44 protein-coding genes and 1 pseudogene (1 of these 45 only partly in view) are annotated in these 43,002 nt (G+C 70.5%); 28 read left to right on the top strand and 17 right to left on the bottom strand.

The features are described from left to right. Positions 1-128: 128 nt before the first annotated feature. Complete coding sequence (locus ACFY1H_RS22170) at positions 129-527, top strand: hypothetical protein (RefSeq protein ID WP_386948984.1); 399 nt, start codon at positions 129-131, stop codon at positions 525-527. Positions 528-1,266: 739 nt separating this feature from the next. Then, on the top strand, positions 1,267-2,250 hold the full coding sequence (locus ACFY1H_RS22165; protein ID WP_366578907.1) for a hypothetical protein: 984 nt from the start codon (positions 1,267-1,269) through the stop codon (positions 2,248-2,250). Positions 2,251-2,261: 11 nt separating this feature from the next. Here ACFY1H_RS22165 and ACFY1H_RS22160 read toward each other — a convergent pair whose 3' ends face one another. Next, positions 2,262-3,020 carry an IclR family transcriptional regulator gene (locus ACFY1H_RS22160; RefSeq protein ID WP_366578908.1) on the bottom strand — a complete coding sequence of 253 codons (759 nt, stop codon included), beginning with the start codon at positions 3,018-3,020 and terminating at the stop codon, positions 2,262-2,264. A 142-nt stretch (positions 3,021-3,162) separates the two neighbouring features. On the opposite strand from ACFY1H_RS22160, the gene ACFY1H_RS22155 reads away from it, so the two are divergent. Continuing rightward, positions 3,163-3,873 (top strand): CoA transferase subunit A, encoded by a 711-nt coding sequence (locus ACFY1H_RS22155; protein ID WP_386949400.1) that lies wholly within the window; start codon positions 3,163-3,165, stop codon positions 3,871-3,873. Next, positions 3,870-4,496, top strand: a complete 627-nt coding sequence (locus ACFY1H_RS22150; protein ID WP_386948980.1) for a CoA transferase subunit B — start codon at positions 3,870-3,872, stop codon at positions 4,494-4,496. Before ACFY1H_RS22155 ends, ACFY1H_RS22150 begins: the two co-directional genes overlap by 4 nt. Positions 4,497-4,517: 21 nt before the next feature. On the opposite strand, the gene ACFY1H_RS22145 is transcribed toward ACFY1H_RS22150, so the two are convergent. Then, positions 4,518-5,522, bottom strand: a complete 1,005-nt coding sequence (locus ACFY1H_RS22145) for a YdcF family protein (protein ID WP_386948977.1) — start codon at positions 5,520-5,522, stop codon at positions 4,518-4,520. Between the two features lie 106 nt (positions 5,523-5,628). Here ACFY1H_RS22145 and ACFY1H_RS22140 point away from each other — a divergent pair, with 106 nt between their 5' ends. Together ACFY1H_RS22140 and ACFY1H_RS22135 are read left to right on the top strand one after the other, a co-directional pair. After that, on the top strand, positions 5,629-5,994 hold the full coding sequence (locus tag ACFY1H_RS22140; RefSeq protein WP_366578913.1) for a glyoxalase: 366 nt from the start codon (positions 5,629-5,631) through the stop codon (positions 5,992-5,994). Between the two features lie 4 nt (positions 5,995-5,998). Next, entirely contained in the window at positions 5,999-6,577 is a 579-nt protein-coding gene (locus ACFY1H_RS22135) for a DUF6518 family protein (protein WP_386948974.1), read from the top strand. Here ACFY1H_RS22135 and ACFY1H_RS22130 read toward each other — a convergent pair. Continuing rightward, positions 6,538-7,692, bottom strand: coding sequence for a TetR/AcrR family transcriptional regulator (locus ACFY1H_RS22130; protein ID WP_386948971.1), 1,155 nt, complete (start codon positions 7,690-7,692; stop codon positions 6,538-6,540). The two genes, ACFY1H_RS22135 and ACFY1H_RS22130, sit on opposite strands and share 40 nt — an antisense overlap. Before the next feature lie 152 nt (positions 7,693-7,844). Then, positions 7,845-8,786, bottom strand: a complete 942-nt coding sequence (locus tag ACFY1H_RS22125; RefSeq protein WP_386948968.1) for a D-2-hydroxyacid dehydrogenase family protein — start codon at positions 8,784-8,786, stop codon at positions 7,845-7,847. A gap of 72 nt (positions 8,787-8,858) precedes the next feature. Here ACFY1H_RS22125 and ACFY1H_RS22120 point away from each other — a divergent pair, with 72 nt between their 5' ends. Then, the gene (locus tag ACFY1H_RS22120) at positions 8,859-10,262 is read left to right on the top strand and encodes an amidase (protein WP_386948965.1); all 1,404 of its coding nucleotides are present in this window, start codon (positions 8,859-8,861) and stop codon (positions 10,260-10,262) included. Next, positions 10,243-11,193 carry a ring-cleaving dioxygenase gene (locus ACFY1H_RS22115; RefSeq protein ID WP_366578922.1) on the top strand — a complete coding sequence of 317 codons (951 nt, stop codon included), beginning with the start codon at positions 10,243-10,245 and terminating at the stop codon, positions 11,191-11,193. Before ACFY1H_RS22120 ends, ACFY1H_RS22115 begins: the two co-directional genes overlap by 20 nt. Before the next feature lie 39 nt (positions 11,194-11,232). Here the strand turns inward: ACFY1H_RS22115 and ACFY1H_RS22110 are convergent, their stop codons facing one another. Genes ACFY1H_RS22110 through ACFY1H_RS22100 form a run of 3 tightly spaced genes read right to left on the bottom strand, consistent with a single transcriptional unit; the run spans position 11,233 to position 14,875 of the window. Continuing rightward, positions 11,233-11,997, bottom strand: coding sequence for a citryl-CoA lyase (locus tag ACFY1H_RS22110; protein ID WP_366578924.1), 765 nt, complete (start codon positions 11,995-11,997; stop codon positions 11,233-11,235). 21 nt (positions 11,998-12,018) lie between these two features. Further along, positions 12,019-13,539, bottom strand: coding sequence for a class I adenylate-forming enzyme family protein (locus ACFY1H_RS22105; RefSeq protein WP_386948962.1), 1,521 nt, complete (start codon positions 13,537-13,539; stop codon positions 12,019-12,021). A 13-nt stretch (positions 13,540-13,552) separates the two neighbouring features. Further along, on the bottom strand, positions 13,553-14,875 hold the full coding sequence (locus ACFY1H_RS22100; protein ID WP_386948959.1) for an MFS transporter: 1,323 nt from the start codon (positions 14,873-14,875) through the stop codon (positions 13,553-13,555). A 98-nt stretch (positions 14,876-14,973) separates the two neighbouring features. Between ACFY1H_RS22100 and ACFY1H_RS22095 the strand changes: the two genes are divergently transcribed. Further along, positions 14,974-15,768 (top strand): IclR family transcriptional regulator C-terminal domain-containing protein, encoded by a 795-nt coding sequence (locus ACFY1H_RS22095; protein WP_366578930.1) that lies wholly within the window; start codon positions 14,974-14,976, stop codon positions 15,766-15,768. Positions 15,769-16,004: 236 nt separating this feature from the next. Next, positions 16,005-17,153 (top strand): hypothetical protein, encoded by a 1,149-nt coding sequence (locus tag ACFY1H_RS22090; protein WP_366578932.1) that lies wholly within the window; start codon positions 16,005-16,007, stop codon positions 17,151-17,153. A gap of 27 nt (positions 17,154-17,180) precedes the next feature. Here ACFY1H_RS22090 and ACFY1H_RS22085 read toward each other — a convergent pair whose 3' ends face one another. Further along, the gene (locus ACFY1H_RS22085; protein ID WP_386948955.1) at positions 17,181-17,762 is read right to left on the bottom strand and encodes a dihydrofolate reductase family protein; all 582 of its coding nucleotides are present in this window, start codon (positions 17,760-17,762) and stop codon (positions 17,181-17,183) included. A gap of 113 nt (positions 17,763-17,875) precedes the next feature. Between ACFY1H_RS22085 and ACFY1H_RS22080 the strand changes: the two genes are divergently transcribed. Then, positions 17,876-18,283 carry a hypothetical protein gene (locus ACFY1H_RS22080; RefSeq protein ID WP_366578936.1) on the top strand — a complete coding sequence of 136 codons (408 nt, stop codon included), beginning with the start codon at positions 17,876-17,878 and terminating at the stop codon, positions 18,281-18,283. Positions 18,284-18,500: 217 nt separating this feature from the next. On the opposite strand, the gene ACFY1H_RS22075 is transcribed toward ACFY1H_RS22080, so the two are convergent. After that, positions 18,501-19,364 carry a LysR family transcriptional regulator gene (locus ACFY1H_RS22075; protein ID WP_386948952.1) on the bottom strand — a complete coding sequence of 288 codons (864 nt, stop codon included), beginning with the start codon at positions 19,362-19,364 and terminating at the stop codon, positions 18,501-18,503. Between the two features lie 148 nt (positions 19,365-19,512). Here ACFY1H_RS22075 and ACFY1H_RS22070 point away from each other — a divergent pair, with 148 nt between their 5' ends. Genes ACFY1H_RS22070 through ACFY1H_RS22060 form a run of 3 tightly spaced genes read left to right on the top strand, consistent with a single transcriptional unit; the run spans position 19,513 to position 21,431 of the window. Beyond that, positions 19,513-20,631 (top strand): polysaccharide deacetylase, encoded by a 1,119-nt coding sequence (locus ACFY1H_RS22070; RefSeq protein WP_386948949.1) that lies wholly within the window; start codon positions 19,513-19,515, stop codon positions 20,629-20,631. A 54-nt stretch (positions 20,632-20,685) separates the two neighbouring features. Continuing rightward, complete coding sequence (locus tag ACFY1H_RS22065) at positions 20,686-20,844, top strand: SDR family NAD(P)-dependent oxidoreductase (protein ID WP_386948946.1); 159 nt, start codon at positions 20,686-20,688, stop codon at positions 20,842-20,844. An 11-nt stretch (positions 20,845-20,855) separates the two neighbouring features. Next, complete coding sequence (locus tag ACFY1H_RS22060) at positions 20,856-21,431, top strand: SDR family NAD(P)-dependent oxidoreductase (protein WP_386948943.1); 576 nt, start codon at positions 20,856-20,858, stop codon at positions 21,429-21,431. Positions 21,432-21,482: 51 nt separating this feature from the next. Here the strand turns inward: ACFY1H_RS22060 and ACFY1H_RS22055 are convergent, their stop codons facing one another. Continuing rightward, on the bottom strand, positions 21,483-21,866 hold the full coding sequence (locus tag ACFY1H_RS22055; RefSeq protein WP_386948940.1) for a YybH family protein: 384 nt from the start codon (positions 21,864-21,866) through the stop codon (positions 21,483-21,485). A 285-nt stretch (positions 21,867-22,151) separates the two neighbouring features. On the opposite strand from ACFY1H_RS22055, the gene ACFY1H_RS22050 reads away from it, so the two are divergent. Then, positions 22,152-22,871 (top strand): hypothetical protein, encoded by a 720-nt coding sequence (locus ACFY1H_RS22050; RefSeq protein ID WP_386948937.1) that lies wholly within the window; start codon positions 22,152-22,154, stop codon positions 22,869-22,871. 54 nt (positions 22,872-22,925) lie between these two features. On the opposite strand, the gene rox is transcribed toward ACFY1H_RS22050, so the two are convergent. Further along, a complete protein-coding gene (rox, locus tag ACFY1H_RS22045; RefSeq protein WP_386948934.1) occupies positions 22,926-24,341 on the bottom strand; it encodes a rifampin monooxygenase in 1,416 nt (471 codons plus the stop codon). Positions 24,342-24,580: 239 nt separating this feature from the next. After that, a pseudogene (locus ACFY1H_RS22040) lies at positions 24,581-24,950 on the bottom strand (response regulator); the annotation flags it as partial. 186 nt (positions 24,951-25,136) lie between these two features. Between ACFY1H_RS22040 and ACFY1H_RS22035 the strand changes: the two are divergent. After that, a complete protein-coding gene (locus tag ACFY1H_RS22035; RefSeq protein WP_386948932.1) occupies positions 25,137-26,270 on the top strand; it encodes a permease in 1,134 nt (377 codons plus the stop codon). Between the two features lie 178 nt (positions 26,271-26,448). Here ACFY1H_RS22035 and ACFY1H_RS22030 read toward each other — a convergent pair whose 3' ends face one another. Then, entirely contained in the window at positions 26,449-26,931 is a 483-nt protein-coding gene (locus ACFY1H_RS22030) for a MarR family transcriptional regulator (protein ID WP_366578952.1), read from the bottom strand. Between the two features lie 126 nt (positions 26,932-27,057). On the opposite strand from ACFY1H_RS22030, the gene ACFY1H_RS22025 reads away from it, so the two are divergent. Further along, a complete protein-coding gene (locus ACFY1H_RS22025) occupies positions 27,058-27,501 on the top strand; it encodes a nitroreductase family deazaflavin-dependent oxidoreductase (protein ID WP_366578954.1) in 444 nt (147 codons plus the stop codon). A gap of 206 nt (positions 27,502-27,707) precedes the next feature. Here ACFY1H_RS22025 and ACFY1H_RS22020 read toward each other — a convergent pair whose 3' ends face one another. Together ACFY1H_RS22020 and ACFY1H_RS22015 are read right to left on the bottom strand one after the other, a co-directional pair. Further along, positions 27,708-28,115, bottom strand: coding sequence for a VOC family protein (locus ACFY1H_RS22020; RefSeq protein ID WP_386948929.1), 408 nt, complete (start codon positions 28,113-28,115; stop codon positions 27,708-27,710). Between the two features lie 81 nt (positions 28,116-28,196). Next, positions 28,197-28,532, bottom strand: coding sequence for a hypothetical protein (locus ACFY1H_RS22015; RefSeq protein ID WP_386948926.1), 336 nt, complete (start codon positions 28,530-28,532; stop codon positions 28,197-28,199). Positions 28,533-28,759: 227 nt separating this feature from the next. Here ACFY1H_RS22015 and ACFY1H_RS22010 point away from each other — a divergent pair, with 227 nt between their 5' ends. From ACFY1H_RS22010 to ligA, 3 genes are all read left to right on the top strand, one after another. After that, on the top strand, positions 28,760-28,966 hold the full coding sequence (locus tag ACFY1H_RS22010; RefSeq protein ID WP_386948923.1) for a hypothetical protein: 207 nt from the start codon (positions 28,760-28,762) through the stop codon (positions 28,964-28,966). Further along, the gene (locus ACFY1H_RS22005) at positions 28,963-29,529 is read left to right on the top strand and encodes a hypothetical protein (RefSeq protein WP_366578962.1); all 567 of its coding nucleotides are present in this window, start codon (positions 28,963-28,965) and stop codon (positions 29,527-29,529) included. The genes ACFY1H_RS22010 and ACFY1H_RS22005 overlap by 4 nt, the downstream gene beginning before the upstream one ends. Before the next feature lie 262 nt (positions 29,530-29,791). Then, positions 29,792-31,783 carry an NAD-dependent DNA ligase LigA gene (ligA, locus tag ACFY1H_RS22000; RefSeq protein ID WP_366578964.1) on the top strand — a complete coding sequence of 664 codons (1,992 nt, stop codon included), beginning with the start codon at positions 29,792-29,794 and terminating at the stop codon, positions 31,781-31,783. Here the strand turns inward: ligA and ACFY1H_RS21995 are convergent. Beyond that, a complete protein-coding gene (locus ACFY1H_RS21995) occupies positions 31,780-32,745 on the bottom strand; it encodes a hypothetical protein (RefSeq protein WP_386948918.1) in 966 nt (321 codons plus the stop codon). The two genes, ligA and ACFY1H_RS21995, sit on opposite strands and share 4 nt — an antisense overlap. A 218-nt stretch (positions 32,746-32,963) precedes the next feature. Here ACFY1H_RS21995 and ACFY1H_RS21990 point away from each other — a divergent pair, with 218 nt between their 5' ends. After that, a complete protein-coding gene (locus tag ACFY1H_RS21990) occupies positions 32,964-33,908 on the top strand; it encodes a 5,10-methylenetetrahydrofolate reductase (RefSeq protein WP_366578967.1) in 945 nt (314 codons plus the stop codon). Positions 33,909-33,935: 27 nt separating this feature from the next. On the opposite strand, the gene ACFY1H_RS21985 is transcribed toward ACFY1H_RS21990, so the two are convergent. Then, complete coding sequence (locus ACFY1H_RS21985) at positions 33,936-35,189, bottom strand: LuxR C-terminal-related transcriptional regulator (protein ID WP_366578969.1); 1,254 nt, start codon at positions 35,187-35,189, stop codon at positions 33,936-33,938. Positions 35,190-35,343: 154 nt separating this feature from the next. Here ACFY1H_RS21985 and ACFY1H_RS21980 point away from each other — a divergent pair, with 154 nt between their 5' ends. From ACFY1H_RS21980 to ACFY1H_RS21950, 7 genes are all read left to right on the top strand, one after another. After that, positions 35,344-36,429: an S-(hydroxymethyl)mycothiol dehydrogenase gene (locus ACFY1H_RS21980; RefSeq protein ID WP_366578971.1), complete on the top strand. Its 1,086-nt coding sequence runs from the start codon at positions 35,344-35,346 to the stop codon at positions 36,427-36,429. After that, positions 36,426-37,058: an MBL fold metallo-hydrolase gene (locus ACFY1H_RS21975; RefSeq protein WP_366578972.1), complete on the top strand. Its 633-nt coding sequence runs from the start codon at positions 36,426-36,428 to the stop codon at positions 37,056-37,058. Before ACFY1H_RS21980 ends, ACFY1H_RS21975 begins: the two co-directional genes overlap by 4 nt. A gap of 114 nt (positions 37,059-37,172) precedes the next feature. Then, positions 37,173-39,473: an ATP-binding protein gene (locus ACFY1H_RS21970; RefSeq protein WP_386948913.1), complete on the top strand. Its 2,301-nt coding sequence runs from the start codon at positions 37,173-37,175 to the stop codon at positions 39,471-39,473. Between the two features lie 253 nt (positions 39,474-39,726). Further along, a complete protein-coding gene (locus ACFY1H_RS21965; RefSeq protein ID WP_386948910.1) occupies positions 39,727-40,743 on the top strand; it encodes a PDR/VanB family oxidoreductase in 1,017 nt (338 codons plus the stop codon). Between the two features lie 28 nt (positions 40,744-40,771). Beyond that, a complete protein-coding gene (locus tag ACFY1H_RS21960) occupies positions 40,772-42,058 on the top strand; it encodes a cytochrome P450 (RefSeq protein ID WP_386948907.1) in 1,287 nt (428 codons plus the stop codon). A 45-nt stretch (positions 42,059-42,103) separates the two neighbouring features. Then, positions 42,104-42,823, top strand: a complete 720-nt coding sequence (locus ACFY1H_RS21955; protein ID WP_386948904.1) for a MoaF C-terminal domain-containing protein — start codon at positions 42,104-42,106, stop codon at positions 42,821-42,823. A gap of 49 nt (positions 42,824-42,872) precedes the next feature. Beyond that, on the top strand, positions 42,873-43,002 hold the beginning of the coding sequence (locus ACFY1H_RS21950) for a cupin domain-containing protein (RefSeq protein WP_386948901.1). The gene runs 281 nt beyond the window's last position; the window shows 130 of its 411 coding nt (coding positions 1-130); the start codon lies at positions 42,873-42,875; the stop codon falls past the right edge of the window.

Below are 43,002 nucleotides of genomic sequence, written 5' to 3'. Positions count from 1 at the left end.
GGGCCCGCGCGCGGGCCGGGCGGCGGGCCCTCGGGGCGCGCCGGCGCGCGCGGGCCCGGGGGGGGGGGGGGGGGGGGGGCCTCGGCGCCGACCCCCGTGACCTCGACGACGGGCACGCCCGGTGGGCCGTGTACGCCGAGGCGATCGGGCGGGCCGAGGAGTGGCCGGCGGTCCTGGACCTGATCGCAGACGAGCCGGACCTGCCGATCGCCGCCGCAGTGGTCGTGCGGGCGCTGGAGGTTCTGCCGGACGCTCGACGTGCGGATTTCGTGGCGGCTCTCCCCGAGGGGCGCAGCCGCGAGTACGCGGCCACTCGGGCGCGCGAGCTCGTTGTCCTTGAGACGATGGCCGCGGGCGACGGCCCGGAGTTCGACGTACGACGCTGGACGAATTGGCTGCAACTGCGGGCGGCCACCACGATCAACGCCGAGCAGACCCTCGAAGCCCTGAGTACGAGCGGCGCCACCCGGCGCATCCGGAGTGCGGCGGCGAGGCGACTGCGCGTTGTCCGCCGAGCCGGTTCCTGAGTCCGCGGCCGGCCCGGCCAAGCGTGATGTGAAAAACCTGATCGTTCCCGGGGATCCGGCGCGGCCAGTGTCCGAAAAGGATTTTCCGACCGTCGGGTGGGGATGGTGGGGTGCCCGAACGTCATCGCCGGTGGTGGCGTTCTTGAGATGACCTCGGGCGCTGATTAGCCTGGCCGCACCCGAGTCACGTGGACGGCCTCGTCGGGGTGCGCGGTGCGGTGTTCCGGGGGACCGGAACGTCGGCGACAAGAGCGGTACGGCGGAGGACGAGCATGGGACTGCGGCGCAGGCGTCAGGCGGACGGGCTCGTGACCGGCGGAGAGTGCGGCTCGCGGTGAGTGGCAGAGCGGAAGGCGCCGCCCAAGGCCAATCCGGTCAACCCGGTCAGCCCGCCCAAGGGCAACCCGGCCAACCGGGCCAAGTCCAACCGGGCCAACCTGGCCGATCCGGTCAGCCCGGTCAGCCCGGTCAGCCCGGTCAGCCCGGTCAGCCCGACCAAGGGCAACCCGGCCAACCGGGCCAAGTCCAACCCGGCCAACCCGGCCGATCCGGTCGAGCCGACAGCACCGACAGCACCGACAGCACCGGTCGGACAGAGCAAGCCGAGCAGACCACGGGCACCGCAGCACCCACACCTCACCCCGCGATCAGCCGGCGCGAACGTCACCGCCGGGACGACCCGACCGGGCCCGGCACGTCGCGCTGGGCGCGGCAGCCCGGGCTCGGCCTGGCGGGCCTCGTGCCGGTGGTCGTGGTGGCGGTGCTGATCGCCGTGGGGGCCGGGGGTGCGGAGTCGTCGTTGCTGGTGCTGGCGCCGATCGTGACGTTCGCGTTGCCGGTGGTGTCGATGATCGCGTTCTGGTGGGAGGACTGGCCGGGCACGCGGCTCGGGCCGGACTGGGCGGGCTGGGCGGACCTGGCGCTCATCGCGGTGGGCGGGATCGTGCTCACGTTCTTCGGTGAGGCCGTGGTGGGGCACCTGTCGTTCGCGGCGATCTTCGATCCGACGCCCGAAAGGCTCGAGCTGAGCACGTTCCCCGTGACGTTGCCGCTCGCGGGCGCGGCGTTCGTGGTGATGCTGGAGCTGACGCTGGTGAGCGAGCACTGGCCGCTGCGGCTGTGGCTCAAGCCGATCCCCGGCGGGATCTGCGCGGTGGTGCTGTCGTGGGCGGTCGCGATCCTGCTGTACGTGCTGCTGCTCGGCGGAACCCCGTTCCGCGGCGGCGGCCCCGGCCTGATCGATCCCGGTGTGTTCGGCGCGGTGCTCACGTTCATCGGCGTGTGGCAGGTGCTGCTGTTCGTGATGTGGCGCGGCTGGCCGTTCCACTATCTGCGCAAGCAGTGGGTGCGGTTCGTCTGCGCGAACGTCGCGACGATCGGCGCCGGCATCCTCACCTACGTGGTGCTGCGGGAGCTGCCCGTTCCGACGCTGTCCGCGCTCGCCGGCGACTTCGTGGCCGCGGGGCTCGTGGTCGGCATGCTCTTCGAAGACGCTCTGCCGGCGCGCTGGCCCGCGTGGCTCGAACGAACCGTGTCACTCCTGCTGACGCTGGCCCTGGCCGCGGTGCTGCACGTGGCCCTGCTGGCGCTGGCCGAAGGACTGCACTGGAACCGCGGCACGCCGATCGGCTGGGTCGGCCACGTCACCCTCAACGCCCTCGGCGTGTCCGTGATCCTGCACGTCGCGATCGGCCGCCGCTGGCCGCTCGCGCGCAAGAACTGACTGCCGCCCGCCTACGCCGACGCGAGTTTCCGCGTCAACGCATGGGCTTCGCGCAGCAGCAGCGCGCCCAGCTCGGTGAGCCGGTCCGGCGGGAAGCGGAACTCGACACCCGTCAGCGAAAGCGCCCACGCCGGGGCGCCCGAGCGGCCGAACACCGCGGCCGCCAGGCCCCAGCTGCCTTCGACGACCAGGCCCGGGTTGAGCGAGTAGCCCGTCTCACGGGTGCGCGCGATGCGGGCGCGGAGCTCGCCGGCACTGTGCGCCGCGCCCCACATCTGCGTCAGGTCGACGCGGCCGAGGTACTCGTCGATGTCACGGTCGGGCAGGAAGGACAGCACGACGAGCCCCGCCGAGACCACGCCGAGCGGGAAGCGCGCGCCCTCGTACAGGACGAAGGAGCGGATCGGGAAGCTGCCGTCCTCGCGCAGCAGGCACACGGTTTCGTCGCCGCGGCGAGCGGAGAAGAACGCGCTCTCGCCGGTGGCCTCGGCCAGCCGGTGGACGCTCGCGCGGGCGTGCTCGGTCACGTCGTAGCGCTGGGCGGCGACCTCACCGAGCAGGTACAGCTCCGGGCCCAGGTGCCACTGGCCGGTGCGCTGGTCACGGTCCACGAACCCTTCGTCGCCCAACGCGGTGAGCAGGCGGTGCGCGGTCGGGCGAGCCAGTCCGGCGGCGCGGGCGACCTCGGTGGTCGTGGCGCCCTGGCCGTGGGACAGCGCACGCAGCACGGCGGCCGCGCGGCCGACGAGGTGGTCCGGGGCGCTGGTCATGCCCGCAGCTTACGTTCACTGAGTGAACGCCGCCTTCGACTGGTGACCGCCGACCGAGCGACCGCGGCGACACCGTTGACCAGGCCCGTTGGCGTGCCCTTGAGTGACCCCGTCCGATCATTCAGTGGACGGGAGGAACACCTTGCCGACGATCCACCCCAGCGCCGCCGAAGCACTCGCGGGCCTGCTCACCGACGGCGCCACCCTCGCCGTGGGCGGGTTCGGCCTGAGCGGCAACCCCACGGACCTCATCGAGGCCGTGCGCGACTCCGGCGTGCGCGACCTGACCGTGGTGTCGAACAACATGGGCGTCGACGGCCAGGGCCTCGGGCTCCTGCTCGAGAACCACCAGGTGTCCAAAGTGGTCGCTTCCTACGTCGGCGAGAACAAGCTCTTCGCCCGCCAGTTCCTCGACGGAGAGCTCGACGTGGAGCTCGTCCCGCAGGGCACTCTCGCCGAACGCCTGCGTGCCGGCGGTTCGGGCATCCCCGCGTTCTACACGCCGACCGGCGTCGGCACCCCGGTGGCCGAAGGCAAGCCCCACGCCGAGTTCGACGGCCGCACCTACGTGCTCGAACGCGGCATCGTCGCCGATGTGTCGCTGGTCCACGCCCACACGGCCGATCGCGCCGGCAACCTCACCTACCGCCTGGCCGCGCGCAACTTCAACCCGCTCGTCGCGGCCTGCGGACGCGTCTGCCTCACCGAAGCCGAGATCCTGCTGGACGGCTTCGTCGAGCCGGAACACGTGATGACCCCGGGTGTGTTCGTCCAACGGCTTGTCCTCGCAAGGAAACGGGAAAAAGCCATCGAGAAACGCACCGTCCGCCCCAAGGAGGTGGCGCACGTATGAGCTGGACCCGCGACGAAATGGCCGCCATCGCCGCCCGTGAACTACGCGACGGCGACTACGTGAACCTTGGCATCGGCATTCCGACACTGGTCGCCAACCACGTGCCCGACGGCGTCCACGTCACGCTGCAGAGCGAAAACGGCATCCTCGGCCTGGGCCCGTTCCCCGTCGAGGGCGAGGAGGACGCCGACCTCATCAACGCCGGCAAGCAGACCGTCACCGTCGCCCCGGGCGCGAGCTTCTTCGACTCGGCCACCTCGTTCGCCATGATCCGCGGCGGCCACATCGACCTGGCGCTGCTGGGCGCGTTGCAGGTCGCCGCCAACGGGGACCTCGCCAACTGGAGCGTGCCCGGCACGCTGGTGAAGGGCATGGGCGGCGCGATGGACCTGGTCGCCGGCACGAAACGCGTGGTGGTGCTGACCGACCACGTCACGAAGGACGGCGAGCCGAAGCTGGTGTCGCGCTGCACCCTCCCGCTGACCGGTGCCGGCGTGGTCGACCGCATCATCACCGACCTCGCTGTCCTCGACGTCACCCCGGACGGCCTGCGCCTGGTGGAAGTGGCGCCGGGGGAGGACGCGGCCGGCGTCCGGGCCCGGACCGGTGCCCCGGTGACGTGAGGGTCCAGGGCCGGCGGCGGCTCAGAAGGCCAGCGACACCGGGTACGCCGCCGCGAGGAGCACGATCGCCACGCCGTTGAGGATCCGGTAGTCGCGCAGGATGCCGATGAACTCGCGGATCGTCGCGCTGGGCACGTAGTACCAAGCGGTGCGGGAGCCGACGACCTGGCCGTTGACGTCGAGGCGGCGCGCCAGCATCGCGGTGCGGAAGGCGTGGAAGTTGTTGGTGATGAGCAGGCAGCGGTAGCCGGGGTTGCGCTCGGTCATCAGCTCGCGGCTGTAGAGCAGGTTCTCGCGCGTGGTCGTGGAGCGGTCCTCCAACACGATCTCCTCGCGCGGAATGCCTTGGGCCACCAGGTAATCGGCCATCGCCTCGGCTTCCGGCCGCGGCTCGTCGGGACCCTGACCGCCGGACGTGACGAGCGTGGGCGCCGCCCCTTGCGCGACACCCGCGTCGTACAACGCCCGCCCGCGGTCGAGCCGGCTGGCCAGCAGCGGCGGCACCTTGCCCCGGATCAGCCGCGACCCGTGCACCACGATGAAGTCCGCGCCCTTCGGCGGCCGCAGCAGGCCGTAGCCCACGGAACACACCACGAACGCGGCGAACGCCAGGCTGAGGTAACCGAGCACAATGGACACACTGATGATCACCACCTCCACCGCGCGCGGCACCGCGTTCTTCCCCAGCACCAGCAACGCCGGCGCGAAGGCGAACATCGCCAGCCCCGCGAGCAGCGACAGCAGGTTCCCCAGCCGCCGCCCCTCGCGGCGCACCATCTGCAAGCCGTTGAGCACCAGGAACGCGGGCAGCAGCACCGCGATCACGAGGAAGAACGCGATCGCCAGCACGTCACCGTCGACCACGTCGTGCACCGCGGGGATGTCCAGCAACGCGAAGACCACGCCGACCGCGACGAACAGCAGTCCCGCCAGCAACAGCACGCCGTTCAGCAACCGCCGCCGCTCGAAGCGGAAGCTGATCGCGAAGCCGGCGAAGAACGGGATCGACGTGAGCAGGTAGGCCACGCTCAGAAGATAAGGCGATCATGGCCGGGTGGGCGGGCTGTGCGGGTTCCCGTTCGAGTGAACCGCGCCGGCCCTGGCTCACCTCCGGCGAGGGTAGCCTCAAATCGTGATCCACCATGTCCAAGTGGCCTGCCCGGCCGGAGCGGAGGACGCGCAGCGCGCCTTCTACACCGGGGTGCTCGGCTGGCCCGAGCTGCCGAAACCCCCGCTGCTCGCCCAGCGCGGCGGGTGCTGGTTCCGCGTGCCCGGCGTGGGCGGCCCGGCCGGCGAGCTCCACGTCGGCGTCGAGCGGGACTTCCGCCCCGCGGTCAAGGCCCACCCGGCCTTCGTGACCGACGTGGACGCCACCGCGCGGGCACTGACCGCCGCCGGCCACCGAGTGGCCTGGGCGGACCCGACGGAGATCCCTGGGCAGCGCCGCTTCTACACGTTCGACGCGGTGGGCAACCGCCTGGAGTTCCTGGAAGGCTGACGCGGTGCAGAAAACCGTTGCCGTGGGCGGCGGCGTGGTGCTGGGCGCCGGCACGTACTTGACGCAGCTGACGCCGTTCGGCTGGACGACCAACTCGATCGCTACCTGGTCCGCGCTCGCGTTTCTCGTCGGGTGCGCCGGCGGGCGGCCGTCGTGGCGTGTCGTCGCGGCGGCGGTCGGCTCGCTGCTGCTGGCGCTGGTGGTCTGGTACGGCGTGGCCCAAGCCGTGAACGGCCTCTACTCCGCCGGCGCGCTGGTCACCGCCGGTGTGTGGGCCGTCGGCGCGGTGCTCGCGGGGATCGTGTTCGGCCTCGGCGCGGCGTGGTGGCGGCACCGGCCGGACAGCGTGCCCGGCGCCGTCGGCCTCGCGCTGCTGGTCGCGCTCTTCGCGGTCGACGGGCTTTACCGGCTTGTGGTTCTCGGCTCGCCCGGCGCCGGCGTGACGATGCTGGTCGTGGCGGCGGTCCTGCTTGCCCTCCTGAGCCGCCGGTCCTGGCGGCCCGCGGCGGCGACCCTGTCGCTCGTGGCGATCGGCGCCGGTGGTTATGCCTTGCTGGGTGCGGCGCTCGGTGGCGTTTCGTAGAACTTCAGGAACATCGCCACCCCCGACTCGATCACGTCCGGCGAGCCGGGCTGGACGCACAGCGCGTACAGCTGGCTCACCGCTGCGGCCGGATCGGGGATGTGGATCCCCGGCAGCGCGCGCACCGCGGTGTCGAGGACGCGGCGCAGCTCGGCGGGCACGCGGCCGAGCCAGGCGGCGGTGTCGTCGGGGAAGCGCTTGGCCTCGGCTTCCAGCACGGAGTGCAGGTTGGCCATCGCGGGTGAGGTGAGCACGTCGACGCACGCTTCGCACAGCTCGCGCAGGTCGAAGTCGCCCGATGAGAGCTTGCGGGCCGCCGCGACGGCCTCGTCGAGTTGCTCGGTGATGACCGTGCGGAAGAGGGCTTCCTTGCTCGTGAAATGGCTGTAGATGGTCACTTTCGACACGCCGGCGCGCTCGGCGATCTCGTCGAGGCTCACGCGGAAGCCGTGCTCGGCGAAGGCGGCGAAGGCCGCGCGCACCACGGCGTCGCGCTTGCCCTGCTGCGGCGCCGGTTCGACCACGGTGACGGGGCGCCCGGCGGTGCCGAACGCGAGGGCGGACATCAGCTCCACCGCGACGTCGTCACTCAGCCCGCCGCGTTCCACGAGCGAGCGCCAGGTGCCGAACTCCAGCGCGTGCCGCGCCGTCGCGCGGGCCGGCTGATCTTCGCCCGCGATGTGCGCGATGCTCTCGAGCAGCGCCCGGTACTCGTCCAGCGAACGCTCGACGACCGGCATGAACTCGGCGTCGCGGGTCAGGTTCGCGAGGAGGTCGGAGCTCTCGCCGTAGTACGCGTACAGGGCGCTGAGGGCTTCTTCGAACCGGCACTGCGGTTCTTCGACCTGCCGCCACCGCGCGGGGTCGGGCAGCGGGTGCAGCGACCAGAAGTGCTCCGAGAACGCGGCGAAGAGCTCGTCTTCGGTGGGGAAGTGGCGGTACAGCGTGTTGCGCCGGACGCCGGCGAGCTCGGCCACGGCGGAGATCGTGGTGCGGGCCGGGCCCACGGTGCCGTGCAGCTGCATCGCGGCCTCGATGATGCGCGTGCGGGTCGCCAGCACGTCGTCGGCGCGCTTGCCGAGGTCGTAGTTGCGCGACCGCACTACCTGAGACATCGCTGTTAGTCCAAATCGTTGACTATACCCGCCGGTCCTGGCTGGGTTCCGCATTCACTATACGCAGGTGATCCGCGAAATCCGGCACGAGGAGCAGGTCGTCCGACCGGAACCCGCGATGCTCGACGAGCCGGGCCCGGACGGCCGTCGGATCAGTCCATCACGCGGATCGGCGAACCCGCCTGGAACGCGGCGATGTCCTCCACGGCGTCGCGGTAGAACGTCGTGTACAGCTCCTTCGCGACGTACCCGATGTGTGGCGTGAGGATCGCGTTGTCGAGGCCCCGCAGCGCGTGGTCGGCAGGCAGCGGCTCGAGGTCGAACACGTCGAGCGCGGCGGCCGCGATCACCTTGCGGCGCAGCGCGTCGAGCAGCGCCGCCTCGTCGACGATCGGGCCGCGCGAGGTGTTCACCAGCAGCGCGGACGGCTTCATCCGGGCCAGTTCTCCGGCGCCGATCAGGCCGCGCGTCTGCTTCGAGAGCACCACGTGGATCGACAGCACGTCGGCCTGTTCGAGCAGCTCTTCCCTGCTCACGGCGGTGGCGCCGTGGGCCGTGGCGCGCTCCGGCGTGAGGCTGCGGCTCCACGCGAGGATCTTCATGCCGAACGCCTGGCCGATGCGCGCCACGGCCGACCCGACGTCGCCGAGCCCGAGCACGCCGAGCGTCTTTCCCTGCAGCGTGGTGCCGACGCTGACCTGCCAGCCGCCCTCGCGCGCCGAGCGGAACTCGGCGGGGAGGTTGCGTGCGACGGCGAGGATCAACGCCCAGGTCAGCTCCACCGTCGAGCGCCCGTCGTAGCCGGTGCCGGACACGACCACGCCGCTCCGCCGGGCTGCCGCGAGGTCGATGGCGGCGTTGCGCTGACCGGTGCTGACCAGCAGTTTCAGGTCCGGCAGGCCGTCCAGTACCTTGGCGGGGAACCGCGTCCGCTCGCGCATCGCGACCACGACGTCGAAGCCGGCCAGGCTCTGCACCACGTCCTCCGGTCCGGTGAACGGCCGGGTGAAGACCCGCACCTCGGCGCCGAGGGAGTCCCAGTCCGCGAAGGTCAACGCGACCTGCTGGTAGTCGTCGAGGATCGCGATCTTCATCGGGCTCTCCTTCATCGAGTTCGGTGCACCGGGGCGTAGCGCTGAGCCTAGATCGACTGTACGGTGCAGTACATGCCCGACGGGATGAGTCCCCTCACACCGGGTGGAGCGCCTCCTCCGCCCTCGTCCGCGACCGCTCTGCTGGCCGCCTTCCGCGCCGGCCACCTGTCGCCGGTCGAGGTGGTCGAAACCCTCGCCCGCCGCACGGCCGAGCAGGAACCGACCCTGAACGCCCTGACCACGGCGAACTTCGACGCCGCGGCACACCAAGCCGGGGAAGCGCAGCGACGGTGGTCGAGGGGCACCGCGCGGCCGCTCGAAGGCGTCCCCGTGCTCGTCAAGGACCTGATCGACACCGAAGGCCTGCGCACCACGTACGGATCAGCGATGTTCGCCGACCACGTGCCGGCCACCGACGCCGAGGCGGTGGCCGTCCTTCGCCGCGCCGGTGCCATCGTGCTCGGCAAGACGGCTACGCACGAGTTCGCGTGGGGCGTCACGACCGACAACCCGCACTTCGGCCCGACCCGGAACCCGTGGGACCCCTCGCGCACGCCGGGTGGTTCGAGCGGCGGTTCCGCGGCGGCGCTCGCGGCCGGATACGCGCCGCTCGCCCTCGGCACCGACACCGCGGGGTCCGTCCGGCTGCCCTCGGCGTTCTGTGGGCTGACGGGTCTGCGGCCGACGTTCGGCGCGGTTCCCGTCACCGGCGTCCGCCCGCTCGCGCCCTCGGCCGACGTGGTGGGCCCGATGGCGCGGACGGTCGAGGACCTCCGTCTGTTGTGGACGGTCCTGGGCCCGGCGTCGCCGCCGAACACCACGACGGTGCGCGTCGGACTGCTGCTGGACGACCCCACTACCCAAGCCGCGCGCGTCTGCACGACCATCGCGGATCTGCTGGCGAACGCCGGCTTGCCCGTCGTCGAGCTCGACGCCGGTGCGCTCCCCGCCGCGAACCCGTTGCTGGGCACGACGATCCTCGCCGAAGGCCGCCGCGGCCACCGGCGTGACGGCCTCTGGCCGGACCGGGCCAGTGAGTACGGCGCCGACGTGCGCGAGAGGCTCGAACTGGCCGACGCCGCCGACCCCGCCGACTACCTCGATGCGCAGGAAGGCCGCGCGTACGTCCGCTCGACGTGGGCCGAGCTGCTCTCCCGCGTCGACGTCGTCCTCTCGCCCGCCGTCCCGATCGCGCCGCCGCCGATCGACGCCATTCCGGCCGACCTCCGCGCGATCATCCTCCCGGGCATCGCCGCGCAGAGCCTCGCCGGACTGCCCTCCCTCGTCGTCCGCGGCGGTTTCGACCCCGCCGGACTGCCCGTCGGCGTCCAGCTCACCGCCGCGCCGTGGCGGGAAGAACTGCTGCTGGACACGGGCGAACTCGTGCAACGGCTGACCGGGCCCGTGCAGGACCGGTGGCCGGAACTCGTGAACACCACAGAAAAGGAGAGCCCGAATGTCGTACCTCAACGGTAGCCACCACATCACGATGTCGGTGGCCGGAGCGCAGGAGGACGTCGATTTCCACGTGAACGTCCTCGGCCTCCGCCTGATCAAGCGGACCGTGCTGTTCGACGGCAAGATTCCGATCTACCACCTCTACTACAGCAACGCCGACGGCGACCCGAGCGCGGTGCTCACCACGTTCCCGTTCGGCCAGGCCGGGATCAACGGACGCCGCGGCACGAACCAGGCGCGTGAGGTGCTCCTCGCCGTCCCGTCTGGCTCGCTGAACTATTGGGCCGACCGGCTCAAGGACCGCGCGGCCGACGTGCACGACGCCACCGTGTTCGACCGTCGACGCGTGTTGTTCCGCCACCCGTGCGGCATCGAGTATCAGCTCGTGGAGGTCGAAAACGACCCACGGCGCGGCTTCACCGGCGGCGGGGTGCCGCAGGAGTACGCGATCCACGGCATCTACGGCGTCGGCGTGCACGTGACCGGGCCGGACACCGCCGTCGAGTTCGCCGCCAACCACCTCGGCGCGCGCGAAGGCCTCAGCGAAGGCGACCGGTTCGCACTGGAGGCGGGCCGATCCGGCCTCGGCGGCGCGGTCGAGCTCGTGGTCAACCGCACCGACGGCCCGGGCACGTGGATCTACGGCGCCGGCACCATCCACCACTTCGCGTGGAACGCCGACAACCTCAAGAACCAGGACGAGCTGAAGTTCGAGATCGAGGGCGCCGGCTACACCGACCTGTCGGAGCTGCGGGACCGCAAGTACTTCAAGTCCATCTACGTCCGGTCCCCGGGCGGCGCGCTGTTCGAGCTCGCCGTGACGCACAACGAGGGCGGCTGGGACTGCGATGAGTCACCGCAGGAGCTGGGTAAGCGCTTCCAGCTGCCCGAGCAGTTCGAGTCCCGCCGCGACGAGATCCTCGGCCGGCTCGAACCGATCGACATCTGACGGACGCCGGGGCCGGGCCCGCGCCCGGCCCCGGGCCGCTCACTCGTGGTGGCGGGTCGCGGCCTCGTCGACCTCACGCCAGATGGCCGGTGCCGTCGGCCTGCGGATCTCCTCCAGCACGTGGCCGACGAGGCCGACGGCCCGCGCCATCACGCCGATGCCCCGCGCGGCGCGCCAGTCGATGCCCAGCCGCGATGCGATGGCGCCGATCGCGCCGGTGACGTTGACCGGGAGCTCCTTGCCCAGCGCGATTCCCGCCTGGCGCGCGACTTCCCGGATCAACGCGACCTCCGGCCCGGTGAGGCCGGCCTCGTCGAGCAGCGTGAACAGGCGTTCCGCCCGCGGGTCGAGCGGCTTGTGGATCGGGTGGCCGATGCCGGGGATGAGCGTCTTCGCGGCGACGAACCGGTCGACGATCGCGCCCGCCTCCGCCGCGAGATCGCCGTCGAGGTCGGCCTCCTGCACGTACCGCGCGGCCCCTTCGATGGAGCCCACGAACGTCGTCCCGAGCCCCAGCAGGCCGGCCGCGACCGCGCTCTGCAGGGAATCCGGTGCGCCGTAGTGCGTCAGCCGCGAGGCGATGGCGCTCGGGGTCATGCCGTGTTCGACCAGGCTGACGGTGAGTGCGTTGAACACAGTGGACTCACCCGGGGTCGGCAGACGGCCCGTGAGCTCCAGGAAGCCCATGTCGCCCAGGTTGACCTTGCCGACGAGGTCGTCGACCAGGTCGTGGCCGAACACCGTGATGCTCTTCGCCGTGCTCCAGCTGATGTCGGAGCGGAACTCCGGTGAATCACCCAACATGCGTGTTCCTTCCTTCGACGCTCAGGCTCGCTTCTCGAGCTCGCCGCGGACGACCTTCCCGGACGCGTTGCGCGGCAACGTCTCCGGCGCCACGAACCGGATCTCACGCGGCCGCTTGTACTTCGCCAGCCGTTCGCCGCAGAGCTCGATCAGCTCTTCCGCCGACACGGCCGTGTCGCCGGACCGGGCCACGAACGCGACCGGCACCTCACCCCACGTCGGGTCGGCGCGGCGGACGACCACGGCTTCGAGCACCTCGGGGTGGCGCAGCAGGGCGCGCTCGATCTCGGCGGGGTAGATGTTCTCGCCACCGCTCTTGATCAGGTACTTCGCGCGGTCGACGAAGTCCAGCGTGCCGTCGGGGTTGCGCGCGAACACGTCGCCGAGGTGGAACCAGCCGCCGCGGAAGTCGTGCGCGGTGGTGGCCGGGTCGTTCCAGTAGCCGCTGAACACGGTGGGCCCGCGCATGCAGATCTCGCCCGGTTCGCCGTCGGCGACGTCGTGGTCGTCCGGGTCGACGAGCCGGATCTCGCAGTAGCCACTCTGCACTTTGGACAGTGACGCCGGTTCCACGCCGACCGCGAGCGCGTCGCCCGAAGCCGGCGGGCACCCGGTTTCGGTGGTGCCGAAGGTGTTCGCGAACGGCGCGTCGAGCAGCGCGGTGATCTCGGCGATCTCGTCCGGCCCGATGAGGTCCGGCATCACCCCGCACAGGCGCACCCCGGCCGGCGTGATCTGCTTGTCCCGCAGGACGTCCGCGAAGCGCCGGACCGTGCCGGGCATGAGCAGCAGCCAGCCGAGCCGTTCGGTGGCCACGACGTGGGCGAGCTCGGCCGCGTCGAACCCGTCGACGACCACGACCTTGCCGCCGCTGATGAGCGTGCTCACCGAGTTGTCGAACGCGCCCATGTGGCTCAGCGGCGACCAGGCGACGAAGGCGTCGTCACCCGCGAGGCCGTACTCCGCGCGCGTGGCGGAGCTACGTGCGATCTCCGCGCGGTGGCTGATGGCCGCGCCTTTCGGCACGCCCGTGGTGCCGCTGGTGTAGATGATGATCAGGACGTCTTCCGGCTGCGCCGCCGACGGCTCGGCCCACGGGGTTGTCGCCGCGACTTCAGCTTCGAAAGCCTCGCCCAGCAGCAGCCGCGGGCGGGAACCCAGTGGCGCGGCGAACTTCTCGTCGGCTCGCGGTGAGGTCACCAGCACCGTGGGTTCGACGAGGTCGAGGCAGGCCACGAGCTCGTCGGCGCCCGCCCGCAGGCCGGGGCACGCGACGATCGCGCCCAGCAGCGCCACGGCGAGCGTGATCTCCAGGTACTCGGTGCGGTTCTCCGAAACCAGCGCCACCCGGTCGCCGCGCCGCACCCCCCGGCTCGCCAGCAGCGCGGCGATCCGGCGGCTGCGCTCGGCCAGCTCTCCGTAGGTCACCTGCCGCTCGCCGGATTGCAGCGCGACGCGGCCGGGGTGCGTCCGGGCGCGGTCTTCGAAGAGCGTGCCCACCGTGCTGGCTGCGGCGTCGAGCACGAGGTTTCCCGTTGTCATGCGCGGTTCCCGTTCAGATCAGGGCCGAACCGGTGCGGCCGGACTCGGTGACGACGTCTTCGGCTTCGTGGTGCGGGCGCACCAGCAGCACTCCGACGATGCCGATCAAGCTCGTCAGCGCCATCCAGCCGGCGATCGCCCACGGGCTGCCGTGCAGCCAGCCCAGCAGCGCCGTGGCGATCAGCGGCGCGAGGCCACCACCCACCACGGTGCCGCCTTCCCGGCCGACGGAGATGGCGCTGTAGCGGCTGCGCGTGCTGAACAGCCCGGCGAAGTACCCGGCCTGGATGGCGTCGGTCGCCGCGCCCGCCCCCGCGATCCCGACCGTCACGGCGATGATCACCGGCGCGACGCCCTTGCTGTCCACGAGCAGGAAGAACGGGAACGCGAACACCGCCTGGAAGAGCAGGGCCACGATCATCACGCGGCCGAAGCCGAAGCGGTCGCCGAGGTGGCCGTAGACCGGGCAGAGCACGCACGCGACGGCGGCACCGATGACCGTCGCCCACAGGATCTGCGACTTGCCGAGGCCGAGCTGCGTGGTCGCGTAGGTGAGGATGAAGACGGAGACGATGTTGAACGTCGCGTTCTGGCCGACGCGCATCAGGAAGATCGCGAGCATGTTGCGCGGCTGCTTGAACGCCTTGATCAGCGGCGCGCGTTCCTGCTCGCCGGCCTGCTTGATGCGGGCGAACTCGCGCGTCTCCGGCAGGCCCTTGCGGACCCACAGGCCCACGCCGACGAGGATGACGCTGAGCAGGAACGGGATGCGCCAGGCCCAGGACAGCAGCTGGTGGTTGTCCACCAGCGCGCCGATCACGACGTAGACCACCGACGCGAGGATCAGCCCCGCGAACACCGCGCTGGACAGGAACCCGCCCCAGAACCCGGGCCGGTTGCTGCCGTTCTCCTTGGTCAGCAGCGCGGCGCCGCCCCACTCGCCGCCGGTGCCGATGCCCTGCACGATCCGCAGCACCACCAGCAGGATCGGGGCCAGTGCGCCGATCTGCCCGTACGTGGGCAGCAGGCCGACGGCCAGCGTCGCCAGTCCCATGGCCAGCAGCGTGATGACCAGCGCGTTCTTGCGTCCGATGCGGTCCCCGACGTGCCCGAAGATCGCTCCGCCGAGCGGCCGGGCGACGAACCCGGTGGCGAACGTGGCGAACGACAGCAGCGAGCCGTTGAGTGAGCTGGCCGACGGGAAGAACAGGCTCGGGAAGATCAACGCGGACGCGGTGCCGTAGAGGAAGAAGTCGTACCACTCGACCACGGTGCCGAACGTCGCCGCGATGGTCGCTCGTCTGGTCAGGTGTGCCGACTGTTCGTTGGTGCGCACGCCGAGCCTCCTCGTTGAGCCGGAGCAGTGCTAGAATTTCGCCTAGCGAATATTTTTCCGCTAGGCGGTAAACGGAGATTAGGAAGGGCATCGCGACGATGTCAAGCGCCGACAAGGAACAGTTCGTCACCTCGCTGGCCAGGGGATTGACGGTGCTGCGGGCGTTCGGGCCCGACCAGCCCGAAATGTCCCTCAGCCAGGTCGCCGCGGCCACGGGCCTCAGTCCGGCCGCCGCGCGCCGCTTCCTGCTCACCCTCGTGGAGCTCGGCTACCTCGCTCAGGTGGACAAGCGGTTCGTCCTCACACCCCGCGTGCTGGAGCTGTCGGCGGGCTACACGCGCGCGATGAACCTGAGCAGCCTCGCGCAGCCGCTGCTGCAACGCGTCCGCGACGAGACCGGCGACAGCGTTTCCCTGACGGCCTTGGCAGGCACGGACATCCTCCACGTCTGCCACGCGCAGACCGATCGCTTGATGCGCTTCGCCATCACTCCGGGGGCTCGGGTGCCGGCTTACGTCAGCGCGTCGGGCCGCGCGATCCTGGCGAACGAACGCCCGGCCGTCGTCGACGCTTTTTTCGCCGCCGCCACGCTCGCCCCGCGAACGGCCTCCACGATCACCTCCGCCGAGGCTTTGCGCGATTCGCTGGCCCAGGCCCGCCAGGACGGTTACGCGGTCGTCGTCGACGAGCTCGACGTCGGCATCACCGCACTGGGCTGCCCGGTCTTCGGCGGCTCGGTGGTCGCGGGCGTCAGTTGTTCCACGGTTTCCGGCTATCTTCCGGTGCCGGAGTTCGTGGCCACGCGGCTGCCGTTGCTGAAAGAGCTCGCCGCGCGGCTGGGGGAGGCGTTCGAGCGCTTTCCGGCGTTGCTGCACTCATTCGAAATGCAGTGAGCGGCGCGTTGAAAGGTTGAGCCGGAACGCCGATTTCCCCTGCCTGGCCCAGCACTTTCGTCGGTCTTTGTCCACGGCCGGTCCGGGCCTAGTACTTTCGGCCAGGGGACCCCGCCGAATGGTGTAGGCCATCCCGGGGGTCTTCGGGTGATGCCCGTTTCGGGGCCTGAGTCCGTCCTAAGGTGATCTTGATTCTCGATCTTGATCCCGGGTCTTTTCTCAGGAGGGGAACACCTGTGCCCAAACTTCCACGCACGCTCAGCAGAACTCTGGCCGCGGCGGGCACGCTGTGCGCGCTCACGGTGGCCACGGCCGTGCCGGCGTTCGCGGCCGAGCCGGCGCCGTCGACGGTCGAGCAGGACGTGACGCAGCTGTATCAGAACGTCGTGGACCTGTACAACGGCATTCCCGCGAGTGCGCGGGCCGGCGTCGACTCGTTGATCGACTCGCCGATCGACCACATCGGCCGGAAGCAGACCAACGCGAAGCAGAAGCCGGCCGCGGACTGCACCGAGGGTGCGCTGCTCACGTATGCGAACCAGCTCGCCTCGCAGCTCACGCCGGTCGAGGGGCAGGCCTTCGACGCGCTTTCCGCGCTCGGTCAGCTCTACGCGCAGGGCGTCGCCACCGACAAGCAGCCGCAGGTGTTCGGCACCGACGGGCAGTACACGTCGCGCGCCACCTCGGCCATTTCGAAGCTGCGCGGGTTCTGGGACATCGAGAGCTGGAACGTGCAGCTCGTCGCCTGGAAGGGCACCGACCTCGGCAGCCCCACCAAGATGGCGCAGACCTTCGGCCTCGGCCTCGCGCCGGCGCGCGTGAAGGACGCGGCCGCGCTCGCGAACAAGGTGCTTTTCGAGCTTCCGGTGCTGCAGGGCGGCCGCAACCCGCTGCTGACGCTCAACGCGTTTTCCGCGCCCGCCGACAGCTTCGGCGGCAAGCGCGTGATGCTCGGCGACGGCATCCTCGACACCACCAACCTGCTCGGCTTCGACGACGTCGCGGTGGAGGCCGTGCTGGGCCACGAATACGGCCACCAGGTCGACTTCGCCCACGACAACTTCCCGCGCAACGAGTCCGGCGAGATGGGCCCCGACGCGTACGGCGGCTACTTCGTCGCGCACGCCAAGGGTGAGGCGTGGGACGCCCGCACCCAGCAGGAAGTGACCTACCTCAACGCTTCCATCGGCGACTGCCAGCACAGCCACGGCACCCCGGACCAGCGCAAGGCCGCCGGCGCGTGGGGCGAGAAGCAGGCCACGAGCCAGGCCAACCCGAACAAGATCGTCCCCTCCGCGACGATGATCACCAAGTTCCAGAAGGAATACCCGAAGCTCGTCCCGCCGGCCACCGACCAGTCCCAGCTGGCCGCGGCGCACAGCTGATCTCTTGACCCAGCGGGCCGCCTCCGTTCACCGGGGGCGGCCCCCCACGGCGTAGCGCAGGTGCGTGACGTCCCGATCGGTCAGCTGCCGAACCTGCCGCAGCTCGACGCGCGTGTCGTCGAACAGCCGCCGCCCACCGCCCAGCACCACCGGGACGAGGTGGATCTCCAGCTCGTCCAGCAAACCCGCGCGCAGCAACGCCTGCGCCGCGCCCGCGCCGTGCACCAGCACCGCGCGCCCACCCGCAGCGGCCCGCGCCTCGGCCACGCACGCGCCGACGTCGGTGAAGAACCGCGCGCTGCCGGGCGGCCGGTCGTCCGGATCGACGTGGTGGGTCAGGACGTTGATCGCCACGCCGTCGTGGTGATCGCCTTGCCACCGCCCGGCCAGCTCGAACGTCCGCCGCCCCGAGATCACCGCGCCGGTCGCCATGGCCTCCTGGAAGATCCGGCCGCTGGGACCGTCGCCGTGGCGGTCGTCGAGCCAGTTGAACAGCCGCCCGCCGCCCTCCCCGAGCTCCTGCCCGGGCCGGTCGTCGGGCCCGGTGATGAACCCGTCGAGCGACATCGACATGTACAGCCGAATGGGACCGTTCGCGTCGTGGGCCATGTGCTTTCTCCTCGCGTTGCCGGTGTGGTCACGAGTACGTCGAACAGCGTTTCCCGGAATCGACACCTGCGCCCTGCGAGAATGACGGGAGCCCCGACGTCGAAAGAGGCCGCATGCGCGACGAACCCGTTCTGCGGATCGAGGACCACCGCACGGTGGGCGAGCTCGAGGTGGACTTCCCGGTCGCCCACGAGTTCGTGATCGAGGTGTTCGACGATCCGAGCGCGGGCGGATCGGGAATCCGGTTCGTGGACCGGGGTCTCGAGACGCAGATCGACTTCCCGTGGTGGAGCCCGATCGAGCAGGACCTGAGCACGTGGACGCGCGCGCCGATGGGCACTCCGAGAAGGCCGTTCCACGACGCCGACCAGAGCTGGCAGGTGCTGATCTGGCGGGCCGGCGACTGGGTCTTCGTGATGCAGGGCAACGGCGAAAACGAGTTTCACACCTGGCTCAAGGTGAGGACCGTGCGGTACCTGGCCGAGTGGGACGGGGTCCTGATTCAGCTCCCACACAGCTGAATCCCAGCAAAATTCTGCGTTGGACTCGCTGACCCGGCCCGGCGAATACTCAAGCGCATGGACACCGAGACCACGGACCTCGTCCGTCTGCTGCGGCGGTTCGGCGTGCGCGCGCTGGCGTTGGCGGCGGTCGCGGGGCTCGTGGGTTACCCGACGGTGGCCATGGCGCTCGGGCTCGTCGGGTGCGCGCTGCTGTTCGCCAGGCCCAGGGTCAGCGTCACGAGAGCAGGTGTGCCAGAAGGGCCCGCGCGGCCGGGTTCGTCGGAGCGGGACCCCGGCCCGCCAGGTGGATCGCGCGGCTGAAGGTGGGCTGTTCGATCCGGGCGAACGGCAGGCCTGAGCGCTCAGCCACCGGCTCCGGCACGATGCTGACGCCGAGCCCGGCGGCGATGAGCTCCACCAGCAGCGGCATGTGCGTGGCCTCGCAGACGCGGTTCTGCCGCAGGCCCGCGTCGGCGAAGCGGCGCGCGACCATGGCCTGGATCCCGCTGCCGCTGAAGTCCAGGAACGGCTCGTCGTCGAGCTCGGCGAGGCGGACGCGGCGGCGCCGGCCGAGGCGGTGACCGGGGTGGCAGAGCAGCACCAGCTGCTGGCTCCACTGCGCGAAGCTGCTCAGCTCGTCGGTCAACGGCTCCTCGCCCGCGAGGAACGACAGGTCCAGCTCACCGCTGGCGACCGCGGCCACCAGATCGGGCACCAGTCCCTCGCGCACGTGGATGCGCACGCCCGGGTACCGCGTGCGGAACACCCCGAGCTTGGCCGGCAGGTCGACCACCGTCAGCGTCTGGATGGTCCCGATCGACACGCGCCCGCTCGCCAGCCCCGCGACGGCCGCCACCTCGCCGCGCGCGGCCACCACGTCGGCGACGATCCGGTGCGCCGCCGGCACCAGCGCGCGCCCGGCCTCGGTCAGCTCGACCCGCCGCGTGGTCCGCTCGAACAGCGACGTGCCCAGCTCGCCCTCGAGCTTGCGGATCGACGCGCTCAGCGCCGACTGCACTACGTGCACCTCCTGCGCGGCCGCGGTGAAACTCCCGCACCGCACCACCGCGAGGAAGTGCTCGACCTGCCTCAGCTCCATTCAGCGATCCTAGTGCTGAATCAGCGAGTAATGATCACCATATGTCCGTGCGACAGAGGAATAACTTCCGCGCTGTTCGCCGCGCCGTCAATCCCGGGTTTCGGGCATCGGCGCAGGTAGTGTCCCTCGCCGGGGACAGGGAGGCGGGATGGCTCGGCCCAGCAAGGCAGTGATCAGACGGCGAAGAACGGTGCTCGCGCTGAGCGTGGCGCTGGCCTTGACGTTGGTGGCGCTGCTGGTCTTCGGCGACGCCCCGGCCCAGGAAGGCGGCGGCGCGAGCGCGCCGGCGGCCGCGCTGTCGGCGCAATGGCTGCACAAGCTGAGACCGGGGGAGAAACCCCCGCAGTTCGTGCTGTTTTCCTTCGACGGCGCCGGATCCCACGAGCACTGGCAGCGGGTCCTCCCGCTGGCCAAGTCCGTGAACGCCCATTTCAGCGGTTTCCTCTCCGGCATCTACCTGCTGACCAACGACCAACGTGACCAGTACCAAGGTCCCGGCCACCGTCCCGGCAAGGCGTCCATCGGGTTCGGCGGGTCGGACGCGGACGTGCGCACGCTCGTCGCCGACCTCAACACCGCTGTGGCCCAGGGGCAGGAAATCGGCACGCACTACAACGGTCACTTCTGCACCGGCGCCGAACCCAGCGTCGGCCATTGGACGACCGCCGCGTGGAGCGACGAGCTGGCGCAGTTCTTCCAGTTCGTCGACCAGGCGCGCGCTCAGCGCGGCCTGAACGTCGACCCGGCCACGATCCGCGGCGGCCGCACACCGTGTCTCGAAGGCGACTGGAAACAGGCCTTGCCCGCGATGCGTGAAGCGGGCCTGCGCTACGACTCCAGCCAGTCGTCCGAGGGCGTGCGCTGGCCCGAGCAGCTCGACGGCATCTGGGAGTTCTGGATGCCGTACGTGAAAGTGCCCGCGCTGAACAAAAAAGTGATCATGATGGACTACAACCTGTGGTTCCAGTTCAACCACGCTCGCGACGACGCCACGCGCACCGCCGAGTTCCGCGCGGACACGCTGGCCACCTACCGCGGCGCGTACCAGGCGGCGTTCGCCGGGAACCGCGCACCGCTGGTCGTGGCCAACCACTTCAACGACTGGGCCGGCGGCGCGTTCGCGAAGGCGACCGAAGACTTCATGGGGGAGGTCTGCACCAAGCCGGAAACCGTCTGCGCCACCTACAGCGAAGTGATCCGGTGGCTGGAACTTCAGGACCCGGCCGTACTCGGCCGGCTGCAGGAGGCGCCGCCCGCGCAACCGTGAAGGTACCCACGTCGGGGTGTGGCCGGCCCACCGGCGCGTCGTCACGGTGGAGCCATGACGATCTCACTGCAGGACAAGGTCGCTCTGGTCACCGGGGGATCCCGCGGTGTCGGCCGGGGCATCGCGCTGCGGCTCGCGCGAGACGGCGCCGACATCGCGTTCAGCTACGTCAACTCTAAGGACCAAGCCGAATCCCTGGTGGATGAGAGCTGACCGCGCTGGGCGTGCGCGCCAAGGCGTTCCGCGCCGACGCGGCCAGCGCGAGCGAGGCGGTCGGGCTGGTGGAGGACACCGTCGCCGAGTTCGGCCGGCTGGACGTCCTGGTGCACAACGCCGCGATCCTCGTCACCGGCCGCCTCGACGACCCCGACCGTGACGACTCGGCCCACCACCGCCAGTTCGCGGTCAACACGCACGCCGTGGCCGCAGCCACCCGTGCGGCCGCCGCCCACCTCGGGGAGGGCGGGCGGATCATCCTGATCAGCTCGATCGGCGCGATCCAGACCGGCGGCAACTCGGGCTACGGCGACTACACCGCCACGAAGGCGGCCATCGAGGCTTACGCCCGCTCCTGGACGCACGAGTTCGGCCCGCGCGGCATCACGGTCAACGTCGTCCAGCTCGGCCCCACCGGCACCGACATGCTGCCGCTCGACCACACCGCCCTCGCCCAGACGGTCCCCTTGCGCCGCATCGGCAAGCCGGAGGACGCCGCCGCCGCGGTGGCCTTCCTCGCGAGCGCCGAAGCGAACCACGTCTCCGGCGCCACCCTCCGCGTCGACGGTGGCCTGAGCGCCTGAGCTTTTCCCGGGAAACTCGCCCGTCCGGCACCGACCGGGCGGGCGAGTTCTCTACGCGGGTTCGCGAGCCGCGGTGCCGAACGGATTGTCGATCACGAACCGCCAGCGGCCGTCGGCGCCGCGGCGCACGATGTCGGTGGACACCCCGGAAACATCCGAGCCTTCGAGGTGCCAGTCGAGCGCGAACATCGCGACCTCGCCGGCTACGAACGCGTGGCGCACTTCGCAGTTCATGGGCAGCTTCCGCTCGAGGAAAACGGCGAGCTGTTCGCGGATCGCCGGCCAACCGCTCACCGTGGTTCCCGGGTTGGTCACGAACACGGCTTCGGGCGCGTAGAGGTCTTCCATCGCGTCGACGTCGCCGGAGTTGAAACGGGCGAGCAGCGCATCGGGAATGCCTTCGGCTGACGTGGGCAGGGGAAACGAGGAGGCCACGGGGAGAGCTCCGTTCGGGGCGACGCCGATTTTGATGGCACGCGAGTGTTCGATGGAATCAGACGGTAGCCCTCCGCGTACTCTCTGGTCAATATCACTGCACAAGGTTGTGTTCTCAAACTTGCCGCCATTGTGGACGGTTCACCCGGTCGGCCGCTCTTGTATCGCTTGTCGTTGACGACCGTCGCGAGCGAGGCATATGGTGTTCGGCACTGAAAGCCCGCGGTGGCACGGACTTCCGTGCTGTTGTCAGCGGCGACCACCACACACCGACAGGGGCGACGCATGACCTCTTCGACGACGATCCCGCAAACCCTCACCGTGATGGAGGCGTGCTTCACCCTCAATCCCGGTGTCGACGAGCAGTTCTGGGCGGCGCAGGACAAGTTCGGTCCCGTGGCGGCGGCGTCGCCGGGGTTCCGCGCGGTGATCGGCGGGCCCATCGCCAACTCGCCGTGGCTGTACTTCTGCGGCAAGTGGTCGACGCCCGCGGCGATGGACGACTGGTACCACGACCGCGCGCACACGGCCGTGCAGAACAAGGCGCACCGGACGTGGTTCAAGTCGGTGTACCTGCGCAAGTGGCGCCTTCCCGCGGAAGGCGAGGAGATCCGGGGCCGCGTGTTCTCCGAGATCGCGCTCGCGCGCCAGACCCCGCTGTCGGAAACCGAAGCCGCGCAGGTGCTGTCGGACCTGACAGAAAGCCTGCCCGGGTTCGGGGTGCGGCCGTTCGAGACCGTGGTCGGCGAGTTCGAGGCGCAGCCGTTCCAGTTCGTCGGGCCGCTGCAGGAGTTCCCCGAGCTCGCGCCCGTGCGCTACCTCCTGCTCACGCACTGGGACTCACCCGCGGAGCTCGACGCGTGGCTCGCGTCCCCCGGGGTCGCCGCGCTCAAGGAGCTCGGCGAGTTCGAGGCGCAGCGCTACCTGCCGATCTTCCACGCCGCGGGCGAGCGCGAGGGCCTCACCCCGGACGGGTTCCAGCGCGGCTGGGGCAGCGAGGCCTGACCGTCGCGACGCGGCCGGCAGCTCGAAGAACGCCGGCCGCGTCGAACTCCGGGATCAGGCGCCGAACCACCGCGACAGCCGGTCCGCCAGCTCCTGCTGGTCGTCGCCGAGCCACACCACGTGCCCGTCGGGGCGCAGCAGCACGGCGGGCGCGTCCAGCTCCTCGCTGACGTCCACGACGTGGTCCACGCGATCCGCCCAGCCCGCCACGGAAAGCGCGCCGGTCTGGTCGAGCAACAGCCCGCGCCCGGCGTGCATCTGCGTGTAGAGCGGACCGCGCTTCAGGGTCACGTTGCGCAGCCGCCGGCCGAGCAGGTCGGGGCCGGCGCCGAAGTCGTAGCGGATGCCGATCGCGGTGACCTTCTCGATCAGGAACCGCCTCACCTCTTCGAAGTCCATCAGCTCCGACACCAGCCGGCGCACGGCCTGCGGACCCGGGTCCAGCGACATCAGCTCGGCCTGCGCCCGCGTGTTGTTCAGCACGGACGCGGCGACCGGGTGCCGCTCGGTCTCGTAGGTGTCCAGCAGGTCTGCCGGCGCCCAGCCGTGAACCGCGGCCGCGAGCTTCCAGCCGAGGTTGAACGCGTCCTGGATGCCGAGGTTGAGCCCCTGCCCGCCCATCGGCGGGTGGATGTGCGCCGCGTCGCCCGCCAGCAGCACGCGTCCGGACCGGTAGCGCTCGGCCAGGCGGGTGGCGTCGCCGAAACGCGACAGCCAGTGCGGCGAGTGCATGCCGAAATCGGTTCCGGCGGTCGCGCGCGTGGCTTCCCGAAGCTCCTCCAGCGTCGGCGGGCGCGTGCGGTCCTCGGCCACCTCCAGGGCCGGCGTGACGAGCCGGTAGCCCCCGGTCTCCAGCGGGCCGGCGCCGAACCCGAGCTGGGTCTTGCGGACCTCCGTCATCACGGCGAGCACCTCGTCGGCGGGCGCTTGCAGCTCGACCTCGCCCAGCAGCCACTCCTGCCGCGACGGGTCGCCGGCGAACTCGATCCCGAGCAGCTTGCGCACGGTGCTGCGGCCGCCGTCGCAGCCGACGAGGTAGCGCGCACGCAGCTGCGAGCCGTCGGCCAGCTCCGCAGTCACGCCTTCGTCGTCCTGGCTCAGCCCGACGACTTCGTGGCCGTACCGCAGATCGGCGCCGACCTCGATCGCGTGTTCCCTCAGCAACCGCTCGACGACGGTCTGCGGCACGCCGAGCGTGTGCGGGAACGCGGTGTCCAGGTCCGGCGGGATCGGTTTGGCGATCCCCGCGAATCCCCCGATCGGGTAGGTCGTGCCGACCTCCAGGAACCGCTCCAGCAGCCCGCGCTGGTCGAGCACCTCCAGGCTGCGCGTGTGCAGGCCCAGCCCGCGCACGATCTTGCTCGGCTCGGCATCGCGTTCCAGCACGACCACGTCCACGCCCTGCAGCCGCAGCTCGGCTGCCAGCATCACGCCGGTCGGCCCGCCACCGGCGATGAGCACATCGATCACGAAAACTTCCCCCGCTTCGGTTTCGGCTCCGGGCCGGACACCCCGGGTTCCGGCCACGGTGGACGATTGTGCGCCGCCACCAGGGTCTTGCCGCAAGCCCCGGGGTGCGGTATACGTTGGAAGTGGCAGGAGGAGTATTTCCTGCCTTTCTTTGTGTCCGGGCCTGGTTGTCCGCGCTTGGATGTCCGCGCCTTGATGTCCGCAGTGGACGGACGCCAGAGCCAGTCGTGTTCGCGGGCGTATCGGGCCGCTTCGTGCAACGTCCTGATCACCGACGTGATGTGCGCCGGCTCGGCCGACTTGCTCACGAATCCCTGCACGCCAAGCTTCAGCGCCTTGCGCAGCACGCCCGGCCGCGCGTGGCGTCAGCATCAGGATCACCTGGTCCGGCCGCGTGCGGCGGATCTCGGCGACGGCGGCCAGGCCGTCCACAGTGGGCATTTCGAGGTCGATCACGAGCACGTCGGGCCGGTGCTCCAGCGTCGCCCGCACCGCCCCCTCGCCGTCCTCGGCCTCGGCGAGCACGGCGATCTCGCCTTCCAGCGGCAGCAACGCGGCGAGCGCCTTGCGCAGCAGGGCTTCGTCGTCGGCGAGGACCACGGTGGTCATCGGGCCTCCCGCAGCTTCACCGGGAACCGCGCGGCCGTGAGGAACCGGCCGGCTTCCTGTTCCACGCGCAGCTCGCCGCCGTCTTCGGCGACGCGGTCGTCCGCCCAAGGGTGTTCGCCTGGCCCGGATCCGTCCCGCGGGTTAGAGTCGCCGGTGGAATACCCCCACACCGTATCCGGAGGTCAGGTGGCAGCGATCGGGCACGCGCTGGCGTTGGCGGGGTCGATGGCCTGGGAGATCCTCTGGGCGCTGATCCTCGGGTTCGTGCTGAGCGCCGTGGTGCAGGCGGTGGTGCGCAAGTCCACGATCGTGCGGTTGATGGGCGACGACCGGCCGCGCACGCTGGCGGTGTCTTCGCTGCTGGGCGCGGCTTCGCCGTCGTGCTCCTACGCGGCCGTGGCGCTGGCGCGGTCCCTGTTCCGCAAGGGTGCGGGCTTCACGGCGGCGATGGCGTTCGAGATCGGGTCGACGAACCTGGTGGTGGAGCTCGGCATCATCATGGCGTTGCTGCTCGGCTGGCAGTTCACCGTCGCGGAGTTCGTCGGCGGGCCGATCATGATCGTGCTGGTGGCGGTGCTGTTCCGGCTGTTCGTGCGGCAACGGCTGATCCGTGCGGCGCGGGCGCAAGCCGACAAGGGCGTGGCCGGGTCCATGGAAGGCCACGCCGCGATGGACATGTCCGTGGCGGGCGAGGGATCGTTCCGGCACCGCCTGGCTTCCGGCGCCGGGTTCACCGCGGTGGCGCACGTGTTCGTGATGGAGTGGGCCGCGATCCTGCGTGACCTGGTCGTCGGCCTGCTCATCGCGGGTGCCATCGGCGCCTGGGTCCCCGACTCCTTCTGGCGCGCGTTCTTCTTCGTCGACGACCCGCTCGTCTCGGCGCTCTGGGGCCCGTTGGTCGGGCCGCTGGTGGCGATCCTGTCGTTCGTGTGCTCGATCGGCAACGTCCCCTTGGCCGCCGTGCTCTGGAACGGCGGCATCAGCTTCGGCGGCGTGCTGTCGTTCATCTTCGCCGACCTGCTGATCCTCCCGATCCTCAACATCTACCGGAAGTACTACGGCCTGCGCATGACCCTGGTCCTGCTCGGCACCTTCTACGCGGCCATGGTCGCGGCCGGCTACGCCGTCGAGCTCCTCTTCGGCGTCACCGGCCTCACCCCCACGCAGCGCACCGCCACCGTCGGGGAGAGCGGCATCTCGTGGAACTACACGACGTGGCTCAACATCGTCTTCCTGCTGCTCGCGGGCCTGCTCGTCGTCCGGTTCGTCCGGACCGGCGGCCGCGCCATGCTGCGGATGATGGGCGGCGCCCCGGCCTGAGCCGGGTGTGGCGCAGGACACGGTGCCGTTTCGATCTTCCGGCCCCCGGGTAGCTGATCTCTCGGTGCCGGGGGGACCGGAAGACCACGTGCAAGGAGGGAGTGCCGGCGGAACGCGATTCCGCCGGCACTTTCGTTTGCGGGGTCAGGCGAACCTGGTGCCGCGCAAGGACGAAGCGCTAGGGCGCCAGCTCGTCGGCTGAGTCCTGCCCGGCTGTGGACGTCCGGCGGAGGAAGTCGGCGATCACCTCGAGCTCGGCGTCGGAGTAGCGGTCGCAGACGTCGTCCATGCGGGTGTTCATGCCGGAGAAGACCTGGAACAGCTCGGCGTTGCGCTCGCGCACGCCGCGCAGCGTCACGGCGCGGCGGTCGGCCGACTCGGGGTCGCGCTCGCGGACGATCCAGCCGCCCTTCTGCAGGCGGTCCAGGATGCCGGTGAGCGTCGCGGGGTGCAGCCCGGCGCGGCGCGCCAGCTCGCTCGGCGACAGCGGGCCGTGGCGGTTGATGAAGTCGAGGCAGGTCCAGTCGACGTCGCGCAGCTCCACGCGGCTGCCGAAGCGGCGGTTGAGCAGCGACAGCTGGATGTTCAGGTCGCGGACGGCGTCCTTGACCGACGTCGTCAGCTGCCGTCGCCGCCGCGCCGTGGCCCGGTCTGGGCTCATGCCGCTGTCCCCTCGTGGTTCGTATGGAATCCGTAGGGTATCGCGGCCGACGTGCCACCGGCGCCTCGACGATATATGCGTTAGATATTATATCGTTCTCGTAGAACCTGAGGTACGCTCGACGGCATGAGCACAGACAGCTACCGCCGGATGACCAACACCATCAACAAGATCATCGTCGGACTGCAGCGCGGGGGGATCGCGTTCGGGCCGATGCAGCTGCTCACCGTGAAGGGCCGGCGCACCGGGCAGCCGCGCACGTTTCCCATCGCCGTCAACGAACTCGGCGGCGGCCGCTACATCTTCCAGGCCTTCCCGAAAGCGGCGTGGGTCGCCAACGCGCGCGCCGCGGACACCGTCACGCTCACGAGAGGCCGGAAATCCCGGACCGCACGGCTGGTCGAGGTCCCGGTGGAGGACCGGCGTCCACTGCTGCGCCAACTGGTCGCCACGAGTCCCGCGAGCGTCGGCAAACGCTTCGTGACCACCGGGCTGGCCGGGGCGGCGTCACCGGACGCCGTCGCCGAATCGGCCGACCGGATCGCGGTGTTCCGCGTCGAGCCCGCGTGATCTTTCGTGCCGGGGGTTGAGCGAGCCGGGTGGTCTGTCCGAAAAGGACCGACCAGCCGGCTCGCTCACGCGTCGACGACTACCGCACCGGAAGCCGCTCGCTGAACCGCTTCCTGCTCGCTGTGGTGCATCGCTTTCGACGGTAACCCCGGCTCCAGGGCGATGCAGATCGCGTGGCGGGCGTCGCCTGGGTTGGCGACCGGCGCCTACCGCAACACCGCAACGAACTTCGCCACGGCCTCCTCGGTGACCGGTGTGAAAATGTTGACGAGATTCCCGTCGGGATCCCGGAACAGCAAGGCGCGGTTCCCCCACGGCATCGTCGTCGGCGGGGTCACCACTTCCTCGAGCCACTCGCTCAGCTCGGCGTACCGCGCGTCTACATCGTCCACGATGAACTCGACGATCACCGACCGGTTCGCCCCGGCCTCCGCCGACCCGGCCCCGAACAGCCCCACCGTGCGCGTGCTCCCGATCGCCAACGTCCCCGACTCGAACGCCACCTCGGCGAAATCGGGCGTGCTCCACCTCGCCGCCTTCCCGCTGACCCGCTCGTAGAACGCGACGAGCCGCCCGACGTCGCCCGTGATGATCCGAATGGACGCGAAGTTCACTGGTTTCCTTCCCGCTGCTGCTTTCCGACCTGCGCGACGCTAGCTCCGATCGCGGACAGCAGCGGTCCTCGTTCGTGAACCTCAGCCGGGAATGAGGAACACCACGTCGACCACGACGACCGCGGCGGGCACTGCGCCGAGTGCGATGCAGGGGAGGCCGGCCAGCCAGACCGTCCGGGCGCGGGCCCGCCGGGACACGCGGATCGCCGCCGCTCCCGCGAGGATCGTCCAGGCTGCCGCGAGACCGAACGCCGTGAACGTTCCACCGGAGCCGGCGAAGTCACGATTGCTGTGCGCCAGGCTCATGAGGAACGCAAGACCCATCGCAGCGGCCACTCCGAGCGCGATCAGGAATCCGCCCAGCGCCGTGATCACGATCCTCGCGACTCGCTCGGTCCGGCCATCGTCTTCGCGCACGCCCGGAATCCTACGGCGACCGCCGTGAAAACTCCGGCTTTGTGGCGGTGACCGGTACCCGGCGCCCGCGCCCGGATGCCACCGCCGTCCTGCGGATTCGTTGCGGCCCCGTGGATCCACACCGCCGTTGTCGCACCCTCCGGCCGTCTCCCTGGGTGACCACGACCCGGGACCCGGCAACGTACCGTGATCCGACGGCGTCCACAGCGCGCCCAGAGGGGGCCGGCATGGCAGTCACCACCGCGGGCACGTCCACCCGCGTCAGTCAGACAACCGGCGGCCTCTTCCTCGCGGGCGCGATCGCCTTCGCGGTGGTCCCGCCGCTCGCCGCCTCTTATGTCACCGGTGATGCGACCACGCGGGCCGCCCTGACCGCCGTGTGGAGGGCGCGGCGGCAGTTCGGCGTGACGATGGTGGGGAGGCGGCGACCATGACACGCAACTCGTTCCTGGCCACCTGGGTGCTCTGGACGGTCGGGTTCCTCGCCTTCCCGCTCGGCGGCGTGGCGGGCGGCGCCGTCGTCGGCCGGGTCGACAGCCCGCTGGCCGCGCTGTTCGGCGGTGCGGTCACCGGGTTGGTCGTCGGCACCGGCCAGGTCCTCGTCAGCCGCCGGCGGCTCGACCCGGTGCGCTGGATCCCCGCCACCACCCTCGGCATGGGCGCGGGCCTGTTCGTCGGCGCGGCCGCCGTCGACTACGGGACTTCGACGGCCGACCTGGCGATCATGGGCGCCTTCACCGGCGTGGTCCTGGGCGGCGCGCAGGTGGCCGCCCTGCCCCGCGCCGCGCGCCACCGCTGGGCGTGGGCCGTGGTGACGCCCGTGCTGTGGTGCCTGGGCTGGGTCATCACCGCCTCGGCGGGCATCAAGGTGGACGAGCAGTTCACGATCTTCGGCTCGGCGGGCGCCGTGACGGTCTCGGCGCTGTCGGGACTGCTGCTGCACTGGCTTCTGCCGTACCGGCGCGGTGTCTCCGCGAAACGAATCAAGATCGGCTGACCGTCCATAATGGACTTGGGGTCGGGCTCGGATCGCGCCCGACCCGGGCGGCGACCACGATGCCCTCCGCCGGGCGAAAGGCCCCGCACGTCGAGAAGCTCGACGGCGATCGCGCGCTGCCGCCTGCCGACCACACTGTGTGGACCGAACACGATCCGGCCGGGTACTGACGCGCACGCACCCTTCACCGGCGAAAAATCACCCGGCTCGTGAAGAGCCACAGCCTCACTTCTGTCGGTGCGCCCCGGTAGCGTCCTCAGCCGTGGATGCTCGGAAGCGGATTCAGGAACTCGCCGATCAGATCGTGGTGCTGCGCGACGCGTACTACCGGGGCTCGCCGGTGGTGGCGGACGCGGAGTACGACGTGGTCGAGGACGAGTTGCGGGGGTTGATCGAGGCCAACCCGGCGTTGGCGCCCGACCCGAACCCGCTGGAACAGGTGGGTGCGCCGGCGGTGCTGCACGCGCCGATCCGGCATTCGCGGCCGATGCTGTCGTTGGAGAAGGCGACGAAGCCCGAGCAGGTGGCGGCGTTCTTCGACCGTTTCCCCGGGCAGCCCGTCGTGGTGATGCCGAAGCTGGACGGCCTGTCGCTGGCCCTCGTCTACGAGCAGGGCCGCCTGGCGCGTGCCGTCACCCGTGGCGACGGGACGACCGGCGACGACGTGACCGTGCTCGTCCGGGCCCTGACCGACGGCGTGCCCGACAAGGTCGAGGCGCCCGGCCGCGTCGAGGTGCGCGGCGAGGCGGTGATGCTGCGCTCCACGTTCGCGGCCTACAACACCGCCCACCCCGACAAACCGCTGATCAACCCGCGCAACGCCGCCGCCGGCACCCTCCGGGCGAAAGACCCGGCGACGGTCGCCGAGCGGCGCCTGCGGTTCTTCGCCTTCGACCTGGACACCGACCCCGACAGCGCCGACACCGACCTCGCGCGCGCTCTCCAGACGCTCGGCTTCACCGCCGCCGACATGCGCCGCTGCGCCGACGCCGAGGCCGCGCAGGCGGTCATCACCAAGATCGAGCAGCAGCGCAACGATCTCGACTACGACCTCGACGGTGCCGTCCTGCGCCTGGCCGACCGCGACGCCTACGCCGCCGCCGGCACACGGTCCAGCTCACCGCGGGGTGCGCTGGCGTTCAAGTTCGCCGCCGAGGAGAAGACCACGGTGCTGTCCGATGTGGTCTGGGACGTCGGCAAGACGGGCAAGATCGCCCCGGTCGCGTGGCTGGAGCCGGTGTTCGTGGGCGGCACCACCGTCACCCGCGCGACCCTGGCCAACCAGGAGGTGATCCGCGCCCGCGGCATCAAGATCGGCGACACGGTGCTGGTACGCCGCGCGGGCGACGTGATCCCGTTCGTCGCCGGCGTGCTCGACGCGTCGAAGCGCACGGGCGCGGAGCGGGAGATCGTTCCGCCGACGCAGTGCCCGTCGTGCGAGCAGCCGCTGACCGAGCAGGGCAACAGCCGGGAACTGTTCTGCACCAACGTCGCCTGCCCCGCCCAGACCGTGCGCCGGCTGATCCACTGGGCCTCACGCGCCGCCGCGGACATCGACGCGATCGGCGGGGTGTGGATCGAACGGCTGGCCGAGATGGGCATCCTGGAGCACCCGTCCGACTTCTACCGGCTGACCAAGGAACGGCTCCTGGAGTTCGACCGCATCGGCGAGGTCTCGGCCACGCGCATGATCGAGTCGATCGACGCCAGCCGCCGCGTCGGTCTGCGCCGCGCCCTGATCGGGCTCGCGATCCCGATGGCGTCGGAAGGCACCGCGGCCCGGCTGTGCCGCGCGGGCTTCGGCTCGCTGGAAGCCGTCGCCGAGGCCGGGGAAGACGGTCTCGTGGCGGTCGAGGACATCGGGCCGAAGGTCGCCGCGTCGCTGATCGAGCACCTCACGCGGCTGCGGCCCGAGCTCGAACGGCTGCGCGAGCGCGGCGTTTCGCTCGACGTCCTGGAAGAAGACCTCCCGCCGGTCGTGGCCGCCGGCGCGCCGCTGGCCGGCAAGACGGTGGTGATCACCGGCGGCATCAGCGACCCGCGGTCGGGCGAGAAAGTGCCCCGCCCGACCTTCCAGCGCCTGTGCGAACAGGCCGGCGCGACCACCGCGTCGTCGGTCTCGGCGAGCACCGACCTGCTCATCACCGGCGCCGACGTCGGCGCGAGCAAGCTCACGAAGGCCGAGAAACTCGGTGTCGAAGTCGTGGACCAAAGCGTGATCTGGCAACAGCTGATCGAGGCCGGCGTGGTCTAGCCGGGGGTGCCGTGGCAGTTGTCCTGAGTGGGCATCGGCTTGCTCGGGTCGAACCGGCCGGGCTCGGGGGACACGGACGTGGCGAAGTAGTCGTGGTCGCTGAACGCGGGCGTGAGCTTGTCGTCATTCGTGCACGCGACGCTGTCGAAGTACGAGCTGAACTTGTCCACCCACAGCCCGCGGCTCGACGCCAGCCAGTGCGACCCGCTGCGCACCGTGTAGTCGGCGTCGACGCGGACGAAAGGGTCCAGGTCGCCCGGGCCGTCGACCGGGTGGTCGCCGGGGTCGAACGCGTAGGCCACGACGTAGGACGCGTGGATCAGCAGTTCACCGGCCTTGCCCGGCTTCACGGTCATCGCCCCGGTCATGCGTGGCGAGACGGGCAGCAGGTGATAGCCGTCCGCCAGGAAGATCACGTAACCGTCGGGGTGGGCCTTGACGTCCGGCCTCGCGTCCGGCGCGACCAGCGCGGCGTACTTGGCCGGGTTGTGGCGATCCAGCGTGTCCGGGTCGAACTGCGCGACGGCGATCGCCTGTTTCACCTGGTCCTCGGCCTGCCCGACCTGCTTGGCCGAGAACGCGCCCACCTTCACCGCCGCCGGGACGGTCAGCCCCGCGATCCCCTCGGCCCAGTTCTGTGCCGGCGTGCCGTCGAACGGCCGCGTGAGATCGACGTGCCCCTCCTGCGGCAGGTCGGTCGGCGCCGCCTCGGTCGTCACGACCGACTCCGGCGCGCCGAGATCCGCATCGGTGCTCTTCTCGGACGTCGACTTCCCCCACACGTACAGCCCGACGCCCGCCCCTGCCACGACAACCACCACGAGCGCCGAGGTCGTCAACCGCTTGCGCCACTTCGCGCGGCCGCGTCTGCGCCGCAGATTGACCCATGCCTCCTTCTCGGCGTGCCGTTGCCAGTCCGGGTCCATCAGGTCCGGATGGTTCTCGATGTCGTACTCGTCCACTGTGTACCACCCAACCTCGTCGGCCTCGCCGCAAAACATCGGCGACCGCCTCCGGTCGTTACGGCCCGAGTGGCACGAGACGGCAACGTTTCGGACACACCTCGCGAAGCGTGGCCTCGGCCACTGTGGACACTGCCGCGGACGGCTCGCGGTCCCGTCCGAAGAGCCGTCGAGGCCATGGCCCACCGTCCGATGGCCGAGCTGCTAACTTCCGCGCCATGGTGGACCACGGCGACAACGCCTCTCTCCGGACGCTGATGACCGACGCCCGAAGCGAGATCCTGCTGTTCGGCATCACGCCGCCCCGCCTGAGCGCCGCCCCCGAGCGCATCCGGGAGATCACCGCGGCGACGTTGGCGCGGCTGGACTCCCTCGACGTGGACGGCCTCGCGCTGTACGACATCGACGACGAGAGCGACCGCAACCCGGCGGAGCGGCCGTTTCCGTACCTGCCGACCCTCGATCCCGCCGTGTACCACGAGGAGTACCTCGGCGAGTGGAACCGCGCGGCGGTCATTTACCGCTGTGTCGGCAAGTACACCGAGGCGCAGCTGCGAACCTGGCTGCAGGCGGCCGACACCGACCGCGTGCTCACCGTTTTCGTCGGCGCGTCCTCGAAGGACAAGGAGGTGCGGACGCGCCTGTCCCAGGCTCAGGCGCTGCGCCGGGACGCGCGCCCGGACGTGCCGCTCGGCGGCGTCGCCATCACCGAACGCCCCGACGAACACCTGCGGCTGATCAGCAAGCAGCAGGCGGGCTGCACGTACTTCATCTCGCAGGTGGTCTACAGCTCCGACGCGGCGAAGAGCATGGTCTCCGACTACTACTACGCCTGCCGTGAGCGGCACCTCGAACCGAAGCCGGTCCTGTTCACCCTGTCGGTTTGCGGCTCGGTGAAGACACTGGCTTTCCTCGAGTGGCTGGGTGTCCACGTCCCACGGTGGCTGGAAAATTCTTTGCGCCACGCCGACGACACGCTGGCCGAGTCCTACGCACACTGCCTCGCGACCGCCCGCGACCTGATCGCCTTCTGCCGCAAACTCGGTCTGCCTTTCGGCTTCCTGGTGGAAAGCGTGTCCATCCGCAAGGCCGAGATCGAGGCGTCGGTCGCGCTCGCCGGCGAGCTGAGTGGATTGCTGCAGCGGGGCGGGAACAGGGGCTGAGCCAGAGCGGGCTCCTTCGCACCCCAGTCAGTCAGCCGTAGTGATCCCCGCTGCCAACGCCAGCGCCGCGGCCTCGCCGCGCGAGCTGACCTCCAGCTTCTTCAACACCCCCGCCACGTGGAACTTCACCGTGCTCTCCGTGATCCCGAGGTCCTCGGCAATGGACTTGTTCCGCCGCCCCCTCGACACCAGGCGCAGCACTTCCAGCTCACGTCGGTTGAGCGCAGACAGCAGCGCGTCATCCGGCTGATCCGAAGCGGGCTCGAACGGCACAGCGATGGCGACGCGGCTGCCCCAGCCGGGGACCGCGTCGACGTCGACGGTCGCGCCGAGGGTTTTCGCGCGGCCGTCGAGCTGGCGGCGGAGGGCGGGGGCGTCGAGGTGGCCGGATTCGCGGTCGCGGATGTCGAGGTACAGCGTGGTGGAGTCGGTCGACCAGGCGATCCGCAGGCGCGTCAGCTCGGGCTGGGTGGTGAAGGCCAGCACCGCCGTGCAGGTCATGGCGCGGGCGGCGTGGGCGATTTCGCCGGGCAGCGGGTGCGCGTCCTTCGGTGGGGTGACGAACTCCAGCTCGGCGTCGTGGTGGCGGAGCATCTGGCGGACTTCGCGGCGGAGCCTGGTGAACGCGCTGTGGGCCGGCTCTTCGGACAGGGCCAGGTCGGACGTCTGCGCCGAGCGCAGGGCCACCAGCGCGGCCGACGCGGCGTCGGTCGCGGCGAGGCGGGCGTGGTGGTCGTCCAGGCGGGTGGAGCGCAGCGCGGTGAGGATCGTGACGAGCGCGGTTTCGTGGGCCGCGGCCATTTCGGCGATCGTGCGGGCCCGTTCGGTCGAGGCCGCGCGGGACTCGGCCAGGTAGTCGGGGCTGGCCTGGGCGACCTGCTGGCGGATGGAGGTCGCGACGATCCCGAACAGCGCACCCAGCAGCGCCGGCTGCGGGCATCGCGCCCGCGGCGAACGCGGGACGAGGGCGAGCAGGGTGCCGCCGGCGTCGAGGGCGGCCCAGACGGTCCGGTCGGCGCCGCCCAGCTCGGCGTGGGTGGTCGTCTGGCTGTCGGGCGGCACGGTGGCTTTGAGCTGCTCGAGCTCGGCGATGGTGATCTTCTCGGTGATCGCCGTGGCGCCGGCGACCTTGCGCGGACGCCCGGTGCACTCGAGGGTGAAGATGACGAGCGCCTGGTGCGGCCAGCGCTCGGCGAGGAACTTCGAGAACCGCGCGGCGATCTCGCGCAGCGGGCCCTCGACGACCTCCCGCAGGTCGGTCAGCTCGGTGGGATCGGACACCGGAACCACGATAACGACCACCGGCCCTGGCCGGAAGACCAGGTTTCCCTCGACCAACGACCAGGTCGCAGTCGCGATCACCCGTTTTAGGGTCGCGTGAGGCATGCGTTGCCGCGCATGCCTCGGGCCGGTGACCAACGGAGGTTTCAGGGAAATGCCACAGCAGGTGCGCGGGGTGATCGCCCGGTCGAAGGGCGCGGCGGTCGAGCTGACGGACATCGTGGTCCCGGACCCCGGCCCCGGTGAAGTGGTCGTCGCCATCGCGGCGTGCGGCGTCTGCCACACCGACCTGACCTACCGCGAAGGTGGCATCAACGACGAGTTCCCGTTCCTGCTCGGCCACGAAGCCGCCGGCACGGTCGAAAGCGTCGGTGCCGGCGTGGAGTCCGTGAAGCCGGGCGACTTCGTCGTCCTCAACTGGCGCGCGGTGTGCGGGCAGTGCCGGGCGTGCAAGCGCGGCCGTCCGCAGTACTGCTTCAACACGTTCAACGCGACGCAGCGCATGACGCTGACCGACGGCACCGAGCTGACCCCGGCGCTGGGCATCGGCGCGTTCGCGGACAAGACCCTCGTGCACGCCGGGCAGTGCACGAAGGTGGACCCGACCGTGGACCCGGCGGTCGCCGGCCTGCTCGGCTGCGGCGTGATGGCCGGGCTCGGCGCAGCGGTCAACACCGGCGGCGTGGGCCGCGGGGACTCGGTGGCGGTCATCGGCTGCGGGGGAGTGGGCGACGCCGCGATCGCGGGCGCCCGCCTCGCCGGCGCGACGACGATCATCGCCGTCGACCGCGACGACCGGAAGCTCGCCTGGGCCCGCGACCTCGGCGCGACGCACACGGTCAACGCGGCCGAGACCGACGCGGTCACCGCCGTCCAGGAGCTCACCGGAGGCTTCGGCGCCGACGTCGTGATCGACGCGGTCGGGCGCCCCGAGACGTGGCAGCAGGCGTTCTACGCCCGCGACCTGGCCGGCACCGTGGTGCTCGTCGGCGTGCCGACGCCGGACATGCGGCTGGAGATGCCGCTGCTGGACTTCTTCGCCCGCGGTGGCTCCCTGAAGTCGTCCTGGTACGGCGATTGCCTGCCGGAGCGTGACTTCCCGATGCTGATCGACCTGCACCGCCAGGGCCGGCTGCCGCTGGACAAGTTCGTCACCGAGCGGATCTCCCTCGACGACGTCGAAAAGGCCTTCCACACCATGCACGCGGGCGAGGTGCTGCGGTCGGTGGTGATCCTGTGAGCGGCGCGTTCCGGATCGACCGCGTCGTCACGTCGGGCGTCTTCGAGCTCGACGGCGGTACGTGGGACGTCGACAACAACGTCTGGCTCGTCGGCGACGACGACGAGGTCGTGGTCGTGGACGCCGCGCACGACGAGAAGGCGATCACCGAGGCCGTCGGCGGCCGCAACGTCGTCGGCATCGTGTGCACCCACGGCCACAACGACCACGTGACCGTCGCCCCGCAGCTGGGCGAGCACCTCCACGCGCCGGTGCTGCTGCACCCGGCGGACCAGGAGCTGTGGGAGCTGACCCATCGCGGGCAGCGGTTCTGGCGCGCGGAAGACGGCGAACGGATCGCGGTCGCCGGCACGGCGCTGGAGTTCATCCACACGCCCGGGCACTCACCCGGCTCGATCTGCCTGCACCTGCCCGAGGCCGGCGCCCTGTTCACCGGCGACACGCTGTTCGCCGGCGGCCCCGGCGCGACCGGCCGCTCGTTCTCGGACTTCCCGACGATCATCTCGTCCATCCGCGACCGGTTGCTGGTCCTGCCGGCGGACACCCGCGTCCACACCGGACACGGCGACGGCACGTCGGTCGGCGACGAATCACCGCACCTGGACGAGTGGATCGCCCGCGGCCACTGAGCGGGCCGGGCACCACGGGCGCAGGTTGACCCCCATCGGGTTCGAACTCATCATGGGCAGAACCGTCGACCGGGCAGCGCTTGCCTGATCGTCCAGCCGACCCGTGGAGGTGCCGTGGCCAAGGCGAGAGCCCGCAGCGGCAACGTTCCCTTCACCGCGACGAGCTTCGTCGGCCGGCGTCAGCAGCGCAAGGAAATCCGCGACCGGCTGGCGGCCGGCCGGCTCGTGAGCTTGATCGGCCCGGGGGGAGTGGGCAAGACCCGGTTGGCGTTGCAGTTCGCCGACGAGATGAACCACCTCTTCGAAAACGGGGTGTACTTCGTCGAGCTCGCGTCCGTCGCGGACGGCGGCGACGTGCCGACAGCGGTCATCCACGCGCTGGGGATCGCGGACCAGTCGAACCGCGACGCCACCGCGAAGCTGGTCGACCACCTTCGCGATCGCGAGATCCTGCTCATCCTCGACAACTGCGAACACGTTCTCGCCGGGGCGGCCCACGTCGTCCACGAAGTGCTGCGACACGCGCCCGCGGCCCGCATCCTGGTCACCACTCGAACGTCGCTGACCGTGACGGAGGAGCTGCTCTACCCGGTACCCCCGCTCACCGTTCCCGACGACGCGGAGCCGGTCAGTCTCGAGGCCCTGGCGCAGTTCGAGTCGATCCGGCTGCTCCAGGAACGGGCCGTGGCCGCGTCCCCCGGGTTCGCCCTCGGTGCGCACAACGCCGCCGCAGCGGCGCGGTTGTGCATTCAGCTGGAGGGAATTCCGCTGGCCATCGAGCTGGCGGTCGCCCGGATGCGCATCCTTTCGCTCGACCAGATCCTGGACCGGTTGTCGGACCGGTTCGGGCTGCTCACCGTCGGCAGCCGATCGGCGGCGCCGCGCCAGCAGACCCTCCGGTCGCTCGTGGACTGGAGTTTCGACCTCTGCACGGAAGCGGAACGCCGGCTGTGGGCGCGCCTCTCCGTCTTCGCGGGCAGTTTCGACCTCACGGCGGCCGAAGGCGTGTGCGGCGACGACGGCGAGGCCACCCTCGATCTCCTGAGCTCGCTGGTGAACCAGTCCGTGCTGAACGTCGAGGACCAGGAATCGTCGAGGCGCTTCCGGATGCTGGAGACCATCCGCGCGTACGGCGCAGAGGTCCTCGAGCGCACCGGCGACTCGGCGCGCTTCCGCGTCCGTCACCGGCAGTACTTCCTCGACGTGGTGAAGGATCTGGAACGGTCGTGGAGCGGGCCCGAGCAAGCCGCCTCGGCCAGGTGGATGCGCGTCGAGCGGGAAAACCTCCGCGCCGCCTTCGAAACCGCCGCCCCGGGCGGAAATTATCAGCTCGAGCTGGTCGCCGGACTGCGTTACCGCTGGTACGCCGACGGGTACATCGCCGAGGGCCGCAGCTGGGCCGACGAAGCGCTCGACGCGTCCGAAGGCGACCGCGCACCCAGTGCGGCTCGGGCGAAAGCCCTGTGGGTCGCCGCCAGAGTCGGCCTGCTGCAAGGCGACCAGGAAGCGGCCGTGCAGCGTCTCGGCGAGTGTGAAGCGCTGGCGGTGCGGCTGCACCTGTCGGACGCGGCGGCCCAGTGCCGCGGTCTGCGGGGACTCGCCGCGCAGCTTCGTGGCGACCTCGCCGAAGCCGAGAAGCACTTCGAGGTCGCGCTGCGCGAGCTGGCGGACGTCGGCGAGACCCCGGAATGGCTGATGGCGTCCTTCGAGTACGCCGTCACGCTTTCCCTCGCCGGCCGCAGTGCGGACTCGATCGCCGTCAGCACGTCGGCGCTGGCCGTGTGCCGTCAGCGCGACGAACGCTGGGCGCGGTCCTACCTGAAGTGGAGCCAAGGCCTCGACCAGTGGCTGCGCGGCGACTGCGCGGCGGCGCAGACCACTGCGGTTGACGCGCTTCGCGACCACCGCGATTTCGATCCGTCCTTGGGCACCGCGTTGATGACCGAGCTGCTGGCCTGGATCGCGGCGTCGACCGGGCAGTGCGAGCGCGCGGCACAGCTGCTCGGCGCGTCCCGAAGCCTGTGGCAGCGCACGGGTACGGAGCTGGTGGCGTTCGGGCCGAAGCTCACCGGCTTCCACTCCGCGTGTCTCGCTCAGCTCGAACGGACCATGCCGGCCCGGGCCCTGACCACGGCGATGCAGGCGGGGGCCAAGCGATCTCCGACGGGGATCATCGCCTACGCCTTGGCGGAGCAGCTCGCCGAGCGGGCTCCCGAGGGTGAATCACCCGTGCTCACCAGCCGGCAACAGGAGATCGCCGCGTTGATCTCGAAAGGGCTGACCAGCCCGCAGATCGCGGCGGCACTGGTGATCTCCGCGCGCACGGTGGAAAGCCACATCGACAACATCATGACGCGCCTGGGGTTCAGCTCGCGCAGTCAGATCGCGTCCTGGTACATCGCGCAGTCGCTCTGACCGGGCCGCGAATCCACCACCTTCCGTTGCGGTACTAGACCTCGCAGGTCAGGGCCGTTTCGACGGCTGCGCTCGGTACGGACGTCCGTAACTTCCGTACCGCCTCCCGTGATCTCCCCCATGTGCGTGCTCCCACAGTGACGGAGATTACAAGGGCTGCCAGTCAGCGACGCACTAACCGGCCGAGCCGCCGGTGTGCGGTGGTGCAACGAAGCACACGTCGGGGCACCCGGCGAAATCCGAAGGAGTCCCCATGGCATCGCAGTTCGAGGCCGGACACTCCGGTCAACAGCCCCGGTGGGCGGACCCCGAGACACAGGCGCACGACGACCTCGTGGTGGAAGTCAAGGCGAAGACGCCGATCACCGACACCATCACGCAGCTGACCCTCGTCCGCGCCGACGGTCGTGACCTCCCCGCGTGGACGCCGGGGGCGCACATCGACCTCGTCCTCGGACCGGGCCTGGTCCGGCAGTATTCCCTGTGCGGCAAGCCGAGCGACCTTCGTTCGTGGCAGGTGAGCGTGCTGCACCAGCCCGACGGCCGAGGTGGCTCCGCGCGCGTCCACCAGGACGTGCGCGAAGGCGACAACCTCGTCGTTCGGGGGCCACGCAACAACTTCCGCCTCGTCGAAGCGCCCGAGTACCTGTTCATCGCCGGCGGAATCGGCATCACCCCGATCCTGCCGATGATCGAGTCGGTGGATCGGGCGGGCGCCGAATGGTCGCTGGTCTACGGCGGCCGCAGCCGGGGCAACATGGCGTTCGCCCCTGACCTGAAACAAGCTCACCGCGACGGCGTGACGCTGGTTCCGGAGGACACGCACGGCCGCATCGATCTCGCGGGCATCCTCGCCGGAGTCTTCCCGGGCACCGCGATCTACGTGTGCGGCCCGGAGGGTCTGCTGTGCGCGGTGGAGGAGATGGCCGCGGACTTCGGAATCGCCGACCAGGTCCACCTGGAGCGGTTCACTCCCAAGACTCAGCTCGACGAAGCCGTCCTCGACAATTTCGAAGTCGAATTCGTGCGAAGCGGGATCACCGTTTCCGTCGGGCCGGACGAGTCGATTCTCGGCGTCGCGCGGGCGGCCGGCATTCCCGCGCCGTTCTCCTGCTCGGAAGGCACGTGCGGGACCTGCGAAACGAACATCGTGTCGGGCCGGGCGGACCACCGCGACTCGGTTCTCAGTCCTGAGGAGCAGGAAGAGAACAGCACGTTGATGATCTGCATCAGCCGAGCCGCATGTCCGAAGATCCAGCTCGATCTCTGACCGCACACCGAAGAGAGGAAGGCTGCCCATGGACAGCGCTGTCAGCAGCAACGAACCGGTGACCGGGTGCCCGGTCGCGCACACGGCCGCGGGTTTTTCGTTCTTCGACCGTGAATACCAGGAGAACCCGGGAGCGTCGCTGGCCTGGGCCCGCGAGAGCCAGCCGGTGTTCTACAACGACGACTCGGACTACTGGGTCGTCACGCGGCACGAAGACGTCAAATCGGTTTTCAGCCAGTTCAACAAATTCTCCGCGGCCATTACGCTGACGCCGGTCACGCCCCCGTCCGAAGCGGCGGGCGCGCAACTCGAGAAGTACGACTTCGCGCCCTGCCCCGTGCTCGCGGATTCCGACCCGCCGATGCACCGGCAGTACCGCCGGCTGAACGCGCCGGCGTTCATGCCCGACCGGATCGACCCCCTCGCCCCCTACATCCGCCAGACGACGAACGACTACATCGACCGGTTCATCGAGCGCGGCCACGCCGACCTCATCGCCGACATGCTGTGGGACATCCCGTGCCTGGTCGCGTTGCAGTTCCTGGGGATTCCCGAAGAGGACGTCGACACCGTGCGCAGGCTGGCGACGTCGATGACCGAGTTCGTCTGGGGACGGCCGAGCCCCGAGGAGCAGGTGCGCGCCGCCGACGGCCTGGGCCAGTTCTGGGCGATGGGTGAGCGGGTCATCGGGAAACTGAAGGAGCTCGACGACCCGCCCGGCTGGCTGGGTCACGCGATCAAGATGCAGCGCGAACACCCGGACGTCATCTCCGACACCTGGCTGCAGACGAACGTCATGGGTGGCGCGATGGCGGCGCACGAAACCACGACGAACGCCACCGCGAACGCCGTCGTGACGCTGCTGCGCAACCGCGACCAGTGGGATCGCCTGTGCGCGCAGCCGTCACTGATCCCCGGCGCGGTCGAGGAATGCCTGCGGCTCAACCCCTCCGTGGCGGCGTGGCGGCGGCTCGCGAAGGAAGACGTGCAGGTCGGCGACGTGACGATTCCCGCCGGGGCGAAGATCCTCATGGTGATCGCGTCGGCGAACCAGGACGACGCGGTGTTCGAGGAGCCCGAACGGTTCGACATCGACCGGGACGCCAAGGCGCACATCGCGTTCGGCGCCGGCACGCACATGTGCCTGGGCAACCACCTGGCGCGGCTCGAGATGGTCATCTACCTGGAGGAGCTCACGCGGCGCCTGCCGCACATGACGCTGGATCACCAGGAGTTCCACTACGTGCCCAACACCTCGTTCCGGGGCCCGGAAGCGCTGCACGTCAGCTGGGACGTCGAAAAGAACCCGTCCTGACCTGACCCGGTGTTCGCGGTCCGAAGAAGAACGGAGAAAGCACCCATGACCAGACACTCCACTGTGGCCGGTCGCGAGATCGTGTTCACGAACTCGTACGGCAGCCGCGTGGTGCATCGCTTCGGCGCGACGATTCTCGACTGGAGCTACGAACCCGGACCCGGCGACCCGCACCCGGCGTTGTCCGGGCGCGACGATTACGAGGCCTTCGAGATCGCGGATGGGCTGGTGTACACGCAGTTCCACCATCAGGTGGACGTGCCCGACGTGGCCGTCAGCCTCGTCCTCGACTTCGAGCACGGGCGCAGCCTGGCCGTCGTGAGCACGATCGAGGACCGGGCCAGGGTGCGGCACACGTTCCTGCCCGGCCTCATCGAAGGGCTGGCGACGAGCGGGACGGAACCGGCACCCACGGCCGCGCTCCTGGGCCGGCGAGTGCGGTGGACCTACGGCGACGGAAGCCGCTACGAGCACGTCCACGTCGAACCGAACGCGAACTCGTGGCGCTGCGTGTCCGGCCCCTCGGCCGGTCTCACCGGTACTGACGAGTGCACGACTTATGAGCTCCGGCCCGAGATCTACGTCCTCGCCGCACGGGAAAAGGCGGCCCCTTCCGCCTCCGTCACCATTGCCGACCACCGCGACCTCGCGGCTCTGCGCGCGTACGGGGCGGTCTTCGGGCTGGACCAGACCGGCACACAGCCTACGCAGTCCACCTTCGGCGCGGCCGGCGAACTGCTGGGCCACACCGCAACCACTGTCTGAACCCGGATCGGGCGCACCTCGCGCTCGTCCTCGAAGAAAGGAAACAGCCATGCTGGCCAAGGGAAACGTTCAGGTCACCGACCTCCTCCACGCCACTCCGCCCGCGATCCCGGAGGGTTCGCACGCGATGACGCAGCTCGTCGAGCTCCCGCCGGCCGACCCGGGCCTCGCGCCGCACC

Origin of the sequence: Amycolatopsis sp. NPDC001319 (genome assembly GCF_042896185.1) — a bacterium.
GTDB lineage: Bacteria > Actinomycetota > Actinomycetes > Mycobacteriales > Pseudonocardiaceae > Amycolatopsis.
This window is presented reverse-complemented; position numbering and strand designations above follow the sequence as displayed.

Coding starts and splice junctions, on each gene's coding strand:
- ACFY1H_RS22160 (WP_366578908.1), bottom strand. CDS start 3,020: ATGACCAGCGCCCCGGACCACCTCGTCGGCCGCGCGGCCGCCGTGCTG.
- ACFY1H_RS22150 (WP_386948980.1), top strand. CDS start 3,870: ATGAGCTGGACCCGCGACGAAATGGCCGCCATCGCCGCCCGTGAACTA.
- ACFY1H_RS22130 (WP_386948971.1), bottom strand. CDS start 7,692: ATGTCTCAGGTAGTGCGGTCGCGCAACTACGACCTCGGCAAGCGCGCC.
- ACFY1H_RS22125 (WP_386948968.1), bottom strand. CDS start 8,786: ATGAAGATCGCGATCCTCGACGACTACCAGCAGGTCGCGTTGACCTTC.
- ACFY1H_RS22120 (WP_386948965.1), top strand. CDS start 8,859: ATGCCCGACGGGATGAGTCCCCTCACACCGGGTGGAGCGCCTCCTCCG.
- ACFY1H_RS22115 (WP_366578922.1), top strand. CDS start 10,243: ATGTCGTACCTCAACGGTAGCCACCACATCACGATGTCGGTGGCCGGA.
- ACFY1H_RS22110 (WP_366578924.1), bottom strand. CDS start 11,997: ATGTTGGGTGATTCACCGGAGTTCCGCTCCGACATCAGCTGGAGCACG.
- ACFY1H_RS22105 (WP_386948962.1), bottom strand. CDS start 13,539: ATGACAACGGGAAACCTCGTGCTCGACGCCGCAGCCAGCACGGTGGGC.
- ACFY1H_RS22095 (WP_366578930.1), top strand. CDS start 14,974: ATGTCAAGCGCCGACAAGGAACAGTTCGTCACCTCGCTGGCCAGGGGA.
- ACFY1H_RS22085 (WP_386948955.1), bottom strand. CDS start 17,762: ATGGCCCACGACGCGAACGGTCCCATTCGGCTGTACATGTCGATGTCG.
- ACFY1H_RS22080 (WP_366578936.1), top strand. CDS start 17,876: ATGCGCGACGAACCCGTTCTGCGGATCGAGGACCACCGCACGGTGGGC.
- ACFY1H_RS22075 (WP_386948952.1), bottom strand. CDS start 19,364: ATGGAGCTGAGGCAGGTCGAGCACTTCCTCGCGGTGGTGCGGTGCGGG.
- ACFY1H_RS22070 (WP_386948949.1), top strand. CDS start 19,513: ATGGCTCGGCCCAGCAAGGCAGTGATCAGACGGCGAAGAACGGTGCTC.
- ACFY1H_RS22065 (WP_386948946.1), top strand. CDS start 20,686: ATGACGATCTCACTGCAGGACAAGGTCGCTCTGGTCACCGGGGGATCC.
- ACFY1H_RS22050 (WP_386948937.1), top strand. CDS start 22,152: ATGACCTCTTCGACGACGATCCCGCAAACCCTCACCGTGATGGAGGCG.
- ACFY1H_RS22030 (WP_366578952.1), bottom strand. CDS start 26,931: ATGAGCCCAGACCGGGCCACGGCGCGGCGGCGACGGCAGCTGACGACG.
- ACFY1H_RS22025 (WP_366578954.1), top strand. CDS start 27,058: ATGAGCACAGACAGCTACCGCCGGATGACCAACACCATCAACAAGATC.
- ACFY1H_RS22010 (WP_386948923.1), top strand. CDS start 28,760: ATGGCAGTCACCACCGCGGGCACGTCCACCCGCGTCAGTCAGACAACC.
- ACFY1H_RS22005 (WP_366578962.1), top strand. CDS start 28,963: ATGACACGCAACTCGTTCCTGGCCACCTGGGTGCTCTGGACGGTCGGG.
- ACFY1H_RS21990 (WP_366578967.1), top strand. CDS start 32,964: ATGGTGGACCACGGCGACAACGCCTCTCTCCGGACGCTGATGACCGAC.
- ACFY1H_RS21980 (WP_366578971.1), top strand. CDS start 35,344: ATGCCACAGCAGGTGCGCGGGGTGATCGCCCGGTCGAAGGGCGCGGCG.
- ACFY1H_RS21965 (WP_386948910.1), top strand. CDS start 39,727: ATGGCATCGCAGTTCGAGGCCGGACACTCCGGTCAACAGCCCCGGTGG.
- ACFY1H_RS21960 (WP_386948907.1), top strand. CDS start 40,772: ATGGACAGCGCTGTCAGCAGCAACGAACCGGTGACCGGGTGCCCGGTC.
- ACFY1H_RS21955 (WP_386948904.1), top strand. CDS start 42,104: ATGACCAGACACTCCACTGTGGCCGGTCGCGAGATCGTGTTCACGAAC.